General features: G+C 51.7%; 58 protein-coding genes (2 of these 58 only partly in view). 23 read left to right on the forward strand and 35 right to left on the reverse strand.

Annotated features, from left to right (window positions below):
* The 9 genes from Dvar_RS15920 to Dvar_RS15960 form a co-directional block, all read right to left on the reverse strand.
* Positions 1–279: the 5' portion of a monovalent cation/H+ antiporter subunit D family protein gene (locus Dvar_RS15920; protein WP_419662675.1), read on the reverse strand. Its footprint begins 1,215 nt before the window's first position; the window shows 279 of its 1,494 coding nt (coding positions 1–279); the start codon lies at positions 277–279; its stop codon lies beyond the left edge, outside the window.
* A gap of 7 nt (positions 280–286) precedes the next feature.
* The gene (gene nuoK, locus Dvar_RS15925; RefSeq protein ID WP_419662676.1) at positions 287–595 is read right to left on the reverse strand and encodes an NADH-quinone oxidoreductase subunit NuoK; all 309 of its coding nucleotides are present in this window, start codon (positions 593–595) and stop codon (positions 287–289) included.
* Positions 592–1,104: an NADH-quinone oxidoreductase subunit J gene (locus tag Dvar_RS15930; protein WP_419662677.1), complete on the reverse strand. Its 513-nt coding sequence runs from the start codon at positions 1,102–1,104 to the stop codon at positions 592–594. The genes nuoK and Dvar_RS15930 overlap by 4 nt, the downstream gene beginning before the upstream one ends.
* A 5-nt stretch (positions 1,105–1,109) precedes the next feature.
* Entirely contained in the window at positions 1,110–1,661 is a 552-nt protein-coding gene (locus Dvar_RS15935; protein WP_419662678.1) for a 4Fe-4S binding protein, read from the reverse strand.
* A 239-nt stretch (positions 1,662–1,900) separates the two neighbouring features.
* Positions 1,901–2,878 (reverse strand): NADH-quinone oxidoreductase subunit NuoH, encoded by a 978-nt coding sequence (gene nuoH, locus Dvar_RS15940; RefSeq protein ID WP_419662679.1) that lies wholly within the window; start codon positions 2,876–2,878, stop codon positions 1,901–1,903.
* 51 nt (positions 2,879–2,929) lie between these two features.
* Entirely contained in the window at positions 2,930–4,096 is a 1,167-nt protein-coding gene (locus Dvar_RS15945; protein WP_419662680.1) for an NADH-quinone oxidoreductase subunit D, read from the reverse strand.
* A gap of 1 nt (position 4,097) precedes the next feature.
* The gene (locus tag Dvar_RS15950) at positions 4,098–4,664 is read right to left on the reverse strand and encodes an NADH-quinone oxidoreductase subunit C (RefSeq protein ID WP_419662681.1); all 567 of its coding nucleotides are present in this window, start codon (positions 4,662–4,664) and stop codon (positions 4,098–4,100) included.
* Entirely contained in the window at positions 4,661–5,200 is a 540-nt protein-coding gene (locus Dvar_RS15955) for an NADH-quinone oxidoreductase subunit B (RefSeq protein ID WP_419662682.1), read from the reverse strand. Before Dvar_RS15955 ends, Dvar_RS15950 begins: the two co-directional genes overlap by 4 nt.
* Positions 5,176–5,553, reverse strand: coding sequence for an NADH-quinone oxidoreductase subunit A (locus tag Dvar_RS15960; RefSeq protein ID WP_419662683.1), 378 nt, complete (start codon positions 5,551–5,553; stop codon positions 5,176–5,178). The genes Dvar_RS15955 and Dvar_RS15960 overlap by 25 nt, the downstream gene beginning before the upstream one ends.
* Before the next feature lie 1,284 nt (positions 5,554–6,837).
* Here Dvar_RS15960 and Dvar_RS15965 point away from each other — a divergent pair.
* Positions 6,838–10,023, forward strand: coding sequence for a response regulator (locus tag Dvar_RS15965; RefSeq protein WP_419662684.1), 3,186 nt, complete (start codon positions 6,838–6,840; stop codon positions 10,021–10,023).
* Positions 10,024–10,683: 660 nt separating this feature from the next.
* A complete protein-coding gene (locus Dvar_RS15970; protein WP_419662685.1) occupies positions 10,684–12,645 on the forward strand; it encodes an FAD-dependent oxidoreductase in 1,962 nt (653 codons plus the stop codon).
* A 17-nt stretch (positions 12,646–12,662) separates the two neighbouring features.
* On the opposite strand, the gene Dvar_RS15975 is transcribed toward Dvar_RS15970, so the two are convergent.
* On the reverse strand, positions 12,663–13,535 hold the full coding sequence (locus tag Dvar_RS15975; protein ID WP_419662686.1) for an AAA family ATPase: 873 nt from the start codon (positions 13,533–13,535) through the stop codon (positions 12,663–12,665).
* A 594-nt stretch (positions 13,536–14,129) separates the two neighbouring features.
* Between Dvar_RS15975 and Dvar_RS15980 the strand changes: the two genes are divergently transcribed.
* The 17 genes from Dvar_RS15980 to Dvar_RS16060 all read left to right on the forward strand — a co-directional run bounded on the left by Dvar_RS15980 (position 14,130) and on the right by Dvar_RS16060 (position 33,135).
* Positions 14,130–15,335: a TetR/AcrR family transcriptional regulator gene (locus tag Dvar_RS15980; protein ID WP_419662687.1), complete on the forward strand. Its 1,206-nt coding sequence runs from the start codon at positions 14,130–14,132 to the stop codon at positions 15,333–15,335.
* A gap of 467 nt (positions 15,336–15,802) precedes the next feature.
* Complete coding sequence (locus Dvar_RS15985; RefSeq protein WP_419662688.1) at positions 15,803–16,237, forward strand: Zn-ribbon domain-containing OB-fold protein; 435 nt, start codon at positions 15,803–15,805, stop codon at positions 16,235–16,237.
* A gap of 57 nt (positions 16,238–16,294) precedes the next feature.
* A complete protein-coding gene (locus Dvar_RS15990) occupies positions 16,295–17,464 on the forward strand; it encodes a thiolase family protein (RefSeq protein ID WP_419662689.1) in 1,170 nt (389 codons plus the stop codon).
* A 78-nt stretch (positions 17,465–17,542) separates the two neighbouring features.
* Complete coding sequence (locus tag Dvar_RS15995) at positions 17,543–18,292, forward strand: SDR family NAD(P)-dependent oxidoreductase (RefSeq protein ID WP_419662690.1); 750 nt, start codon at positions 17,543–17,545, stop codon at positions 18,290–18,292.
* 33 nt (positions 18,293–18,325) lie between these two features.
* The gene (locus tag Dvar_RS16000) at positions 18,326–19,072 is read left to right on the forward strand and encodes an SDR family NAD(P)-dependent oxidoreductase (protein ID WP_419662691.1); all 747 of its coding nucleotides are present in this window, start codon (positions 18,326–18,328) and stop codon (positions 19,070–19,072) included.
* A 294-nt stretch (positions 19,073–19,366) separates the two neighbouring features.
* Positions 19,367–20,596: a CaiB/BaiF CoA transferase family protein gene (locus Dvar_RS16005; protein WP_419662692.1), complete on the forward strand. Its 1,230-nt coding sequence runs from the start codon at positions 19,367–19,369 to the stop codon at positions 20,594–20,596.
* Complete coding sequence (locus Dvar_RS16010; RefSeq protein ID WP_419662693.1) at positions 20,586–21,815, forward strand: CaiB/BaiF CoA transferase family protein; 1,230 nt, start codon at positions 20,586–20,588, stop codon at positions 21,813–21,815. The genes Dvar_RS16005 and Dvar_RS16010 overlap by 11 nt, the downstream gene beginning before the upstream one ends.
* Before the next feature lie 58 nt (positions 21,816–21,873).
* A complete protein-coding gene (locus Dvar_RS16015; RefSeq protein ID WP_419662694.1) occupies positions 21,874–23,103 on the forward strand; it encodes an acyl-CoA dehydrogenase family protein in 1,230 nt (409 codons plus the stop codon).
* 16 nt (positions 23,104–23,119) lie between these two features.
* Positions 23,120–23,890, forward strand: coding sequence for an enoyl-CoA hydratase/isomerase family protein (locus Dvar_RS16020; protein WP_419662695.1), 771 nt, complete (start codon positions 23,120–23,122; stop codon positions 23,888–23,890).
* A gap of 119 nt (positions 23,891–24,009) precedes the next feature.
* The gene (locus tag Dvar_RS16025; protein ID WP_419662696.1) at positions 24,010–24,855 is read left to right on the forward strand and encodes an electron transfer flavoprotein beta subunit/FixA family protein; all 846 of its coding nucleotides are present in this window, start codon (positions 24,010–24,012) and stop codon (positions 24,853–24,855) included.
* Positions 24,856–24,922: 67 nt separating this feature from the next.
* Positions 24,923–25,810, forward strand: a complete 888-nt coding sequence (locus Dvar_RS16030; protein WP_419662697.1) for an electron transfer flavoprotein subunit alpha/FixB family protein — start codon at positions 24,923–24,925, stop codon at positions 25,808–25,810.
* A complete protein-coding gene (locus Dvar_RS16035) occupies positions 25,811–27,766 on the forward strand; it encodes a heterodisulfide reductase-related iron-sulfur binding cluster (protein ID WP_419662698.1) in 1,956 nt (651 codons plus the stop codon). It abuts the gene before it with no gap.
* 61 nt (positions 27,767–27,827) lie between these two features.
* The gene (locus Dvar_RS16040; RefSeq protein ID WP_419662699.1) at positions 27,828–28,286 is read left to right on the forward strand and encodes a Crp/Fnr family transcriptional regulator; all 459 of its coding nucleotides are present in this window, start codon (positions 27,828–27,830) and stop codon (positions 28,284–28,286) included.
* 20 nt (positions 28,287–28,306) lie between these two features.
* Positions 28,307–30,124, forward strand: a complete 1,818-nt coding sequence (locus tag Dvar_RS16045; RefSeq protein ID WP_419662700.1) for a hypothetical protein — start codon at positions 28,307–28,309, stop codon at positions 30,122–30,124.
* Entirely contained in the window at positions 30,121–30,615 is a 495-nt protein-coding gene (locus Dvar_RS16050) for a hypothetical protein (protein WP_419662701.1), read from the forward strand. Before Dvar_RS16045 ends, Dvar_RS16050 begins: the two co-directional genes overlap by 4 nt.
* Complete coding sequence (locus tag Dvar_RS16055) at positions 30,612–31,913, forward strand: hypothetical protein (RefSeq protein ID WP_419662702.1); 1,302 nt, start codon at positions 30,612–30,614, stop codon at positions 31,911–31,913. Before Dvar_RS16050 ends, Dvar_RS16055 begins: the two co-directional genes overlap by 4 nt.
* 262 nt (positions 31,914–32,175) lie before the next feature.
* The gene (locus tag Dvar_RS16060; protein WP_419662703.1) at positions 32,176–33,135 is read left to right on the forward strand and encodes a GntR family transcriptional regulator; all 960 of its coding nucleotides are present in this window, start codon (positions 32,176–32,178) and stop codon (positions 33,133–33,135) included.
* A gap of 275 nt (positions 33,136–33,410) precedes the next feature.
* On the opposite strand, the gene Dvar_RS16065 is transcribed toward Dvar_RS16060, so the two are convergent.
* The 6 genes from Dvar_RS16065 to Dvar_RS16090 form a co-directional block, all read right to left on the reverse strand.
* Complete coding sequence (locus tag Dvar_RS16065) at positions 33,411–35,111, reverse strand: vWA domain-containing protein (protein ID WP_419662704.1); 1,701 nt, start codon at positions 35,109–35,111, stop codon at positions 33,411–33,413.
* Positions 35,112–35,389: 278 nt separating this feature from the next.
* The gene (locus Dvar_RS16070; protein ID WP_419662705.1) at positions 35,390–35,611 is read right to left on the reverse strand and encodes a benzylsuccinate synthase beta subunit family protein; all 222 of its coding nucleotides are present in this window, start codon (positions 35,609–35,611) and stop codon (positions 35,390–35,392) included.
* Positions 35,612–35,692: 81 nt separating this feature from the next.
* Complete coding sequence (locus Dvar_RS16075; RefSeq protein ID WP_419662706.1) at positions 35,693–38,287, reverse strand: glycyl radical protein; 2,595 nt, start codon at positions 38,285–38,287, stop codon at positions 35,693–35,695.
* Between the two features lie 22 nt (positions 38,288–38,309).
* Positions 38,310–38,483 carry a benzylsuccinate synthase gamma subunit family protein gene (locus tag Dvar_RS16080; RefSeq protein WP_419662707.1) on the reverse strand — a complete coding sequence of 58 codons (174 nt, stop codon included), beginning with the start codon at positions 38,481–38,483 and terminating at the stop codon, positions 38,310–38,312.
* 63 nt (positions 38,484–38,546) lie between these two features.
* The gene (locus tag Dvar_RS16085; protein WP_419662708.1) at positions 38,547–39,536 is read right to left on the reverse strand and encodes a glycyl-radical enzyme activating protein; all 990 of its coding nucleotides are present in this window, start codon (positions 39,534–39,536) and stop codon (positions 38,547–38,549) included.
* A gap of 529 nt (positions 39,537–40,065) precedes the next feature.
* Positions 40,066–40,587 carry a hypothetical protein gene (locus tag Dvar_RS16090; protein ID WP_419662709.1) on the reverse strand — a complete coding sequence of 174 codons (522 nt, stop codon included), beginning with the start codon at positions 40,585–40,587 and terminating at the stop codon, positions 40,066–40,068.
* 31 nt (positions 40,588–40,618) lie between these two features.
* Between Dvar_RS16090 and Dvar_RS16095 the strand changes: the two genes are divergently transcribed.
* A complete protein-coding gene (locus tag Dvar_RS16095) occupies positions 40,619–42,490 on the forward strand; it encodes a hypothetical protein (RefSeq protein ID WP_419662710.1) in 1,872 nt (623 codons plus the stop codon).
* Positions 42,491–42,743: 253 nt separating this feature from the next.
* Here the strand turns inward: Dvar_RS16095 and Dvar_RS16100 are convergent, their stop codons facing one another.
* Positions 42,744–43,367 (reverse strand): hypothetical protein, encoded by a 624-nt coding sequence (locus tag Dvar_RS16100; RefSeq protein WP_419664120.1) that lies wholly within the window; start codon positions 43,365–43,367, stop codon positions 42,744–42,746.
* 167 nt (positions 43,368–43,534) lie between these two features.
* On the opposite strand from Dvar_RS16100, the gene Dvar_RS16105 reads away from it, so the two are divergent.
* On the forward strand, positions 43,535–44,140 hold the full coding sequence (locus Dvar_RS16105; RefSeq protein WP_419662711.1) for a hypothetical protein: 606 nt from the start codon (positions 43,535–43,537) through the stop codon (positions 44,138–44,140).
* A gap of 494 nt (positions 44,141–44,634) precedes the next feature.
* Here the strand turns inward: Dvar_RS16105 and Dvar_RS16110 are convergent, their stop codons facing one another.
* From Dvar_RS16110 to Dvar_RS16155, 10 genes are all read right to left on the reverse strand, one after another.
* Positions 44,635–44,934, reverse strand: a complete 300-nt coding sequence (locus Dvar_RS16110) for a JAB domain-containing protein (RefSeq protein WP_419664121.1) — start codon at positions 44,932–44,934, stop codon at positions 44,635–44,637.
* Positions 44,873–45,193 carry a hypothetical protein gene (locus Dvar_RS16115; protein ID WP_419662712.1) on the reverse strand — a complete coding sequence of 107 codons (321 nt, stop codon included), beginning with the start codon at positions 45,191–45,193 and terminating at the stop codon, positions 44,873–44,875. The genes Dvar_RS16110 and Dvar_RS16115 overlap by 62 nt, the downstream gene beginning before the upstream one ends.
* A gap of 80 nt (positions 45,194–45,273) precedes the next feature.
* Positions 45,274–45,564 carry a hypothetical protein gene (locus Dvar_RS16120; RefSeq protein WP_419662713.1) on the reverse strand — a complete coding sequence of 97 codons (291 nt, stop codon included), beginning with the start codon at positions 45,562–45,564 and terminating at the stop codon, positions 45,274–45,276.
* Positions 45,565–45,768: 204 nt separating this feature from the next.
* Positions 45,769–46,227 carry a MarR family winged helix-turn-helix transcriptional regulator gene (locus Dvar_RS16125; RefSeq protein WP_419662714.1) on the reverse strand — a complete coding sequence of 153 codons (459 nt, stop codon included), beginning with the start codon at positions 46,225–46,227 and terminating at the stop codon, positions 45,769–45,771.
* 2 nt (positions 46,228–46,229) lie between these two features.
* Positions 46,230–46,724 carry a methyltransferase family protein gene (locus Dvar_RS16130; protein WP_419662715.1) on the reverse strand — a complete coding sequence of 165 codons (495 nt, stop codon included), beginning with the start codon at positions 46,722–46,724 and terminating at the stop codon, positions 46,230–46,232.
* 291 nt (positions 46,725–47,015) lie between these two features.
* Entirely contained in the window at positions 47,016–47,837 is an 822-nt protein-coding gene (locus tag Dvar_RS16135) for a toprim domain-containing protein (protein ID WP_419664122.1), read from the reverse strand.
* Positions 47,722–48,834 (reverse strand): CHC2 zinc finger domain-containing protein, encoded by a 1,113-nt coding sequence (locus tag Dvar_RS16140; protein WP_419664123.1) that lies wholly within the window; start codon positions 48,832–48,834, stop codon positions 47,722–47,724. Before Dvar_RS16140 ends, Dvar_RS16135 begins: the two co-directional genes overlap by 116 nt.
* A 389-nt stretch (positions 48,835–49,223) precedes the next feature.
* A complete protein-coding gene (locus Dvar_RS16145) occupies positions 49,224–50,567 on the reverse strand; it encodes an AIPR family protein (RefSeq protein ID WP_419662716.1) in 1,344 nt (447 codons plus the stop codon).
* A 92-nt stretch (positions 50,568–50,659) separates the two neighbouring features.
* Positions 50,660–50,914: a hypothetical protein gene (locus Dvar_RS16150; protein WP_419662717.1), complete on the reverse strand. Its 255-nt coding sequence runs from the start codon at positions 50,912–50,914 to the stop codon at positions 50,660–50,662.
* A gap of 103 nt (positions 50,915–51,017) precedes the next feature.
* Complete coding sequence (locus Dvar_RS16155) at positions 51,018–51,560, reverse strand: thermonuclease family protein (protein ID WP_419662718.1); 543 nt, start codon at positions 51,558–51,560, stop codon at positions 51,018–51,020.
* Between the two features lie 356 nt (positions 51,561–51,916).
* On the opposite strand from Dvar_RS16155, the gene Dvar_RS16160 reads away from it, so the two are divergent.
* A complete protein-coding gene (locus Dvar_RS16160; RefSeq protein WP_419662719.1) occupies positions 51,917–52,360 on the forward strand; it encodes a CpXC domain-containing protein in 444 nt (147 codons plus the stop codon).
* 58 nt (positions 52,361–52,418) lie between these two features.
* Here Dvar_RS16160 and Dvar_RS16165 read toward each other — a convergent pair whose 3' ends face one another.
* The 3 genes from Dvar_RS16165 to Dvar_RS16175 form a co-directional block, all read right to left on the reverse strand.
* A complete protein-coding gene (locus Dvar_RS16165; protein ID WP_419662720.1) occupies positions 52,419–52,649 on the reverse strand; it encodes a hypothetical protein in 231 nt (76 codons plus the stop codon).
* Between the two features lie 438 nt (positions 52,650–53,087).
* Positions 53,088–53,321, reverse strand: coding sequence for a hypothetical protein (locus Dvar_RS16170; RefSeq protein ID WP_419662721.1), 234 nt, complete (start codon positions 53,319–53,321; stop codon positions 53,088–53,090).
* Positions 53,322–53,344: 23 nt separating this feature from the next.
* On the reverse strand, positions 53,345–53,719 hold the full coding sequence (locus Dvar_RS16175) for a hypothetical protein (protein WP_419662722.1): 375 nt from the start codon (positions 53,717–53,719) through the stop codon (positions 53,345–53,347).
* 939 nt (positions 53,720–54,658) lie between these two features.
* Between Dvar_RS16175 and Dvar_RS16180 the strand changes: the two genes are divergently transcribed.
* Positions 54,659–54,952 carry a GYD domain-containing protein gene (locus tag Dvar_RS16180; protein WP_419662723.1) on the forward strand — a complete coding sequence of 98 codons (294 nt, stop codon included), beginning with the start codon at positions 54,659–54,661 and terminating at the stop codon, positions 54,950–54,952.
* 53 nt (positions 54,953–55,005) lie between these two features.
* Here the strand turns inward: Dvar_RS16180 and Dvar_RS16185 are convergent, their stop codons facing one another.
* The 5 genes from Dvar_RS16185 to Dvar_RS16205 form a co-directional block, all read right to left on the reverse strand.
* The gene (locus tag Dvar_RS16185; protein ID WP_419662724.1) at positions 55,006–55,425 is read right to left on the reverse strand and encodes a metallophosphoesterase family protein; all 420 of its coding nucleotides are present in this window, start codon (positions 55,423–55,425) and stop codon (positions 55,006–55,008) included.
* A gap of 153 nt (positions 55,426–55,578) precedes the next feature.
* Positions 55,579–55,779 carry a hypothetical protein gene (locus Dvar_RS16190; protein ID WP_419662725.1) on the reverse strand — a complete coding sequence of 67 codons (201 nt, stop codon included), beginning with the start codon at positions 55,777–55,779 and terminating at the stop codon, positions 55,579–55,581.
* A gap of 374 nt (positions 55,780–56,153) precedes the next feature.
* A complete protein-coding gene (locus Dvar_RS16195; protein WP_419662726.1) occupies positions 56,154–56,378 on the reverse strand; it encodes a hypothetical protein in 225 nt (74 codons plus the stop codon).
* A gap of 130 nt (positions 56,379–56,508) precedes the next feature.
* Entirely contained in the window at positions 56,509–57,507 is a 999-nt protein-coding gene (locus tag Dvar_RS16200) for a site-specific integrase (RefSeq protein ID WP_419662727.1), read from the reverse strand.
* A protein-coding gene (locus Dvar_RS16205; RefSeq protein WP_419662728.1) for a tyrosine-type recombinase/integrase crosses the window boundary here: on the reverse strand, positions 57,507–57,671 show its final stretch. 762 nt of this gene lie beyond the right edge of the window; 165 of the gene's 927 nt are visible here — the last part of the coding sequence; the start codon falls outside the window, past its right edge; it ends in the stop codon at positions 57,507–57,509. Before Dvar_RS16205 ends, Dvar_RS16200 begins: the two co-directional genes overlap by 1 nt.

Here is a 57,671-nt window from a genome sequence, read left to right on the forward strand (position 1 = left end):
GGAGACGATGGCGAAGATCATGGACAGGCCGTCCGCCGCGAAACGTACGGTAACGCCGGGCATCAGGGTGAACAGGGTAAACGTCTGGATGCGGCCGGCAAGCACGGCCGGCACCATGGAAAGGACCACAAGCAGGGTCAGCGCACTGGCCAGAAATGAGACGCCCTCGCGATGATTGGGGCTTTTTCTCAAATAGTAGATGCCCAGGGGCGCAGCCAGGGTAATCAATAAAGGAACGAGCAAAACAGGGGTTTGAACGATTTCCGGTTGGGGTGTCATGATGGCGCTATCCCTTCAGTTCGGAGACGCGGATGCTCTCGGAGGTTTTAAAACGACGGGTAACGACCAGCACGATGGCCAGCACCAGGGTCGCCTCGGCGGCGGCCAGACCCATGACCAGCAGGGCACCCAGCTGTCCGAGGACGGCATCGGCCGATGTGTGCTGGGAGGCGGCGACAATGGACAGGCCGGCGCCGTTCAACATCAGTTCCAGGCAGATCAGCATGCCGACCAGCGAGCGGCGCCAGATAAACCCGTACAGCCCCACGCAAAGCAGAACCAGTGCGACCAGTTGATACAGTTGTAATGAGCTCATTTCCTCCCCCACTGACGCCAGGCCAGCATGACCGCGCCGGCCATGGCGACGAACAAGACTACCGAGATTAATTCAAAGGCCAGCAGATACGGCCCCATCAGGCCCATCCCCAGGTCGGGCAGACTCACCGCCTCGGGTCTCTCGAACCCGCTGGTGCCATGCTTGACGATGCCCACGGTGAGCACCGCGGCCGGCACCAGCATGGCGAAAATGGCGTTGATGCGCTTGCGAAGGGGGCGACGTTTGGCCTCATCACCGGTGGGCGCGGCATGGGTCAGCATGATCGAGAAGAAGATCAGCACCGACACGCCGCCGATGTAAATCAATATCTGCATGAAAGCCATAAACGGGGCCGCCATGAGCAGGTAAAGCCCGGCCACGCCGAACATGGTCGCGATCAGGCCCACCAGCGAGCGCACCAGACCGCGTTCGGTGACGGCCATGACCGCGCCGACCCCGATCACGGCCGTGTAGGCATAAAAAACGATTTTAGCCAGGGATTGTTCCATAACGGTTACGCCTCCTGCGTTTGCGGTTGGTCGCCGGTGGACAAGGGCGCTGCCGGCTGCATGCGGCCCAGCAGATCCAGGGTCAGCTGCTTGGGATCACGGCTGACCATATACGCCTCATGGGAAAAGGTCAGGGCGCCCACCGGGCAGACTTCCGCGCACAGGCCGCACAGGCTGCACAGGCTGTAGTCGTAGGAAAAGGTCTCCGGCGCTTTGGGAGCGGCGGGTTTTTTGACTTTCTCACCGCTTTTCCGGGCCTCGGCCATGGCCTTTTTCTCTTCCGGGGTCGGCTTGGGTGCCTTTTTCTTGACCACCTTGATGCAGCCGGAAGGGCAGGTGGACATGCACATCAGGCAGGCGATGCACTTGGACCGGGCCGGATTCCTGGGGTTGGGCACGAGAGCCAGCGGCCCCCTGAAGGTGGTCAGGTTGTCCACCTCCTGGCGGGGATAGTGAACGGTGACCTGCCGCCGCAGGGCCGCATCGCCGGTCACGCCCAGGCCTTTGAGCAGACTGATCAGATCGGTGAAATCCTTTAATTTCTCTTTAAAGCCCATGGTTGTCCCTTCTCCGGTTCTCCGAACAGCGTTAGCGAACCGATGAATTGGTATGGTTGCATGCAAAACAGCGTACTATAGTTTTAAGTGTTAAGTTTTAATTAAAGGTATCTACCGATTTTAAAAAAAATAGGAGTTCATCCACCGCTTAACACTTAACACTTGAAACTTAACACTTTCTCCAACTAAACATCGGGCAGTGATTTACAGCTCGGGAGGCTCCCGGTGCCCGAACGCCCCTAAAGCAGTTTCGTCAACAGCGCCGTACCCATCAAATTGACCAGGGACAGGGGCAGCAGCCATTTCCAGTTGATGTTGAGCAGCTGGTCGAAGCGCACCCGCGGGTAGGTCCAGCGAAACCAGATCATGGCGATGAGCAGCAGGTACATTTTAGACAGGAACCACCAGACCCCCGAGAAGAACGGACCCTGCCAGCCGCCCAGAAAAAGGGCTGTGGCCATGGCGCAGACCACGATCATGTTGGCGTATTCGGCCAGAAAGAACAGGCCGAAGGCCATGCCCGAATACTCCGTGTGAAAGCCGGCGGTCAGCTCGCTTTCGGCTTCGGGCAGGTCAAAGGGTGCCCGGTTGGTTTCGGCCACGGCACAGATGAAGTAAACGGCAAAGGCCAGCGGCTGGGTCAGAATGTTCCACTGCCAGGGCCAGCGGCCCTGCTGCTCGACGATGGTGGACAGATTCAAGGTGCCGCACATGAAGGCGACCGCCAGGATCGCCAGCAGCAGTGGAATCTCGTAGGCCACGGACTGGGCCACAGCCCGGGCCGCACCCAGAAGCGACCACTTGTTGTTGGAGCCCCAGCCGGCCATGCAAAGGGCCAGCAGGCCGGTGCCGGCAAAGGCCAGAATCAGCACCAGGCCCAGATCCATGGGAAAGGCCGTCAGCCAGGGGCTGAAGGGGATGGGAATAAACAGGGCCAGCACCCATACGAAGGCCACCACCGGCGCCAGCCAGTAGAGCAGAGGGTCGGCACCGTCCGGGGTGATCAGCTGCTTGCCGATCAGCTTGCCGGCATCCACGAAGGGCTGCAGGATACCGTGCCAGCCCACCTCGTAAGGCCCGGGGCGGCGCTGGAAATGGCCGGCCAGTTTACGTTCCATGTAGACCAGGACCAGGCCGTTGGCGCCCACAAAGGCCATGACGGCCACGGCGGCAAGGGCGATGTGAAGCAATTGCGGAGAGAAGATGAATTCAGTCATAAATCAATTTCCGTTTTCTCAAAAAGGCTCTCATGGTCGTTGGGTTAATCATTAACGGTCGATTTCCGGGATCACCAGGTCCAGACTTCCCAGAATGGAAACCGCATCGGACAACAGCGTGCCGCGGGCCATTTCAGCGAAGCAGTTCAGATTGGAAAACCCCGGTGCGCGCAGCTTGCAGCGGTAGGGCGTGTTGCTGCCGTCACTGAACAGATGCACGCCGATTTTGCCCCGGGCGCCTTCCACGGCAAAGTAGGTCTCGCCGGCCGGCGCTTTCCAGCGCGGTTTGGGGGCGCCCTTGGCCAGGAATGCACCGTCTGGGATGTCGGCAATGGCCTGATCCAGGATGTCCAGGCACTGCTGCATTTCATCCATGCGCACCCGGTAGCGGGCCATGGCATCGCCCTCGGCCTCCGAGGGGATGGTAAAGGAAAGCGCCGGATAGACGCCGTAGGGCTCGGCGCGGCGCACATCATAGGGCTGGCCCGAGCCGCGCAGGACCGGACCGGTCGCCCCATAGCGGCGGCACATCTCAAGGGTCAGCTCACCGACGTTTTCGCAGCGTTTGCGAAGGATGATGTTGTCCGTAACCAGGGTCTTGTACATGGGCAGACGCCCCCGCATGTAGTGGGTGAACTCGCCTACCGCGCGCAGAAAGTCGTCGGTCAGATCAACGGCCACGCCACCGGGGCGAAAGAAGCTGTAGGTCAGGCGTGATCCGCACACCGACTGGATCATGTCCAGAATCCGTTCGCGGTCGTCAAAGGCGTACATGATCGGCGTGAATGCCCCCAGGTCCAGCAGGTAGGCGCCCCACCACAGCAGATGGCTGGCCAGGCGGTTCAATTCGCAGGTGATCACCCGGATATACTCGGCCCGCCGGGGCACCGCGATGCCGCCCAGGCGTTCGACCGCGCCCACATAGGCCCAGTTCCAGGCCAGGGCGTGCAGGTAATCCACCCGTCCCATGTTGGGCAGATACTGCAGATAGGTCCGGTTTTCGGCCATGGCTTCGTGCATGCGGTGCAGATAGCCCAGGACCGGTTCGGCGCGCACGATGTATTCGCCGTCCAGTTCCAGGATGATGCGCAATACACCGTGGGTAGAGGGATGCTGGGGCCCCATGTTGAGGATCAGCGTGTCTTCGCTGCGGCCCGCTTCAAAGCGGCAGGTGTAGTAATCACCGCTGATCTGCTCTTTGATTGATTGTGTCGACATTTTATCCCTGCTCATGATCGGGTTGGCGTGAAGATCCTGTGGCCGGCTGAGGATCGGCATCCCAAAGCTCGACCCCGGGGGCCTTGAAAACGACCTGTCCCGGGTCGATCAGATCTTTGAGGCTGCGGCGCTTGTCCGGTGCTTTTCTAAGGGGCGTGGTCTCGTCTCCTTCCGGCAGCAGCAGGGCCGCCGGGTTGGGGTTGCCTTCGAAACGGATACCGTAGAAATCGCTGATCTCCCGCTCGTGCCATTCGGCCCCGCTGAATATGGGGGCGATGGACGGCAGATGCGCTTCGCTGTGGTCGACCCGCACCCGCAAGGCGATACGCCGGATGGGACCGCTACCGGCGGGACGGCCAAAGCGGTCAAAATGATAGGTCACCAGAAACCCTTCGGTGGCGTCCAGGGCGCTGACGTCCTCGAGGTGATAACCGGCCGCCAGCAAATCCCAGGCGGCGGGCTGCAGCGTTTCCGGGGCCATCATCACCATGCGGCAGATGCCGCTGGTTTGCGGATCGGGCCGGCTGTCGAGCAACAATTCGAGATTGCTGAAAATATCCTGGGTCATGACCGGCCGCCTCCATTTTTACCGGGTTCGGGCCACCAGCGCCGGCCGGTGACTTTTTCCTGGAGCTGAAACAGGCCTTCCAGAAACGCCTCCGGCCGCGGCGGGCAGCCGGGAACGTAAACGTCGACGGGAATCAACTGGTCCACGCCTTCGACCAGGGCGTACTGGTTCTCAAAGGCAAAGGGACCGCCGCTGATGGCGCAGTTGCCCACGGCCATGACCCACTTGGGGGCCGGCATCTGCTCGTAGAGCCTGACTACGGCCGGTGCGATTTTGCGCGTGACACTGCCGGCCACGATCATCAGGTCGGACTGGCGCGGCGAGGGGCGGAAGACCTCGGCGCCGAAACGGGCGATGTCGAAGCGTGCCATGCCCACGGCCATCATCTCGATGGCGCAGCAGGCCAGCCCGAAGGTCATGGGCCACAAGGACATGGAACGGCAGACGTCCAGGACCTGCTGGGTGAAGTCGGCCCTGATGGGCGGTGCTTTCTGATCGGTGACGGCAGGTTTTAGTAATTGATGCGACGCGGCCATGTAAATACTCCTTTCGCCCAGAAAAAAACGATTGCCAGAAAAAGAACGAACAGGAAAACGAACACTTTGAAAAAGGCATCCAGGCCCAGATCGTTGTAGACGACCGATACGGGCAACAGATAGAGAACGTCGACCTCGAAAGCCAGAAACAAAAGGGCATAGATGTAGTAGTTCACGCCGAAGCGGATCCAGGCGTCGCCCAACGGGCGCATACCGCACTCGTAGGGCATGCCCAGATCGCCGCCCCTTGCGCGGGGGGCCAGCAGGCGTGATGCGACCAGCGGACCGATGGCCATGGCGAATCCGGCCAGAAAGAAGCAGGTGATGGCAATGTGCATCCAGCTGAGAGTCATGACATCTCCTCGAAAAAGATTGTCTGAAAAACGTTTAGAAAATATTTAATAAATAAAAACATATAGTTATAAGCATGTCTGGGATGCCGCAAAAATCCATTCCCGACAATTCAGGCACAAGGACCCCCGACACATAAAATGGGCGCAACAGTGCATGACCCGGCACGACCCTGTTTGGGGGCAGCCGTGTCTTTCACTTATACAGGTTACTCCATTACTTTCAGGCTGCAGAATTATGCCGATAATCCTCCCAGTCATCGACACGAGGGGCGCTACCGTGGCCCCTTGCAAACCTTGACGTTGAGGGTTGCAGTTCAGATAGAACTGTTTGCCTCAGGTGAGTAGTAAAGAAGAACCATCACCGATAAAAAAGGGTTTCGAATCCCTCTTTTCGGATCAAATGTCAAGCAAATATTAATGATATGAAGATATTTTTTTATTGCGAATATCTTTTCTCGTTACTGGCCGATTTTACAAAACCAGTTAAACCGCTAATATGAAGGAAGAAATAGGATGATCGCCATATCGCTTTATTCCTGAAGCGAAATGTCCAGAAAAACCGACATCGGGGAGGAGGGAATGCAGTGGCGGGTAAACCCCATGCAGTGTCTTGATTGCCAAATAACATATTAAGAAGAAAAAGAATAATGCATCTGTCGGGATGTTGTGGGTGAGTATATAATCAATACGGGTGCGGTGTCCACAAAGGTCGCGGCCTTTTTTGATAAGTACTTATCAAAAAGTTCGATATCGAGCATACGGGCAGCATCGTTATCAGTTCATTGATTATAGAGAAAAGTAGTATGTTAAGTAAAATTCTCATCGCCGTCTTGGAATGTCTGAGGGGCAGGGGAAGCGAATCGTTGTGTCGATAACGGTTACAATAGGGTAGGGTCATTTTGACTCTAATGGGTCATTGTGACTCTTTCTTGGAAAAGGAAACATAAAAGTACTCTTGTGTGCTTTTTCAAGTGCACTGAGAAAATAAGTGATTTGTTGAGTTCAACAAAATAGCCTTTGACTGAGTGAGTAAATCTGCCCGTGTTAAAAAAAGTAAACCCAGCATCACTTCTCTTGTCTATCTTGTATTGATTCTCAGGGTTGCAGCTGTTTATGGAAATGAAGAAAGCGGTAGCACGGCCTTTTTAAGAGCATGTTAGGATGCGACAACACACAAACAATACTGTCCTTGACGGGACCAACCCATATTTCATATACTTTTTATTAATGCGATACATCCTACCCACAGTTGCGATCATAGCCATCTTTTAAAAGGAGTGGCGCTTGAAAGACAGGGTCGCCCATCTCAATCTGGTTTTGCGAGCCATCCGGCGGGTAAACGAACTGATTACCCGGGAAAAGGATCCGGATCGTCTGCTTCAGGGAATCTGTGACAACCTGATCGAAAATCGCGGATATCACAATGCCTGGATTGCCCTGCTGGACCCCGATGGGAAATTGATCAAGGTGCTTCATGCCGGTATGGAAACGGACTTTCTGAAACTGTCCGAACAGCTCCAACAGGGCAAATTGACCCATTGCGGTCATCTGGCCCTGAAAAACAAAGGCGTGATCCACACTGCGGATCCGCGTCACGCCTGCCCGGACTGCCCGCTGGCACAGCATTACAGCACACGGGGCGCGATGACCGTGCGTCTGGCGCATGGTCATCGGACGTATGGCTTTTTATCCGTGTCGATCCCCCGGGAACTGGCTCAAGATGAGGAAGAACAGGCCCTGTTCAAGGAAGTGGCCGATGATATCGGTTTTGCTCTGCATGGGCTCGAGGTGGAAGAGGCACACAATGAAGCGGTGATCGCGCTGAAGGAGAGTGAAGAGAAATTCCGTCAGATCAGTTCCTCCGCCCAGGATGCCATCATCATGATGGACAGCGACGGCCGCATTTCATTCTGGAACCAGGCGGCGGAAAAGGTATTCGGATATACCCAGACCGAGGCGCTGGGCCGCGAATTGCATCTCTGGCTGGCACCCGAGCGCTTCAGGCATAAGTATCAGCAGGGCGTCAGCACCTTCCAATCCAGCGGCGACGGTGCCGTGATCGGACAGACCCTGGAACTGGCCGCGCTTCGCAAAAATGGGGAAGAATTTTCCATTGAATTGTCGGTTTCCGCCGTCAAATTAAAGGGGCAATGGAATGCCATCGGCATTTTGCGGGATATCAGTGAACGAAAACGGGTGGAAAAGAAATTGATCGAAGCCAAGGAGGCGGCCGAAGCCACCACAAAGGCTAAAAGTGAATTTCTGGCCAACATGAGCCATGAGATTCGAACGCCCATGAATGGCGTGATCGCTGCCACCGACCTTGCCCTGAACGAGGAACTGTCGCCCAAACTCGAGCATTATCTGAAAATTATTTCCGCCTCGGCCTATTCCCTGCTCGGTATTATCAACGACATTCTGGATTTTTCAAAAATTGAAGCTGGCAAACTCGATCTGGAATCACGTCCCTTTACCCTGTTTCACGTGCTGGACCGGGTGACGACGCTGTTTTCCACCAAGGCCGGCAAAAAAGACATCGAACTGCTTGTCGATCTCGATCCGCAAACACCCCGTCACCTGGTCGGCGATCCCTTGCGGTTGCAACAGATTCTCAAGAATCTGGTGGACAACGCGGTTAAATTTACGCCGCCCGGCGGCACTATCGTGATCGGCACCCATCCCCCGGCGCTGTTGCCCGAGCATGCCCAGTTGACCTTTTTCGTCAGGGATACCGGCGTGGGCATTGCACCGGAATACATCCCCAAACTGTTCGAACCGTTCAGCCAGGCCGATGCCTCCACGGCCCGCAAATATGAGGGCGCCGGTCTTGGATTGAGTATCTGCCGGCAGTTGGTGGAGTTGCTGGGCGGCACGATTCAGGTGGAAAGCCGGTTGGCCGAGGGCAGCACCTTTACCTTCAGCCTGCCCTTTGAAAGACCGCCCGCCGACCAAAAGCCGCATTACGTCCCGCCTGCGAATATCCAGGGGTTGGCCGTTTTGGTTGTCGACGACTGCATGGCCAGCTGTGCAGTTGTCAAAAAAATGCTGGAGTCTTTTGGTTTCACGGTTGAAACGGTGTCCTCGGGCACGGCAGCATTAAAGCGCTTGGAAGGTAACGCGTCGCGTGCGACCCCGTTTGACCTGGTGATCATGGATTGGCGGATGCCGGAACTAAACGGTATTGAAACGGCACGCAAAATCAGAAGCGACTTGAAGCTTGCGATTCCCATCATTCTGATTACGGCCTTTGGCGGAGACAATGAACGGCAGGACAGCCAGGACGCCGGCATCACCGGGTTTCTCACCAAACCGGTTTATCCGTCGCCCCTTTTCAATGCCATCATGGATGCCTTCGGTAAACAGGGCGTTTACGAAGGGGAGCCGCAGGCAACGGTCGACCCCATGGCATCGGTCGCCAAAACCCGCCTTGGCGGGTGTCGTGTGCTGGTTGTGGAAGACAACCCCACCAACCAGCAGGTGGCGCAGGCCGTGCTGGCAGAGGCCGGCGTCCATGTGGATATCGCCGATAACGGTAAAGACGCACTGGTAAAAGTTCGAAATAAGCCATACGATGCGGTGCTGATGGACATTCAGATGCCGCAAATGGACGGACTCGAGGCCACCCGGCGGATCCGTGAGGATGATCGTTTTGCCGGCCTGCCCATCATTGCCATGACGGCCCACGCCATGAAAGGCGACGATAAACGGTGCCTGACGGCGGGGATGAACGATTATATCGCCAAACCCATCAAACAGGACCGTTTGTATCGCACCCTGTGGAAAGCCATTGAACGGGGAGGCGGACCACAGGCATCCCCCGTCGACCGCCTGCAAGAAAAAACCGCACCGGCCGCCCAGACGCACGCCACCGGTCTTCCGGAAGCCCTGCCGGGTATCGACATCCGCGGTGCCCTTGCCGGCCTGGGCATCGCACCGGATGCATTTCAACGGATCCTGCTGGGGTTTGCCAGGGACAACCGGGAAACGCGCTCACAAATCAAAGCCGTGGTCGCGCGAAAAGAATGGAAAACCCTGCAGCATCTGGCCCACCGCCTCAATGGGATTGCCGCCAACATCGGTGCCCAGGGGTTGCAAGCCGCCGCCCAGGCCGTGGAAATTCAATGCCGCACACAGGCGCCGGAGGCATCGGAAATCCATCATCTGGACACCGCATTGCAGCAGGTCCTGCAATCCCTTCAGCGCCTCCGTGCCCCATCGCAAAACGCGTCCGAGGACAAACCCGCGACATTGGTCGATCCCAAGCAGCTCCGATCCCTGCTCGAGCAGCTTGGCAAGGCGCTGGACATGGCGGATCCGGAGGCGATTGAAACCCACCTGCAGGCCGTCGGACAGCATCTTGACAGTACGGACTTTCAAACGCTGGCCAACCAGATTGCCACCTATGATTACGACAATGCGCTCACCACGCTTAACAAAATTTTAAGTACCATCAATGACTTAGCACCCTGAAAAAAGACATTCTGCGGTGATTACAGGGCGTAGATAAAAAATAATATTAGGTCTTGATAAGGGTGGTTTTTGACATTAACATAGTATATGAATTTGCCGAGCTTCAACACCAATAGGACGCCATGACCTGGTACCGGTCAACGGCCATATTTTTCAAATGGGAGCTTCGAGCAAATCATCAAAGGCTTCTTGGAAATCCGACTTGCTGATTTCCGGGGAGCCTTCTCTGTTTGAGGGCTCCGATTCCGGCATACCAGAATTTGAATCGCCCCGTTTAGAGCCTGTTTGAGAAGTCTGGATCAGGCCCGATAACAAGGCGGAACGTGGCTCAATTGCTGCGCATATATGTAATATGTGAGCATTTTTAGACACGTTCCAACGCCGTTAGCGGGCCTTAGACGGATTTACCAAACAGGCTCTTAGGAAAAAATGAACATTCGCAAACGTAACATCGATGCTGAAACTTCCTCCCTTAAGGCCTTGCCAAAAACATTATCTTAAACACTATATCTTTTTCCAGAGCAACGGAGCGCTGATTGAATATGTTGTTGTCAACAATATTTGATATATGATAAGATATAAAATCTGATTTGGTAAATTTTTTGATTGTTGCTTAATTCAATAATCAACCCATTAATAATCGGCCAGGGGGAATCAACTTTGAAACTGTTTGAACCCACACAGATTGGCGGTATCCCAGTCAGGAACCGAATCGTCATGGCTCCGATGACCACGCATTATGTCAGAAAAGGACTCGTCACCGAGCGCATGATCCACTATTACCAGGCGCGGGCAAGGGGCGGTGTCGGGCTGGTAACCGTTGAGGACGGCATCGTTGACTATCCGTTGGGTAACAATACGGACAACCCGCTTGCGGTGGATCATGAGCGGTGTATTCCGGGGCTCAGGCGGTTGAGTCAGGCCATCAAGCAAGAAGGTGCCAAGGCAATGCTGCAGCTCTCCCATGCCGGACGTCGGGCAGGGCATCTGTCACCGCGCACGATGCGCCTGACGCGTACCGGTGGCCGCCTGCCTGTCGCGCCATCACCGCTGGCCCATCCGACGCCGGGGCATGTGGTCCCCAGACCGCTGAGCACCGAAGAGATCCACGGCATCATCGAGGCCTTTGGAATGGCGGCCCGCAGAACGGTTAACGCAGGTTTCGATATGATTGGGCTGCACTGCGCGCACATGTATCTTCTCGGCCAGTTTCTTTCACCATGGGCCAACAAACGGCGCGACGCCTATGGGGAAGATCTGCAGGGCCGTCTGAAGATCGTCCTGGAGATCATTCAGCGGATCAAACACGAAGTTGGTCCCGATTACCCGATTGTCTGCCGCATGAACGGCCAGGAACCGCAAGATGGCAATTCGGCCGAGGATCTGCAGTATATTGCCAAAGCCCTTGAGGCCAGCGGTGTCGCGGCACTGCATGTGTCTGTGGGGTTTGGTAGTATTCTCTGGGACAAGGAATTCATCCCGGCCGAGGCCACCATGGGGATGCCGGAAGGATGCATCGTCCATTTGGCCGAGAACATCAAACAGGCGGTTTCTATCCCCGTGATTGCGGTCAACAAGATCCGGCATGTGGATTTTGCCGAACGGGTGCTTCAAGAGAAGCGCGCCGATATGATCGCCCTGGGCCGGCCGCTATTGGCCGATCCGGAGTGGGTGAACAAGGCACAGCAAGGGCGCTGGGAGGACATCCGGCCGTGCGTTTCCTGTTGCCAGGGCTGTGTGGGCAATATTGAGAAAGGGCGGCCGATCAGCTGCTTGGTCAATCCGATGCTCGGCCGGGAGAAAACGGCTCGCATCGGACCGGTAAAGGCCAAGCGAAAGAAGCGGGTCTTGGTGGTGGGGGGCGGGCCGGCCGGCCTGGAAGCATCAATTGTTGCATCCCAAAGAGGGCATGCGGTTGTTCTCTGGGAGAAAAACGAGGATCTTGGCGGACGGCTTAGCGTTGCCGCTGCTCCCCCCGGTAAAGCAGAGCTTTTTGAATTCAGGTCGTTTCTTCATCGCCAGGCGTCACGTGAAGGCGTTCAAATCGTATTGAATCAAACCGCCACGGTTAAGACCGTTTCCACGGCAAAGCCCGATGTGGTTGTGGTGGCTACCGGCGGCCGTCCCATTGTCCCTGACTTCTTGAAGGCATCAAACGGTTTTGTGAAAACGGCGGAAGAGGTGCTGAAAGCCGATCTTAACTTAGGCGCCGCGGCTGTGATCATCGGTGGGGGGCTGGTTGGATTGGAAACTGCCGATTATCTTCTGGAGATGGGGAAAAAGGTAACCCTGGTTGAGATGCAGGAGGCATTGGGACAGGACATGCCGATGATTACCCGGATGCCGCTGTTGCTGCGATTGGCTGACAAGGGGGCCCGACTGCTGGCGCAAACCCGTGCCACGTCCGTTTCCTCGAATGGAATCATGGTAGAAACCGAAGGACAAAATAAATTGATCGAAGCCGATTTTGTCGTTCTTTGCACCGGCCAGGAGGCCGACCCCTCGTTTGAGGAGGGGATCAACGCCCGTGGAATCCCATTTTACCGGATTGGCGACTGCCAGGCACCCGGAGACCTAATGGCCGCGATAAGCCAAGGCTACAACGTCGGCCTTCAGATCTGAATCATCGTTTGCGCTGGCTATTCACGCAGCACATTCTTTGTATAACGCACATATTCCGTTTTACCTTTTTGCCGGTGACCGCTTTCCAGCTGCAAAGACAATAGGATCGATTCCAGGTTTTCCTTGGTGGTCTGCAGGCTGGTGACGATGGCTTCCTTCAGGCTCGCACCCACAGCGACCATCTCCCCGATCATCAGGGTAATGCGTGTCGAGATCTCAAGACCGTTTTCCGAGCGGCTGCGCAGCAGATTAATGGCATTGATCACGTCGTCGGCTTTTTCTTCGCTGATTCCGGTCTTCTGGAGCAGCACCTCACGTTCCACCGCATTGGGCAGATAATCCATCAGGATCACATAAAACCGGTCCCGCAGGGCCGGATCGAGGAGTTCTGTGCCTACGAATTCGTCGCCTTCGTTCAGGGTGGCGAAAAAAACGACCCCGTCGGCGACCTTCAACAGGCCAAGCTCATCCATCCAGACTTCGCGGTCGTCGGAAAGAATGGAGAAAAGCATATTCAGGGCCTTGGGGTTTTCCGGCCGGTTGATCTCCTCCAGGTGAATGACGCAGTTGGGTGTCTGCAGGGCCTGAGGAAAAAGGAACTGCTTGTAGCGGGTTTCGCCATTCTCCAAGGTGTACTCACCAAAAAGTTGCCCGGGTTCCGACAGGATCCCCACCTGAAAAGTCGCCATGGGTTTCTGATGCACCGCTGCATACTGGCGCACAACAGAAGACTTTCCGCAGCCCTGCCTCCCGGCAACCAGAACATTTAATGGATGTCGCTTTGAAATCAAGTCGACCTTGTCCAATATGCTCAAGGTATCGTTGTCGATATAGAAAAAGGGGTCTTCTTCGGGTACGCTCAAATCGATTCGCTTGGTGGTTGTGGTCAACGGTACACCTCACTTGTTTTGGAATGGATAAAATATCGCCCTCACCGGTGTCGTCGGCCGGGGGAGCCGCGATGGAATCGCCGTTATGCGTCTGGAACTGCATGTGATCCGGTTATGCTGAAATACCTTTTGGGCCGCTTTGGGAGCCAGACCGAATTAACTGAGTGATATTCAAATACAAACCCAATCCCTTGTCAAGCGTTTTTCCAATCAAAATAAACCCAATGCCACCCATCCGAATGCATGCTACTATTGGTGAAATACTGAAAGTAAAATTTTATTAACTATAAATTAAGATATTTATAATTAATATTGCATAACCGTCAGTGAAGTGACGATGCAAATTACATCTTTTTGAAGCACACCCGTGGTCTACAAAATAGAAGATTCCAATCTTAATTATATCCTTTGTCTTGTCTTTTTCTGAGTAAAAATCTATAAATGACATGAGAAGCCTGGGTTTTTACCAGATCACCCGAATTATTGGGGGCAGAATACGTTGACTGACACGCTAAAGTCATTTGCCAAACTTGAATGACACGTATTAATAATACTGCGTGAAATTGACTGGTACAGGCCAAAAAAGGAGAAATTTTGAACAAAAACAATAAAAAAGAAATGATTTTAAAAGCTGCTCAGGAAATCTTTTCAGAAAAAGGCCTTCGCGATGCCACCATCACGGAGATCGCCAAAAAGGCCGGCGTCGTCGATTCAATTATTTACCACTACTTTAAAAACAAGGAAGACCTGCTTTACTGGGCCCTTGCCGGACAGATAGAAATAGCCTTGGAGGAACTGACCTTTCATTTTGAAGGCATCATGGGGCCCGTCTCCAAACTCGGTAAAATGATTTGGTTTCACCTTTACATGAACGATTTCAATAAGGGAAACGCCCGCATTCGCAAGAATTTGCTTTTCGAATGCCGCTCCAACAAGGATTTTTACACCCACGAATGCATAAAAACACTTCAGAAATACACCCGCGTCCTGGTGGACATCCTTCGCCTTGGAATCGATCAAAATTATTTTCGCAATGATATCAATGTTTTTTTAGTCAGAGATATCATCTTTGGGTTTCTGGACGAAGAATCTCTGGCTTGTCTTTCCGCCGGAGAGATCTCCGAGACCCTTCCTGATTTCGAGGCCATCATGGACCTGGTCCTGAACATGATCGAAGCGCGTGGTCAAACCCAGTCCCAGGCCGCCGAAAAACCCAGCAAGGCCGACCTTGTCCAGGAAGCGGCCAAGGCGGTATTTGCTGAAAAGGGGTTCAATAAATCCACAACGATCGAGATCGCCAATCGTGCCGGTGTTGCCGAGGGAACGATTTATGAACACTACAAAAACAAGCAGGATCTCTTATTTTCCATCCCCCGGCAAAAATTTCAATCTTACCGGAAACAGATGGAAGCGGCACTCCGTTCGGAAGACCCATTGATTCAACTGCGCCAGATGATGTGGAACCACTTTCTTATTTTTGCATCCGATAGTCGCTTTCTGCTGGTCTACTTTAATGATGTCAAGTTGAACAAACAGTTTTATACCACCGAATCCTATCCCCAATACCTGCGGTACCTCGACCCCCTTTACGATATTCTCGAACAGGGCAAGCAGAAAGGCCTTTTCAAACAGAATCTGGACAACCGGATATACCGCAATCTTTTTGTCGGTGCCTTCTCCCACATGGCGATCCGATGGTTTGTCCAGGGCAACCACAGTCCGCTAATGGTGATGGAGGAGTTTACCCAAGCATGCGACCTGCTCTGCTGCGCCGTACTGATCCATCCCCAATGTATTTGACACAGTAGCCACATTATTTACTGAGTATTCTTCTATATTATTCATCTTATCCCGAACCACCAGGTTGTTGGGCAGCCCGTATGGATTCCCCTATCCATGTGGGCTGTTGTTTTATTCAATATTAATAATAACTTAATTTTATCATAGCAGATAACCAAAAAGCTGCTGTTTCCTGGTCTTCCCTTTCTGCATGACACACATCGGCCATTTTTCAGTCATTTTTTAAAAGAAAAAGCAAAAATATGTTGACAATAAATCACGATAGTGGTTGATTTCTACTCAGTTAATACATCTTTTTTGGTTATATTTAGTTCGTTATTCATTCTGTAAAAGCGTCTAGATTTTATATATTGCTTATTTTACTATATATTTAAATTTTCAGAAAAATATACAGGGATTAGATTTTCAATCAAAACAATGGGCTATTTTCTATAACCTTATTCACCGCTCATCAAAAGGAGTCCGCCATGGCAAAAGGCAAACCGAAAAAAGAAAAAAAACCTGACATCACCTTTTTTCACCCCGACCTGCTGGAGGTGCCGGACGACGGTTCGCCACCCTATCTCAAAGGCTATCGCTGTAAAAAATGCGGTCAACTGGATTTTCCCAAATTGGATATCTGTCCCACCTGTTGGGGCAAGGAGTTCGACATGGTTCCCCTGTCGCGTAGAGGCAAGCTCTACAGTTATGCAGACTGCTACATCGGCCAACCCGGCATGCAGACACCGTACATCATCGGATACGTGGATCTTCCCGAGGACTTGCGCATCTTTGCCATGCTCGATGGCGAGGTGGAATCCTTCCAATGCGATGAAGAAGTCGAGTTGACCGTCAAGGAAATCCGCATGAACCAGGATGGCCTGCCCATCACCAGCTATAAATTCAGGAAGGTTACGGACTAACCGCGGATCCCAAGGGAACGCGCGTTTTTAACGATGCCAATCAAAGGAGTGTTAAGGATGAAGCTCAATCGTGAAGTATACATTGCCGGGGTCGGCGAGACTCCGTTTCGCAGGCATGAACTGGATTTCGACGCCCTGGGCCGGTGGGCCGCGAACGAGGCCCTGGAAAGTTCCAACATTACCAGTCCCAACGTTGTTCAGAGTGCCTACGTGGGCAACGCCACCAATGGTACGGTCACCGGACAGACCGTCTTCAAGGATTTGGGAATGCTCTCCAAAATGCCCATCATCAACGTGGAAAGTGCCTGCTCGGCCGGTGCCATGGCGGTCTATCTGGCCGTCAAGGATGTCGCCTTCGGTTTTACCGAGGTCTCCATGGCGGTGGGTGCAGAAAACCATACCCTGCACCGGGCTTCCGGTTCCGCCTTCATGCCGGCCATGAGCGATATCGAAACGGTCCATGGCGGGGTCATGACCGGCAAGTACTCCATGCGTGCCACCCGTTATATGCATGAACGGGGCGCCACCATCGAAGACTTTGCCATGATCACGGTCAAGAACCGTAAACATGCCACCCACAACCCCAACGCCTGGTTCAAGGGCGACATTTCCGTCGAAGAAGTCGTCAACTCCCGCATGGTGGCCTATCCCATGACCCTGCACCAGTGCTGCGGCATTGCCGACGGCGCCGGTGCCGTGGTGGTCTGCTCCAAGGAAATGGTCAAGAAACTGGGCATCGAAAAACCGGTTCGCGTGGCCGGTGCGGTGGTCACCTCCGGTCCCTACCACAACCGCCCGCGGGACATTACCGGCGACGATATTACCGAAATGACCAGCGAGAAGTTATACGAGGAATCGGGCATCGGCCCCGAAGATGTCGATATCCTCGAACTGCACGACGCCTTTACCATCGCTGAGTTGCTTTATTACGAATGTATGGGGCTTTGCAAAAAAGGCGACGGGCTCAAGTTCCTGCGTGACGGCCAGGCCACCTATGGCGGCCAGTGCGTGGTCAGCCCCCGCGGCGGCATGCTCTCCTACGGCCATCCCATCGGCGCATCGGGCGCCGCCCAGATCGCGGCCAACGTCAAACAGCTTCGTGGTCAGTGCAATGGCTACCAGGTCGACCCCATCCCCCGCGTGGCCATGAGTCATGTCACCGGTGGCGGTCTTTCCGGCACCGAGCATGCCGCGTGCACCATGCACATGCTGGTCAGTGACTGGTAATCGATTCATCCTGATTCAACAGGACCATGTTGCCTGAAGCTTTCAACACGTGCAAAACACGCACAAAGGAGGATTCAAGTGGAAGCAGTCAAAAACAATGTGGCCGTCGTTGCCGGCGCCACAGATGAAATCGGCTCGGCAATCTGCCGGCGCCTTGCCAGCAAAGGCGCCCGCGTTGTCGTCATGGATACCGATCCCCAAAAGGTCGAGGCGCTGGTCGCCGAGCTTGCCAAGGGCGACGCCCAGGCCATGGGGGCGACGATCGACCCGACCCACCCAGATGAAATCAGGGCCATGATCGCCGATGTGGCCGACAAGCTCGGCACGATCGACATCCTGGTGAATAATTTCGACCATTGTGATGAAAATCCGTTGGATGACGTTTCGACCGAAGGTTGGCAGACAGCCTTCGATCGGAATGTGGACCCGGTGTTCTTTTTGACCCGTGAGATCCTGCCCGGCATGCGGGCACGCAATTATGGCCGCGTCATCAACATCGGCAGTCTCTCTTATATTGGCCTGCCTGGACTGTCCAGTTACGCGGCAGCCAAATCATCGCTCTTTGGCCTGACGCGCGCCCTGGCCCTGGAGTCGGCCAAAGACGGCGTCACCGTCAATTGCGTGGCCAAAGGCGACATCGCCACGGCCGACATGACCGATGCGCAGATCGACAATCTCATCAAGGCAATCCCGGTGAGAAGAATCGGGAAACCGGAAGACGTGGCCAAGGCGGTCGGATTTTTCGCCTCGCAGCGCTCACCCTACGTCACCGGTCAAACCTTTTTTGCCTGCGGTGGGAAAAGCATCCATTTTTCCATGTCCATTTAACCGTCAGACATCAGTCAATTATGGAGGACTTCCATGGGTATTGAAAACAGAGTTGCCATCGTCACCGGATCAGCCAGCGGTATCGGCAAGCAGACCGCCCGCCGGCTGGCGGAAAAGGGCGCCAAAGTAGTAATTAACGATATTCAGGCCGAGAAGGTCGAGGCAACCGTCGCCGAGTTGAAAGCAGGCGGCTTTGCGGCCACCGGCCAGGTGGCCAACATCGCCGACAAGGCGGCCGTGGATGCAATGGTCGAGAATACCGTAAATGAATTAGGCAGCCTCGACATCCTGGTCAATAACGCCGGCATGGAACGTGCCGGCGCTTTAAGAAAACTCACTGAAGCAGACTGGGACATCACGGTCAACGTCAACCTCAAAGGGGCCTTTTTGTGCAGCCAGGCGGCCCATAACCACATGGTCCCCAACAAGCATGGCCGGATCATCAACATTGTTTCACGGGCCTGGCTGGGTGGCGCCGGACAGGCGCCTTACACCTCGGCCAAGGCCGGCCTGGTGGGATTGTCACGGGTCATGGCCCTGGAGTTGGGCGGTAAGGGGGTCACCTCCAATTGTATCGCCCCCGGCTTGATCCATACGCCCCTGTGGGATGAACTACCGGAGAAAAACAAGAATTTTCTCCTCTCCAAACAACCCACCGGCCAGTTGGGAAACATCGATGATATTGCCGAAGCGGTTCTCTTCCTGGCGGATGACGAAAGCAGTTATTTTACCGGCCAGGTTCTGTATGTGTGCGGCGGCCGCAGCCTGTACTCCGGTTGATGGATGGACGGTGGCCCGCACGCTGCCCTATCCCCCCGGGCCACCGTCTTTTCAGAGCCTGTTTTAGAAATCTGGATCAGGCCCGATAACAAGGCGGAAAGTGGCTCTAAAGCGGAGCATATATGGAATATGTGAGCATTTTGAGACATTTTCCAACACCGTTAGCGGGCCTTAGACGGATTTATCAAACAGGCTCTTAGCGCATTGTCAACGGTGTGACACCAATAAAAACCTGTCATTACTCACCCGATATGGAATCCAGGTGGTCCAAAGCGGGTGTCAAGGAGGATATCGATGGATGACAATTCTCTATCGGGTATACGGGTACTGGACTTCACCGGTACGCTGGGGCCCTATGCTGCAAAACTTTACGCCAACTTGGGCGCCGACGTGATCCACCTCGAATCACTCACCCAGGATCCCCTGCGGGACGTCGGCCCCTTCTACAAAAACGAACCGGGTAAGGACAGCAGCCTCCAGTTCCTCTATTACAATGCCGGCAAACGTGGCATGGCCCTTGATATTACAACGCAGGCGGGCAAGGATGTCTTCCTGAAACTATGCGGTCAATCGGATCTGCTTTTTGAGAGTTTTACCCCCGGCTATCTCGACAGATTAGGGCTGTCCTATGACCGGCTGAGCGCAATCAATCCGCGGCTGATTCAAACGGCCATCACGCCCTTCGGCAGTTTCGGTCCCTACAAGGATTTACCGGGATGTGATCTGACCTGCAGCGCCATGGGCGGGTTTCTTTTTCTGGCCGGGATCGACAACGACAAGCCGGTGCGGGCCTGTGACGACCAGAGTTATCGCATGGCCGAGGCGTATGCGGCGGTGGGCAGCTCCATTGCTTTGCTTTTTGCCCGGCGCAACGGTGTCGGTCAGTTCATCGATGTCTCCTGCATGGAGTCGGTGGGCATGGCCCTGGAAAACGCCGCCCAGTACTGGGACCTGGAGGGCAAAAACCGCCGTGGCCGGGGCACCGAGGCCGGGTCGGCCACTGTGCATCCCTGCAAGGATGGCTATTTTGCCATTGTGGCCATCATGGGTAGCAACCGGGTCATGTGGGAACCCTTCCTGGCGTGGATGAAGGAGGAAAATATAGAGGAATGGGAAGTCTTTGCCGAAGACAAATGGATCGATCCGGGCTACCGCAAAACCAAGGAAGGCTACGAGACCTTCTGCCGCATCTTCGAACGCTATACCATGCAGCATGACAAGCAGACCCTGTATGAAAAAGGCCAGGCCCACCGCGTGGCACTGACACCGGTGAGCAACGGCAAGGACCTTTTGGAGAACCCGCAGCTGCGCTATCGGGATTTCTGGAAAACCCTGCATCATGAGAATTTGGGCGGCGACGTGGTTTATCCGGGCGCGCCCTACGAATTCGGCGAGCTGGCGTGGCAGCTGGGCAACCCGGCACCGACGTTCGGCCAGCACACGGCCGAGATCATGCGCGAGATCGGCTATGAAACGAAACAGATCGAAACCCTGACCAAGGAGGGCATCATCCATGTTGGCTAATTTGAAAAGAGCACTGGACGGGATTGTGGTCTGTGATTTCTCCTGGGTCGGAGCCGGCCCCATCGCCACCAATGTGTTGGGGCAGTGCGGTGCCGAAATCATCAAGATCGAGAGCAAGAAACGGCCGGACATCCTGCGCAAGGGCGGTCCCTTCAAAGACGGTATTGGCCAGGGGCTGGAGCGCAGCGGCTATTTTGCCAACCGCAATCCCAACAAGAAATGTATCGCCCTGAACATGAGCCATCCGGGTGCGCGGGATGTGGCCGTGCGCTTGATCAAAAAAAGCGATATCATTATCAACAATTTTCGCGTGGGCCAGATGGAGAAGTGGAACCTGGGCTGGGACGACGTAAAAGAAATCAACCCGCGTATTGTTTACGTCACCATGAGTCTGCAGGGAATCTCCGGCCCGCATAAAGCCTACATGGGGTACGGTGTGAACCTCAACGCCCTGTGCGGGCTGACCGCCCGGACGGGGATGCCCGGTGGTCGTCCTTTTGGCACCGGCACCAACTACACCGATCATGTCATGGTGCCCACCCACACGCTTTTCGGCATCATGGCCGCCCTGCTGCAGCGCGAGAAAACCGGTCGGGGCCAGACGGTATCTGTCTCTCAACTGGATTCAGCCATCGCCATGAAACCCACCGACGCCATGGCCTATGCGGCCGACGGCACTATTTTCGAGCCCCTGGGCGACGGCGACCCCAATGCCGCGCCCCACGGCGTCTATACCACCTTGGGCTACCGCAAGTGGATTGCCATTGCCGTTTTTGCCCAATCCGAGTGGCTGGCCTTCAAGGCCGCCATGGACTATCCGGCCTGGGCTGAAGATGAGAAATTCGCCACATTCGAGGCCCGCAAACAAAACGAGACCGAGCTTAACGAAAATATCGAGGCCTGGACCGGCAATCAATATGCCGACGACCTGATGGAAAAACTGTGCCGTCACGGGGTCAAGGCCGGTGTGGTCAATGATGCCCGCGGCGCCATCGAGGATAAACATCTTCGTCAGCGACAGTTCTGGGCCTACCTGGACCATCCGGTGGTGGGATCGACCCTGTATAACCGGGCACCGTTCATGATGTCCAAGACGCCCATCGAGATGAATACGGCGGCACCGATTCTGGGCGAGCATACCCGCCAGGTACTCACCGGCATGCTGGACTATTCGGACACCGAGGTTGACGACATGATTGAAAAGGAGCTTTTGATCTGACCCGGTCGATTGACGTTGTATCATCGACAATGACTTTATCCAAGAAAAGGAACACCCAATGGATTTTTCAATTTCCGAAGAATACATGATGCTCAAGGAAGCCATGCGCGAGTTCGTCAAACGCGAGCTTCTGCCCCTGGAAAAAGACTTTCTTGAACGTGACATGAGTCTGTGGACCGTGCCCGGTCCGCTGCTGCCCAAGGAAGATACCGAGCGCCTGAAAAAGATCACCAAGGAACTGGGGTTCTGGGGCATCGAAGTCGGCGAGGAATTCGGTGGCCAGGGACTGGGCATGCTGGCCAAGACCCTGGTTCTGGAAGAAATGTGCCGCTCGTTTATCGGCTTCTCGCCCCACGGCTTCATGCTGCCGCCGGACGCGCCCAACCTCTACTACCTGCACAGCTGCTGCGTGGGCGGCCAGCGCGAGAAATACTTCAAACCCTACGTGGACGACGCGCTTGACTCGGCCATGGCCTGTACCGAACCGGGCGCCGGATCCGATGTCAGCGGGCTGAAGACAACGGCGGTAAAAAAAGGCGACAAGTGGATTTTAAACGGCACCAAGACCTTTATCAGCAAGTGCGACAAGGACAACGTCTTTTTCATCGTGATCGCGGTCACCGACAAAGAAGCCTCCACCAAGGACCGTTTTACCGCCTTTCTCATCGACAAGGACATGCCCGGCGTGCGTGTGGGACGCGAGATTCCGGTGATTGGCGCCATGCCCACCTGGGATCTGATATTAGAGGATGTACAAGTGGGCGACGAGGCCATTTTGGGAGAGATCGGCCAGGCCTTCATCCCCCTGCAGAACCGTTTCGGCGTACGTCGCATCGAGCTGGCCTCGCGCTGCACCGGCATGGCCGAGCGTATCATCCAGATGATGATCGACCAGGCCAACACGCGGGTCACCTTTGGCAAGCCCCTGGCCAGTCGCCAATCGATTCAGAACTGGATCGCCGATGCGACCATGCAGCTGGAGAGCGTGCGCTGGATGCTCTACTACGCCTCCTGGAAGAGCGATCAGGGCATCACCGACCTGCGCATCGAGGGATCGTCCCTGAAAGTCCTGGCCACGGAGATGCTCTGGGACATCACCGACAAGGCGATCCAGATGCACGGCGGCGTGGGGCTGTCCAAGGAACTGGGCCTCGAATACGTGTCCCGCATGGTACGGATCTGGCGCATCCTGGAAGGTCCGTCCGAGATCCATCGCTGGACCGTGGCCCGGACCCTGCTGCGCCAGAAAAAACCCTATGATCCGTTTATTGTCGCCACCGAGGAATAAAAAAAAGGAGATTCGCATGGGTGTTGAATTCAAAAAAGAAAACCATATCGCGTTTATCACCCTGAACCGGCCCGAGGCCATGAATTCGCTGGACCCCGAATCGACCACCCGCCTGGCGGAGATCTGGGCGGACGTTCGCACGGACGATGATATCCGCGTGGCCGTGTTGACCGGCGCGGGTGAGAAATCCTTTTGCACGGGCACGGACATGAAAAAGACTCCGCCGCCGGCTGAATGCATGGCCTCCATCTGGCTGCGCGAAGGCCAGCCGATCATTCCGCACATGAAGACCTGGAAGCCGATTATCTGCGCCATCAATGGGTATGCCGTGGGCGGCGGGCTGGAAATGGCTTTGGCCTGCGATCTGCGCATCGCCAGCAGCAACGCCAAGTTCGGCCTCACCGAGGTCAAGGTGGCCAGCCTTGCCGGCCTCAACGGTACCCAGTGCCTGCCCCGGGCCATCCCCCAGGCCGTGGCCATGAAGATGCTGCTCACCGGAGAGATGATCGATGCCCAGGAAGCCTATCGCGTGGGATTGATTTCCGATGTGGTCCGGCCCGAGGAACTGATGGACCTGGCCACCGGGTATGCCACGAAGATTGCCGGCAATGCGCCCTTGAGTGTCAAGGCCGCCAAGCAGGCCGCCGTGATGGGGCTGGATATGCCGCTGGACCACGGTATCGCTTTCTCTCACCTGCTCTGGGGAACCCTGCGGGATACGGAAGATCGCAAGGAAGGCTTCCAGGCGTTCAGCGAAAAACGCAAACCCGAGTGGAAGGGGCGGTAATAGCGGTTTACAGTTTACGGTTATCGGTTCACGGTTGAGCTGTAAACCGCAAACTGTGAACCGTCAACTGTCAACTATCCACTGTAAACAAATGTGGATTTTAAAGGGAGGTAAGGAAAATGCATATTGCCGTACTTGCCAAAGTGGTACCGGACTATGAGGTACCGGCCAGTGATTTCGAATTGACCGATGGGCGGGCGCACAGCCGCTATAAGAGAATGATCGGACTTTACGACGAGAATGCCATAGAGACCGGCGTTCAACTCAAGGAGGCCTATCAAGCCAAACTGACCATCATCTCCTACGGTCGAACCGAGGATATTTCTGTGTTGAGGAAGGCCATTGCCATGGGCGGCGACGCCCTCCATCTGGTGATGGGTGATTCGGACGATCCCCTCGTGATTGCCAAGAACCTCAAAATGGCCATCGACGGTTTGGGCGATGTGGACCTGGTGCTGGCCGGCCAGCAATCCGCGGACATGGACCGGGGGGTGGTGCATGGCATTCTGGCCGGCATGCTCGGCTGGCCGTTCCTGCCCCAGATCAGTCATATCAAATCCGAAGGAGACGCCTGGATGGTGGTCCAGGCCCATGAGAACGGCACCCGCCAGCTACAATTTAACGGTAAGGGGGTGCTCTCGATCACCAGCATCCCCGAGAACGTGCCCCGCATACCGGTGGTGCGCGCCATTTTCGCGGCCAAGAAAAAACCAGTCGAAAAGATCGACGGCATCCCGGGCTCGCCCATGAATGCGGCCGAGGTGTCGGTTGAGATTCCCAAGATGGAATCGGTCTGTGAGTTCCTGCCGGTCGAGGACGTGGCCGAGACCGCCAAAACCCTCTTGTCCAAGCTAAGGGTTCGCGCAAAAATAAATTCACAAATTGTCAGTGTTCAGGCGCCCGCTCAGCAAGGCGCGAAGACAAAGGAATATCAGGCATATTCCGTGTTTTCGCAACGCCGCTGAGCGGGATGGATGGGCGCTGAAAATGTGAAGTTATTTTTGCGCGAGCCCTAAGGGAGGAGCGATACCTATGAAAACCTTGATTGTAGAAGTCATCGATGCCAAACGAATCGGCGAGCTGGTCACCGTGGGCCGCATCTTCGGCGACACGCCGGACATCGTCGCCCTGGGCACTGGGGAGATCCCCGGTACCTATACCATGGCCTACTGCAGCGACGCGGCCGTGGGCGCCAACCTGATCGATGCCTTGGTCAACCTGATCCGCAATAGCGATTATCAGCTGGTGCTGCTCTCGGCCACCACGGTGGGGGCTGAAATCGCCGGCCCCTTGAGCGTCCGCTTGAGCGCCCCCGTGCTGACCGAGGTGATCGGCGCATCCGCCGACATGACCGTCACCCGGCCCATTTACGGTGGCAAGGCTGTGGCCACCCATAAAATCAGCCAGGTACCGGCCATCCTGACCGTGCGCCGCAAGTATTTCGAGCCGGCCGATCTCGACGGTGTTGCCATTCCCGTGCCCTTGGACAGCGCCGGTGCCGCGATCACCCTGATGGGCGAATCGGCCGTCGAAAGCGAGGGCATTCCCCTGGAGGATGCCGAGGTGATTGTCTCCGGGGGCCGGGGTGTGGGGAGCGGTGAGAACTTTAGCATGCTGCGGGAAACCGCCGCCATCCTCAAGGCCGGCGTGGGTGCTTCCCGCGGGGCCGTGGACGAGGGATGGGCCGCCCCCACCATGCAGATCGGGCAGACCGGTAATATCGTGGCCCCATCGGTCTACTTTGCCGTGGGGATTTCCGGGGCCAGCCAGCACCTGGCCGGCATCGCAAATGCCAAGTGCGTGGTGGCGATCAATAAGGACGAGGACGCCAACATTTTCAAGCGGGCCCGCTTCGGTATCGTCGAAGACTATAAAAAAGTGGTACCGGCACTCATCCAGGCCCTCAAAGAGGAGCAATAAATGTCACGCATCCCTTACTGGAACATCAGCTACGGCATTCTGATCGATGCCTTCGCCCTGGTGGCGGTGGTGATCTTCGTTTACGGCATCCAGATGCATTGGAAGCGGATTCGGCAAGGCAAGGTCCGGTTGCGTGCCAAGATTAAGGATCTGCCCGGTAAAATCGGTCCGGTGTTCGTGCATTCGCTGATCTTCAAAGGCATCCTGGGCGCAAAGCTCTACAAGAAGATCTTTGCCGGTATTGCCCACGGTTTCGTGTTCTGGGGCATGCTGGTGCTTTTCGTGGGTACGAGTTTGGTGGTGCTCAACGTGTGGGGCGGCGTGCCGGTGTTTACGGGCGGCTTCAATAAGTGGGTCATGTCCTTCGGCCTGGATCTGGCCGGGCTGCTGGCCCTGATCGGCGTGGTCTTTTTTCTCGTTCGCCGTCTCATGCCGCCCGAACGGCTCGTGACCCCCAAGGCCCGTGCCGGATTTTTGCTTCAGATCGGTCTGTTGGCCGTTATCCTGATCTCCGGTTTTCTGGTGGAGGGACTGCGCATCGCTGCCAACGGCCCGGACCCGCATGCGTTTGTAGGCAATGTGCTCGCCGGTTGGCTGCCGGCGGATGCCCTTGCCGCCCACCAGGTTCTCTGGTGGGGGCATGGCCTATTGTGCATGGCCTTCATCGCTGCGATTCCCTTTTCGCCCATGATGCACATCCTGCTGGTGCCCACCAATGCGGCCCTGGCCGATCCCATGCCGGGCAGTAAGATGGGAGTCATCGACTTTGCCACCTTTGACGATGAGGATGCCGAGGCGATGCCGACATTAGGGTGTGCCACCCTGGCCGATTTTACCCGCAAACGGCTGCTGGATTACAGCACCTGTTTGTGGTGCGGCCGGTGTCATGAGGTCTGCCCGGCGGCCAGCACGGGCAAGCCCCTGTCTCCCAAGGGGGTCATGCTGACCCTGGCCGAGCGGCTGACCCATGGCGGATTTGAAGACGACGGTTTGATCGACGAGATGACCGAGGAGGCCCTGTTTGCCTGCACCACCTGCACGGCCTGTATGGAGGCCTGCCCGGCCTGCATCAACCAGCCCAAGACCATTTTGAAGTTCCGGCAGAACCTGGTCATGGAGCAGTCGCGCATCCCCGAGCTGATGGGCAAGGCCATGAGCAGCCTGGAACAGCGCGCCCATCCGTTTTTCGGCACCGGATCGGGTCCCAACGAATGGCGCAAGGATCTGGACGTCCCGATCTTTGCCAAGGGTGAAACCGAGTATTTGCTGTGGATCGGCTGTTCGGCAACCTATGAGGAGCGGGCCCAGAAGATTGCCCGGGCCATGGTGCGCATTCTGGACAAGGCGGGGGTGTCCTACGGCATCCTCGAGGAGTCACGCTGCACCGGTGATCCGGCCAAGCAGATGGGCAACGAGTTTTTGTTTTCGGAACTGGCCCAGATGAACATCGAGGAGTTCAACGAGCTGGGCGTCAACAAAATCATCACCTTGTGTCCGCACTGTTACAACAGTTTTTCGAGGCACTATCCGCCAATGGGCGGCACCTATACCCTGATTCCCCATGCGGTGTTCATCGAACAGTTGATCACCCAGAAAAAGATTACGCCGGGCTGGAGCAGTACAAGCATTGCTTACCATGATCCGTGCTACTTAGGACGGCGCAACCGGATTTTCGATGAACCACGCCAGCTGATCGGCAGGGTAGGGCGGCTGGTGGAGATGCCCAACCACGGGGCGGACAGCTTTTGTTGCGGCGGTGGGGGCGGTAATTACTGGGCCGAAGAGGTGGGTGAGCGCATCAACCAGCGGCGCAGCAAGGAGGCCCTGGATACCGGTGCGGATAAAATCGCTACGGCGTGTCCCTTCTGTCTGCTGATGATTACCGACGGGACCAAGAAATTTACCGAGGAACCAAAGGCTTTCGATATTGCCGAACTGGTTGCCGAGCAATTGTAATAATTCGGTTCCCATCCATTACCAACCGGGCAACCATTGCCCAGGAAGAGAGCGTACACAGATGGTTGATCCTTCCATTTTAAAATCCCTCGCCTTTTATGAAGACTTTTCGGACGAGATGATCGAACGCCTGGCCGCCATTGCCCAGAGCAGGGAATACCAGGAAGGCGAATTCCTGAACAAGCACCGGCGGGACGCCAAGTATTTCTACAACGTCCTGGAAGGCGAAATCAGCCTGGAGTTTGAAAGTTTGATGGGAAAAATCGTGCGCCTGGAAACCGTCGTGGCCGGCAGTGCCATCGGGTTCTCCTCTCTGATCGAGATGGAAGAGAAAACCTATCTGACCGATGCCCGGGTACTGTCTCCGACCCGGGTGCTGCGCTTTCTGGCCAGCGATATGCTGCTGCTGTTTTACCAGGATTTTGAACTGGGTTTTCTGATGATGCGTCGGATCGCATACATCGCCAAACGTCGTCTGATGTATCGAACCCACCCGATCCCCCAGATTCAATCCATTTAGATCAATGGGAAAGGAGCGTTATGGCCCACCAACCATTTCCTTCGACAAATGCATCCCCTGTGGATGACGTTGACCGGACGGTTTCAGCAGAACCGGGTCATCCTTCTATCAACGCGGAAAATCTATTTCGCCGGATACCGATGCTGGCGCTTGACGAGGGAGAGAATGCCGTCGACCGGATCGCTTACGAAGTGTTGAATCTGTTGATGACCGGTATCAACGCCGACATTGGCCAGATCAACCTCTTGCCTAAAGGCGGCCGGGTCGAAAAAGTGTGCATCGTCAAGGATGGCAAGCCCTGGTTGAGAAAAGACATGAACCTGCATCTTCTGGATCCCACCAAGGGGTTCACTGGCATGGTGATGGAGACGGGCGAGCCTGTGGTTACAAAGGATATTTGGGCCACCCCATCCCCTGGCCTTCATAACCCGTTTTTGGGCCTTTATCCATCCATGGATCCCCAATATGTGGAGGCCATTAAAAAACCCGTGGCCAGCATGATGATCATGCCCATCAAGCGGGGCAGTGACGTGTTTTGCACCATCGAATTGAGCCGCTACCGCGGCAAACCAGCGTTCAGCCAGATCGAGAAAGGGCCGGTGGAGGAATTCATCAATCGTTATGGCTCATTGATCATGGATTACATTCTGGATATCAAAAACCGCACCGCCATTCGCATCGCCCATCAGAAACTCAACGTCCTGGCCCGTCTGATCGCGTCCAATGCCAGGGTGGACTATGCTGACGCGGTGGCCGCATACCGTTCGCTCTCCTCGGCCGATCTCGGCATTGCTTTCTTTCGCAGTGGAGACCGGTCCGGTCCGGCTGACATGATCCTGGTCGCATGGAACGGGTCCGAGGTGAAGGAGGTCTACTTTCCCGAGTTCATTCCATCATCGGACAGTATTTTGTTGGACCGCACAGACATTTCCTATCCTTTTGAAGGTCAGGCCGAAGATCGCCGTATGGATCGCTTTCGCGAGCGGGTGCAAAACTATATCGGCATTAGAAAAAAGGAGCAGCGGTTTCTCCTGGACTGTATCGACAATATCCGCTCCTATGTCATTTACCCGCTGCATATGCTCAACCAGGACCTGGGTGCGGTCATCCTCGCTTCTCACCGGCCGCAGTTCTGGAACTACCTGCACATGAACCCGTTTCTCTCCCTATACAATGCCCTGCTCAAATCCTTTCTGCTGAACGAACGGGCGGCACGTCACCTTTCCGAAATCAGCCTGCGTATCCACAACCCGGGATTTTACTGCTTCGGTGCCTTGAAGGCCGCATTGGCCAAGAATTATCCGGCCGCGCTCATGGATAATGCTGTGACACAATCCCTCTCTGGACTGGAAGCGCTTTTGACCGAACTGCACGAGCAGGTCGACATCCTCAAGTTCAGGCCCAAGAGTATCCACCTGCCAACCTGGCTGCGGGCCTTCTTCGGCCAGAAGATGGCCCATTATCCCGAATTGGAGATCCATATCGACACCCAGGCCGACCTGCCCGCCACTCACCTGACCCGGGCCAGCTATGAGCAGTTGGAGACTATTTTCGAAAATCTGTTTGCCAACAGCCGGCGGGCCATCCAGACCCGGCAGGACCAGGAGCCCGATGTCATCGGCCGGATAACGATTACCCTGCGCAAAAGAAAAGATCAAATCGCCATCACTGTCCAGGACAACGGGTGGCCTTACCCGCTCGTTTCCGGACGCGGGCAGCCGCAAATAAAAGGAATCATGAAAGATCTGGGAGGGCATGTCCGGAAATACAAAACCCCGTATCGGCTTTACCTCGCTTTTCCATTTTTTGTATCCAACCCGAAAGGAGATAAACCATGAAAGTAAAAATTCTGTACTTCGACGACATCTTCAGCAACCTGTTTCGCAAGGAACACAAGGAGACCGACCTGGTATGGGATGATAACTGGGTCAATTCACTGGAGAACGCACTGACCGATTCCAACGATCGTCTGGGGGTGAACTTCAGCCTGGTGAAAAGCGGCGAAATCGAATCCTGGAAGCGCATCGTGGAAGAAGAGAAGCCCGATGTAATCCTCATGGATTATTATTGGCCTGAGCAGGCCTTGAAAAAGTATGGTGACCGGAAGCGAGGCGATGAAATCAGTATGGACGCCCTGAGGGAGATCCGCCAATCCTTTCCAGACCTGCCGGTGATTTCCTATACCATCAAACCGGATCGAAAGGTGTTGGACACCGCTTATGGCAATGGCGTCACCTTTTTTTTGAAAAAAGTCTCCATGGCCGTTCCCGAGGTTCACGACGCCTTGAAATATATCATCCTCTATCTTCTGCGAAATAAATCTGGATGAAATTGATCTACAAATCGGCAAAGCGTCATGGACTGTCTGGCCCGCGTTTCATTCTCGGTGATACCGACTGGCATCAGCGTGCACAAGACACTGTTGTTGCCTTGCGCAAGAATAAAACGTCACTTGCAAACGATCTGGCCGAAGACATAACAGTGCTGCTTGCCCGGACGCATCGTGTCGAGACCTTCCGTGAATGTCATGAACGGATTATAGGACGGCTTGAGAGGCTTTGTAACAAGGCCCAGGCCCTGTTGCTGCCCAAAATTGTTGTCGGCGTCACCGGTGCGAACGGCGGCATCGGCAAAGAAACCCTGCTGCATGCAGCCCAATCCGTATTCGTGAAGAAAGTCATTGGACTGGTTCGGATCAGCGGCCGCGGACCCGCCGCTGGGAATGTAATGGACTTGACCGACCGATGGCAACTTGATCGTCTAAACATTTGTAAGGCTGCCATTGAGATCAGGACCTACGAAGATCTTGAGGATACGCCGGCCGTCCACGAACCGGTGGATGTTTTCATCCATACCGTCGGCCAGGGGCGCAAACCGGTTCCTTTAAACCCGGACACATTGAAACCGATCGCCCCACCGCCCACCCGACAGGAACTTCTGGCGCACAACCAATCCGTGTTGAAGGATGTGGTGGATTATACCCATCGGGCATGCCCAGGTGCATTGCATATTTTCGTTACCAATCCCATCGGGCACCGCTTGATGCAAGTGGTGCTTGAAAAAGGGGTACCGCCGGAAAAAATTTTAGGATTCGGAGGGGAATTGGATTCGGCCAGGTTCCGGCATTTCATCCGGCAGGCGCTTGAGGCGGAGGGCCATTGTGTCCTTGATGTTCGCGCTCAGGTCATTGGTGAACACAACGACAACATGATTCCGTTGCAAAGCAGTGACGTGACGTTTGACAGTGGTGTGACCTTGCCCCTCGAACGGTGTCTGGCAGAAGGGATATTGTCTGCCCAAAGCGTCCAGAAGATCATTAAGCGCACCATTGGACGGGGGATGGAGATCGTCGATTCCCAAGGAACCTCCGCTGTGCGAGCCCCGGCCAGAGGATTGGTCGTCATGCTTGAAAAACTGCTACGGGGCGAGGTGGTCAACGGGCTCAGCTATCGTCCTTTTCGCCATGGCAAGCTCAGTTTTGTCGGTGGGCCAGTGAGACTGAAAAACGGGTTAGCACTGGTGCCGGAACCTTTTGATAAGCACAGCTCGTTGACGCCATCCGAAAAAGCGTGTTGGCTGAAATCCATGCAAGCCAGTTGTATCAATGCCTGCCATTCCCACTCATAGTCTGTAAAAAAAAGAAAATCTTACCTAGCCTCCTTGGCGGAGCGATTGAGCTCAATAATTTTATCACCGCTTGACGTTCTTTGTGAAAAAACATATTTTTTTTAGAAAATTAGTCTTTGCCGATCATCAACTCGTTTTTCAGCAAAGGCGCAACGACTTTTCAGATAGGATTTCAAATAGACGCATTGCCTGAAGGATTCCTTTAGCGGCATATATGCTTGGTACGTCTGAGCAAAGGACGACAATGGTGGTAATTAACGATATGAAGTCACATCATATTTCATCAACCGATTATGCTTATCAGAGCATCGAGGGATTAATCTTGTCGGGCAAATACACGGCTGGGCAACGTTTGATTTACGCCAATCTGGAAAAAATGCTCGGTGTCAGTAAAACCCCCATCATCAGTGCATTGTCGCGTCTCGAACAAAAAGGGTTTGTCAATTACATCAAAAATCGGGGCTACTATGTCGCCCGTAAAGATTTGAATCGGCTTCCCCACGATGGGCAAGCCCAGAACGGGGTTGCCGGCGCAGAAACTGACGATGCGGATCTTACGGCCCTATCGGCGGATGAACTTTTTGCACCGACATCGTTGAATTCCGTTATTTATCAAAATATCAAGGAGATGATTCGTACCCTGAAAGTGGCGCCAGGCCAAAAATTGATTTACAGCGATCTTGAAAAAGAGTTTGGTGTCAGCAAAACGCCCATCATCAACGCGCTTTCAAAACTAGAAAGCGAAGGCTATGTTTATATTAAAAAAAATGTGGGATGTTATGTAAAGGAGAGCCAACCGGATGAGATCTACGAGGTGATGGAGGCACGCACCTGTCTTGAGGTTTCAAATGTTGATTTTGTGATGCGGCATCTGAAACAGACCGATTTGTCCCACATGGAAAAACTTCAGAAACGCTATCGCGCCCATCAAAGCCCGATATTCGATCGAACCAAATTAATTGCCAACGCCGACTTTCATATTTACTTGGCCAAGATCGGCCGCAACCGTTTCATGATTCGATACATCCGGAACATCTATGAATGGCTGGAATTCAGGTTGCGACTTGACGTTCTGCCCCCAGAAAGAGTTCTCCAATCGGAAAATGAGCACGATGAAATCATAGAGGCGCTTCGCCAGCGAGATGGCGATCTTTTGAAGTCGCTGCTCCAGAAGCATCTGACGGGGACAACCCGATATCACACCATACACAGTCCAAACTAAGGGCTCGCGCAAAAATAACTTCACATTTTCAGCGCCCATCCATCCCGCTCAGCGGCGTTGCGAAAACACGGAATATGCCTGATATTCCTTTGTCTTCGCGCCTTGCTGAGCGGGCGCCTGAACACTGACAATCTGTGAATTTATTTTTGCGCGAACCCTTAGGGCGGGGCATGGCAACACGCGAAAAGCAAAACAGCGGTCTCTACCGGTGCTTGGAGATGTCCTGATTCGTTAATTAAGCGGGATTCGAATGGCCCGGCACCAACCGGGCGGGATTACCACATGCTATAGCGCAATTGGTTCCCGAAAAGATGCGGCAGATCATCCAGCTTTTCGATAAACTGGACCAGCCGGCCATACTCTCCCCGAAGGGATTGCTTGGCGGAAGGACTACAGGCGATTCCAAGGGTCAAGAGGCTGATGCGTTTTCGCTCGCAGTATCGAATGGCATCTTTCACGCCGCAGCCCCAGTTGGAAGCGCCGTCGGTGATATGGATAATGGTTGATTTTTTATTGTTGTGATTCAATTTCATGGCCGTGGCAATCAGCACCTCCCCCGATGCGGTCCGGCCGTGGGGCAAAACGGTGTAGAACCGGTTGCCGATAAAGATTTCGGACAGGCGGCATTTGTCTTTGACCTCGTTATAGGTGAATATGCGGGCGTTTTTATTGAATGATTGGATGGCGGTAAACAGGGTCTGGGAAATGGTCTGGGCCTGGGCCCATTTATTCGGGTCCGCCATTGAACCGGTGGCGTCGACGACGACGATCACTTCGTTGAGCAGTTCAAATTGGTTTTTCTTCATCAAGAACGCTTTGCCCGTGGTCTGGGCCCGATACAGCCGCCGGCGGTCGACTTTGCCTGCAACCAGGCCCCGGTTGTAGGTCGTTCGCCGCTGGGCGTTGGCTTTGACAATTTGTTTCAACTTGAGCAGAAGCTGCTCGTCGGTCTTGTTGGGGGCTTCCATAACGATATCGTTACCCATGATTTCCACGACGTCATCCATGTTGTCTACATTGGCACGGACTTCGGCGGTGTAATCCGGCTGCTTTTTACTCACCCGAGATTCTACGCTTTCGGCCAGGTCGAGGATGGCCGCCTTTTTTTTCTTTTTGTCTTCCTCGTCCTCTGCTTCCTCCTGCTTGTTTTTTTGTACCAGAAATGGATCGGAACGGTCTGTCGGCCAGAATTTGATGGTCTCCAGAAGCTCCGGCCAGATCGATTCATAAAGGCGCCAGCGGTAACTGCAGCGTTCGGTCACCCCCAGGATTTTAGGGCAGGCCTGGATCATGCGTTCGACGATGGAATTGAGCAAGGCCAAGGGCTTGGCATAGTATGCCGTCAGATCGATCTTGCCGGCGAGCACGACCATTGTCTTGTCCACATAGGCCTCCCGGTACCGTTTGCCACTGCGATCCGCCGCCATTTCCCACCAGATGTGCAATAATTCGGTCACCGTGGGAGGCTGTATAAAATCCTTGGCTTTTTCGGAAATTTCCCACAGCCGGGCGGTTTCCGTGTACATGCCCAGCGGGCTGATATTGGAAAGGCAGTCCAGGTAGACCTTTTCACACATATTGAAAAAATGATTATACTTGTATCGATACGGTGGGGAGAGATTGATCTTCGCTTGGGCATACTCTTTAATGCGTTCGCTCCACTCCGTCTTCTCAAAGGCTTTGCGGACTGTAATGCCCACCATGATATCGGTTTTGCGGGAGGGAACAGGGTAGGTGCCCATGACCAGGGATGGATCAAGGGCGATGCCGTCTTTATGCTCCATACCGGTCCAGACAACACGGCCCACATTGCGGCCGATGAATGTTGCAACCTTTCTCAAGCCGGTAAGCAACTTGGCCAACTCCATGATTTCGACCGGTGACGTGTTCCTTCTCCAGAAAGCGGAATACCCCTCGTTTTCTATCACTTCAAACCGATCGATGGGAGACCTTGACACACTAGCATAGACGTTCATGGTTGCCTGCCTTGCGTTCAATGGGTGCATGAATCGTATGGATATATGATTGTTTATAGAACCCACTTGCAACTCTCCATCTCTGACCGCCATAAGCGGCCAGGGATGGAGAATTGCATGTTTTACTTGAGCCTAAATTAAGCGATTAGCAGAGCAATTTCAAATAACTGTTTAAGTTCTTCTTATTGTTAGATGATCATACCTAAAGACTAACCGCTAATTACTAAAGGCTTATCGCTCACCTTGGGTTCAGATGGTCAACAACCGGGCTGGGTCCACTAGACATGCTCTCTGAAACTCAACTTGCCTTCCTCATGTTTGGAGCAGGTCATGTTGTGAACATCCCGGATCCAGCGTTTCCAGATGGACCCCATCGCCGTCCGGTTCACAGTGCACTGCCCCTGGTCCGGGTTGGTCGGATCCGCGATCTGCCATTTGCATTTCAGGCAGGGTTTTAACGTGCCTTCCTCCAGATGTAATTGACTGTCAACAACTTCCATTTAACGCCTCCTTGTCTCGTCCGTTTCCCTTACGCCGCCAGGGGAACGGCCCACGTTCACTGTTCGTCCCATAAAAATTTATCAGGCGCCCAATTCCAGGTTCATGTATTCGAAATCCTGGGGGCCGAATTGCTGCTCGTTCCTGGCAATGATCGTATTCTGGCCATAGGTGGGGATATCGACGAAGCGCGCGCTGAAGCCCGCTACCCGAACGATCAGGTCGCGGTGTTTTTCCGGTTCCTTCTGGGCAGCGCGCATCTCCTCGGTACTCACGCAGTTGAACTGCACGTGATCGACGTTGAGATCATGCCAGGTGTCCATGTAGGCATGCCAGATATCGAACCCGTGGACACTGCGCATCATGGGGACCGCCAGACGCTGGTTGAGCAGGTTGGCCTTCTGGTTTTTCTGAACCTTGGAGACCGATTTCAACACCGCCGTGGGGCCTTTCGTGTCTGTACCGAAATAGGGCGAAATACCACCATCATCGGCGGCTTCGCCACCGTAACGCCCGTCTGGTGTGGGACCGGTACGGGAGCCCACTTCCATATAAAGGGCCACGGCCTGGCCCACGGGAAGCACCGGGCCGCCGGAGTAGTTGGTCACCTTGGCCATTTCACCGCCGAGGATATCCTCATAGAATTTTTGAATGATGGTATCGGCGTAGTCATCGTCGTTGCCCCATTTGGGCGCGTTTTTGAAATCCTTGCGCATTTCTTCATAGCCTTCCCAGTTGGCCCTCAGGGCCTCCATGAGCTGCTTCATGGTGTACTTCTTTTCATCATAAATCAGCTTTTTCATGGCCACCAGGGAGTTGGCGGCAACGATGGTCGTGATGGGGTTGTGCCATCCATTGGGTTGTTCCGACAAGTGCGTGGCCTCTTCGCCAAGCTCCATGCAGCCATCGTCGATGCTGGAGACAAAGGGGATCTGCAGGAACTGGGTTTCGATATGCCGGCCCACGTCCTTGGCCCGTACCACCAGGCTCATCACGTAGCTGTACTGCTTGCGAAAGGCCTCCAGCAAATCATCATAGGTTTTGAAATCCTCGGCATTACCGGTTTCCGGCCCCAGCTGCATGGCCGAATAGGCCCAGTCGTACCCGTTGTTGAGGGTGATTTCCAGGATTTTGGCCGGGAAGATGGCGCTGCCGCCCTCGGAGCGCGTCTTCTGGGATTTGCGCCGCCCGCACAATCCCGGTGACATGCAGAGCACATTGCACCAGTCATGGGCCTCCTCGTCCGTGGCCCCGTTGTTGTTCATGCTGAACTGGCTGTAGTATTTCATCTGTTCGATGCCGACGTCGTCATTCTTGATCGACGGGTAGCCCAGACCGTCGCGGATACAATTGAACACCTTACGCAGGGTTTTGACCCTGTTTTTCTTGGAATAGCGGAAAACGATGGATGGTTCGGTGGTGCGAATGTTGCGGGTTGCCTCGAGAATCGCATCGGTCATGTCGTTGCACCCGTCGGACCCGTCCCGGTTCGTGCCACCTATGGTCAGAATGAAAAGGTCGTTGGAGCCGGGGAAAATCTCCCGATACCCTCTGGATTTGCCGGCGCCATGCTCGGATATTTTAAGCCGCTCCATTTCCACATATTCGACAGCATCGGCATGGGTCATGGGCTGGAAGGTCTTATCGACCACACTGGCCTTGTAAAAGGGGTAGAGCACCTTGTCTTCCTTGTGAGCGAAACCACTGGCGTAACGTTCGATGCCATGGCAGACGAGGAAGGTGTACCACTTGGCCTGGAAGGCATCCTTGAGTCCCTTACAGGGTTCAGCCGGGACGCGGTGGCTGATTTCGGCCATTTCCAGCAACTCTTTTTTACGCTGGGGATCCGTTTCGAAATTTTCGGCCACGATCTTGCACATCCTGGCATGGCGGCGGGCCCAGCTGATCACTGCCTTGTCGGCAATGACCATTGCCTGCCAGTTGTCAATTTTGGGAATCCAGCCAAGCTGCTTGCTGCCGTCCCAGGGTTCTTTGGACATTTCGGCCTTGGCTTCCTTAATATGTTCCTCGGCCATCTCGATACGCTTGAGCAGACCGTCTTCGAGGACCGTCTCGTAAGGCGGAATAATACTGTTGTAACCATGAGCGAAGGTCGGTGCCTCCATGGTACTGACCTGATACATGCGTGTCAGATCGATGGGATCAAAGTACTGTTCGCATTTGGCCTGCAGGCTGTAAGGTTTCCAGTAATCGTTGATGGCCTCCGCTTCGGCTGCCGGCTGAGGAGAGTAATCACTCATCAGATAGTCTTTGACGTTCATGTAGGACAGCTCGGGATACAAGGGGAAGTAATTGGGGTCTTCGGCATGGTAGCCGATAATTTTCTCATCGGTCTGCAGGCACAGAGTGCTGTTGTTAAGGCAGTTGGCCAGGATCAAGGCCCGCCGAATCACCTCGGGTTTTCCACGCGACGCTTTGTGGGCCTCGGTAACCAGGCGCATGCGCTCGATTCCCGCACAAACCCCTTGTTCGACGAACTCTCCGGCGGATGCATGTTTCCACCGACACCGGGCTTTCAGACGCTTGGTGCGCTCCGTCGATGGCTTGGCCAGGTGTTCATGAAGTTCATCATCGGGAATCTTCTCTTCTTCTGGATTGTCAAACGGGAAATCGATGATTTTACCTTTATATTCTACTGCCGGTGCGATTGTCGCCATCTCGTTTCCTCTCCTTTTTTGGCTATCTTTTCTGGAATTGCATACACGAATCAGTCGAGATGAAGACCGGCTTTGAAAGCCAGTACGTCCCTTTCTCATCACGTTTTTCAGTCACACAATCCCCCTTGTCCGGTTCAAAGTCATCGGCATTTTCCGGCACTTTGAAAAAAAATGCACAGTCTCCACATTTTGACATGATTAATCCTCCTCTATAATTGTGATTGGTTCTTAATGAACTTAATCCATTTCTACCGCAAGGTTAGTTAACCAACTGTCTTTGAATGGGTTTTTCACCTTTGTCAGTTCCCATTCCCACCACCCCGCCGACACTCACACTGGCGACTCCGGCCTGAACCAGCGCTCGTACCAGGGGTTTCAATTGCTTGGCGGGTTTATCCGCCACATCACGGTATTGATAGGTTTCTGTGCGGCCAAGAAAGTTATATTTGCCAGCCCCATAGGCGTGAAACGGAAGCACATCGACCCCTGTCAGCTTGTCGGCATAGGGGGCGAGGAAATCGACGACTTTCTGATAGTCATGGGGGCTATCATTGAAGTCCGGAATGATGGGCAGATGGATTCTCACGTTGACATCACCAGAAATCAGATGATCGATATTCTTAAGGATGGGGTCAAGGGGCCAACCGACCGCTTGTCGGTGCTTTGCGGGATCCATGGATTTAATATCGACAATGAAAAGATCAATGGTTTCCAAAAGTGGACGGATGACCTTAAAATCAGCGAAACAGCTGGTTTCCATGGCCACATGGGTCCCACGGGATTTCAACTGGCGGGACAGTTCGAGGCAAAAATCAGGGAATAACAATGGATCGCCGCCGCTCAAGGTCACACCGCCACCGGATCGCTTATAAAAGGGTTGATCGGATAAACATTCGCGCAGAATTTCATCCATGGTCATCAACTGCCCGACTGCCTCCCTGGCACCATTCAAGCAAGCCTCGACGCAACTTGTGCAGGCAATGCATCGATCTCGATCGATCTCAACGGTGGGGTTCCCATCCGGTCCGCTAACGATGGAACAGGCTTCCTGGGGACAAACATCCACACAGCGACCGCATCCCGTACAACGGTCGGGGTAATAATAAATTTCTCGGGTTCGCTTCTGTGTTTCGGGGTTATGACACCAGGGACAATGCAACGGACAGCCCTTAAGAAAGATGGTCGTCCTGATTCCCGGTCCATCTTGTATGCAAAACCGTTGGATCTCAGTGATTAGTGGTATTTTCATGGGTTACCCATATCCGAAATGATTGCAGCAGGTTTTCGTCATTACTACGGGTCTGTTAAAAAATGCATAAAAGTTTGGGAGCACTGATGTTGAACCGCTTGTATTACCAGGGTCTATATTGTTTCTTCATAAAGTGAATTCTATTCATTAAACCACTCTTTAAAGTTAAAATTTTTACCTTTGAACATTTAACGTGACTTGCATTCAAGTTGATCTTTAGGTGCTAATTTTAAGCGAGATTTTTTAATTGCAACTTAGAATAAGAGGCAACAGACCGCTTTGGATCACTGTGCAGCATAAACGAATTCTTTAAAATCCTTTTTAATGTGATATCGTATCTTTTGTCAATTAAAAAAAATAAAAAAATATTAGTGGTCCAATGTATGAATGATATACATTTATTTTCGGATTACCTGCTTGCGACTTTTAAACCGCATTGGATTGGCCAGGGCAGATAGTACCAGGGGCGCAATATAAACACCGAACCCGGGAATGGTCAGTAACAGCCACGGGAAGATCGATGGAATGTTCAGCCGTATCGTAGATCTTTCTTAAGCGACTCACCTGACGTGCCCCCCCAATCGGTGGTCGTGACATGGCAGACAAAAACGTCGAACTCGGTTGCGGCAATCTGACGTGGGTCCAGATACCACCGGACGATAGCCAGATTTTCACTAATGCACGATCCCCAGTGGTGATCCATTTCAGGGAAGTATTTGGCCAGCAAACCGTTGCGGATGCGAATCCGTATGCGGTGTTCTTCTTTCTTCAGCTTTCGTCGGACCGCCAGGAGGCTGCGCAGGGTCAGCATATCGGCTTCTGGATTTTCATAGAACAGGCACTTGCCTTGACTGATCAGATCAGCCACATTGGCGCTGTCCTTGGTATCGTTTTTGTCCCAGCGCCCATTTAAATCATTTGAAAAAATTACCAATTCACCGAATCCCCGCTGCATCTTTGCCGCAAACAATCCCCTGTTTCCGACAATAGCACTGAATATTGCCGTCATTATCAATTGAAGCCCGATTGTTTCATGCTTTTCGTTTTTCACCCTGGAAATCCAATGTGAAGGAGAAATGGTTATGGCAACTAAGAAAAATGTCGCACTTTCAATTGTCACGGGTGGCCTTGTTCTGCTTATTAGCCTTGTTTTCGGGCCGGCATCGACGCTTGCTGCGATTTCGCTCACCGATGCCTGGGGTGACAGCCTGGGGCAATCGGAATTTACGGACATACTCTATCTGGATGTCCGGGAGGAATCGACCGATTTAGTTTTCAGGATCGATTTTGCTGACATTTCGTTTGGCGTGAACGGTGCAATTTTATTGGATACCGATGGGGATCTGACGACCGGTGGGGGCTCTTCAGGCGAGGTAACCGAAGCCAGCATCCAATTTACCGTGGCGCGATTCGGAATCTGGACGGCGGCATTCTATCCGTCTGAGGGATCGCCTCAGGACATTGGCGGTGAAATCATTGGTAACCAGTTCGTTGTGTATTTGCCGATATCACTGCTTCCCAACGGGACCGAACGCCTGCGCCTGGCGCTGCTTACTGCCAATGATTTTGCGTGTGATGGCCGGGACCGTGTGCCCGATAGCGGTTATGTGGTATTTGAAAGTGGTGAGGTTTCCACCCTGTCCGAAAACGGAAATCTTGCCCAGGTCTCGGCACTCAGCGATCCCGAAGGAGACACGACTTCCCCTGTGGATCTGCGCGGGATCAATCTGGAAGACGATGGGGACTACGTGAGAATCCGGATCCACTATCACCATGGCATCCAACCCGCGGACATGGATCGGGTGGGACTCGGTTTTGTCTCCATCGATGCGGACGGTGACATTCTCACCGGTTTTCAGAATGCGATGGGCACATTCCCCACCTTTGGCATCGATGCATACCTCTACGCGACTCTTTTTCCCCAGTCGGTTGGCGGATCCGAGGAGATTGAGCTCTGGATCCAAGACCCCGCAGACCCGGCTGAAGTGGCGCGGGTGGTGGTGGGCGGCTTTACCTCCGACAGCTGGTTCGAACGGGGAACGGACTGGCTGGAAGCCGTGATACCGGCAGTCACACTGCCCACAATCTCCGCAAACGCAGTGGTCCGCGTGAACGCCATGGTCGCCGAAACTGGTCAATGGGATGATTTTCCGGAAACCGGCGGGCTCAGTGTGGCCGATGGCACAATCATTCCCTTTCTCTCCTGCACGGGGGCCGAAAGCGGAACAACCGATCCAGCAGGAGACTCCTACGGGCTCGGAAATGACAATGATGATTTTGTGGGTATGACCGCATGTCCCTATGAAGAGGGAATCCTGCTGGCTGTCCGCTATGCCGACCTCGATTTTTTCCAGGGGGAGGCGATGACCTCGATTCATTTTGACGTTGATCAGGACCGCACGACCGGCGAAGAGACTACCTACGCATCAGGCGCCATGACCCTTGGGGTTGAGAAAACCATGGTTTATCAGCTGAGCAGCACCTCCGGGGGGACGCCGGTAACGTTTGTCTCGGCCAACGGTACATCGACGGCCGCGGGCGCCGGGGGAGGAACCGGGGGAACACCCAGCTTTCTGTCTATCCTCGTGGATGGCAGCACCGGCGTCGAAGCCCGTGGTATCAACGCCCTGTTCACGATGAATTTCTATACCGAGACGGTGTATATTACGATTCCGGACCGACTGCTGGGCAACACCGGCGGGATGGACCTTCACGCATTGTCGATGAGCACCGGGGTCGGCGTTCCCGTCTTCAGCGACGAGATTCCCGAATCAACCCTATATTCCGTTGAAAGCACGAACGCTGGTGGATCGGACGACGGATCGCAGGACGGATCGCAGGACGGATCGGACGACGATCAACAAAACACGCAGACTGACGGTGACAGTGACAGTGACAGCGGTGGGGGCGGCGGATGCTTCCTGGCGTCCTGCTTTTTCGAAGCGAGGATCTGATTAGTAAAGGACGCGTAACCTTATGATTTATTTATAATTAAAAATCGAAGGTTGCGCGTTTTTTCATATTTTTTGCACCCTATACGCACCCAAACCAATCCAACCCAACAAGACACCAACAAGCCCCTGACAAGGTCAATTTACGTGTAAAAAGTAGGATCAATCTTGTCTGACAATCTTAAAAATTGCCACCACTTGCCATGCATTTAATGGTAATACACTTCCAATGGGAAAAGATACTTATTAGGCCGTGTTACCTCCCATACGCCTCGGCAAATTCCGGCACTTCTGCCGGTGTTACAATCCCGCTAACCAATCCACCGGCCAACCGATATAAATCCATCCCGTCCACATCCAGGTCAGCTTCAAACCCCCTACTCATGACGGAATAGTCGGATGAATTATGCGGATCGGTGCCAAGGAGACACTCCATTCCGTTGGTGAACAGGTCGCCATCGGCATCGTCGCCGGCATCGTTGGTTAACGCATCCATGTCGTTGTCAATCTCCCAGCCATCAGGCATACCGTCGCCGTCGGAGTCCACGCTGCCTGGAAAAGTAATCGTATCGATCCACGCCGTGTCCTCACCGTCTAAATTGGAACTATTTTTGGTGTACTCCCGTCGGAAGTGATGCATGCCGGTGGTCAGTGGGTACACAGCTTGCGAGTATTCAAGACAACCCGACCACTCATCCACCAAGACGCCGTCGATATAGAAACTTAAAAAGTCGGCGCTCAATTCTGAATCAATAGTATACCAGAAACTGATGTTCCCTGCCTCTGTATAGCGGTTAATCTCCAGTGAAGAAGACTCACTGTCTGCTATTTCGCCGGCTTGACCCGCATAGTTTGAGTTGTAGGCATTCGTCTGCGTCACCAACCAGGGGGTATCAGTCGTCGTAAGCCAAGCAAACTTATTCAGGTCACCAGACTCGAAATCTTCGATCTCGGCTTGAAAAAAAGGGGTGTCATTAATGTCGTCGGCACTGGTGCCGGCCAGATACTCGCGGATATTGCTGAACCCATCGTTGTCTCTGTCCCCCGATGCATCGTTGGCAAGCAGCTAAGGAATTCAGGCGGGGCGGTGTTTGGTGGGCTTATCGTTTTGGTTTCTCCGAGAATTTGCCCCCGAATGACGTGCCCAATATTTCCATAATTTTGAACAGCATGGGGCTTGATGTTTGCCTGAATGCTGAATTACAACCATCACAGAAGGTTATGCTTAAACGAAATAAAAGATCCACATTAGACTTTGATAGGCTACTTGACGATCATGGTGGCCTGTGGCTAAAGACCTACCTTAAATTTGAACATCAACCTCGTTTTTATCATTGGATACTCGCTGATTTTATGGAGCCAGGGGACTTTGATGCTGCTACTATTCTACGATTACGACTTGAACACGAGAATAGTTTCGAGCACAATCAGGAGTATTGGATTCGCAAAATCATTTCTAAAAATAAAGGACTCTCCGAGAGTCTAATTCACCATCTCGAAAACAGGAATAAACGACTGAACCTTGCGATTCGGCTCGTAGAGCCCTTCCAGAAAAATGCGGCATACTGGTCGCTACCCTTCGTAGCACAAACAAACGAGATCGTAAATGCGGTTAAGCGTCTGAAACCACTAATCGATTTTTTTGTAAAATGATAAGCGATGGAGTGGTAATGTCGAATAAAGGTATTCAACGGATTGTAAAAGACCAAGCAAATAATGCCTATCATTCCAACAGAAAATTCCTGTGATCGATGAAACCAGATGTTCCTGAAATTTCCATCTCAATCGATTATAGCTGCCAAGGACTAAGTACACTTTCCATTTATCTGACCCCCAAGTAGGTAGAAACCTGTCCGGCCTAACATCAAAGACACAGGCCTCCAGGCTCCAGTCCTGAAAATGCATCAATACACAAGGGAGAATGAAAAGTGGGAAAGCGGAAAAAGAAGTGGCCAAAAGGCCAGAAGCCCAAACTACATCAAGGTGGGGTTCTGAACGATAGAGGCATCAATATTGATAACGTGATTCCAAAGATTGAACGGGATGGGAGAAACTTTACCACCCGGTTGGTAGACAAGAATGATCCGTATAATTTACGTGGCAGGTATTGAAAGGGGGAAGAAGGCGGGGGCCGGCGGGGCTAAATGTCAGCCGATCTCCGAATACATCTGGCTGATAATGCCCTGTTCAGCAAAACTGTAATACCGGTCATCGTCCATGTTGATAATCAAGTGTTCATGAACTTGGATGCCAACAATTCCCGCCGCCCGGATTATTTTCCTGGTAATGTTGATGTCATCGGGAGAAGGTTCCAGGTCATTGGAAGGATGATTGTGGGCCAGAATCATTGCTGCGGAATTGGCCAAGATCGCCGGCTTCAGGACTTCACGAGGTGAGACTGGGGCCGATGAGAGCATTCCCACGGACACGATATTGAGCCTGATCATTTCGTTCTTGGCATTGGAGCAGGGCAACCACGAACTGCTCTCTATCGGGCTGTCCTTTGGTTAAAATGAGGTTCTGAATCAGGGCCTGGGCCTGTTTGGAATTAAGCAACCGGACTTTTCCAAAGGATACGGATTCATCTTTGACCAGCGATATCCGGTAAACGGAAATGAATTTCGTTTTGGGTGAGGCCATGGCTGCAGGGAATAGTTGCAGTTGAACATACGGCTTGGTAGTCGATTTGGGATTGAATGTTTTCATATAGGGGTCTCCATAGACGTAAAAAAGGCAGCCGCCGGCGGAAAAATTGGCAACTGCCTTCTATGCTTGATTGAGTTGGGTTATGAACGTTTCCAGCACTTCAACCGGTAATGCTGATAATACAGGTGCTCGTGGCACTGCTCCTTGGTGTCGGTAACTTCGGTACTCCATCCGCGTTCCTCCATAATCTGTTTGGCTCGGAACATGGCGTCTTCGTATTGGTCGTGTCCATTGAGATGGGACTGGTTCTCGACCAAATGGGCATTGTTGATGTTTCGCCACTGATCTCCATCACGAATGCGTGGTATGTTCCAGGTGGTGTGACTTATGGAACAGGCTACGAGTTGGCAGAGTTCTACGGATTTTGGCATGATTGTGTTCCTTTCATTTGGGCATAAAAAAGGCGACCTGTCGTGGTGACGGGGTCGCCTAATGGTTTGGTTATGATCGAAAATAGGATGGGGTTATGTTAATAGGGCGAGGGTAGGCAGGGGAACATTAACCCATTTAAAAACTGAGGTAGAAGAAGGTTGGTAGCCCTTGGGATCATCGAACATGAACCATGAGTGCGGACTTTATAGTCCATCAATCAAAGCCTCCCTGATACATTTTAAAAGTTCACGGGTTTCTTTAGCTCTCTCTGGATCTATCTCCGGTAGAGCCTGTTCAACAATTTGGTTTTCTTTCTGCCGAGCATTCCGAAAGGCAATACGCCCCGTTTCTGTTAATTCTGCAAATTTAGACCGCTTGTGGCGTGGATTTTTTTTAAATTCAATAAACCCACGGGCAAGCAAATCATTGCATACGGTTTGAACAAATTGCCTGGAAACACCCAGCATCGCTCCAATGTCTGGGACGGTCGCCGGCTCAATCTGGGTTAAGGAACGCATTATTTTGTGCTGCGACGTATTCAGCCCGGCCTGTTCATGGACTTTGTCCATCACAGCGGACAGGGCTGCATGCAGAGCAAAGACCTCACGAAATAAATCGTGCAGCACCTGTCCTGAATGATGTTGAATGGCCTTTTTGGTCATGGCTACAACCATCGCCTGACTTGTTGAGAATATGTCTTGTAGGCGTCACCATATCTCCGATACATGTAAACTTCTTCCCGTGGAATCACATACAATGAAAGATAAAGCCACAATGGCAGGTAGGAAACCATCATCCAAAAGCTGCCGACTGCCAGTCCGATGCCGAGGAAAAATGCAGAGCCGCCGACATACATGGGATTGCGGCTAAACCGGTAGGCACCATGAACTACCAAAGTAGTTGAAGGAAGATTAGTGCGCACATTGGTACCTATTCGTTTAAATTTTTCGTGGGCGAGCATCATAAAGGTAAAACCGGCTGTCGCCAATCCTAATCCAAAAAATATGCGTAGCGGTTTTGCAAGAAAGGGCAAATTGGTTGGAATGATAAATTCTAGTATGGCTCCCAATATCAGGCAAGTGTAGAACACTTTAGGCGGCATAATATTCACTCCTGGGGAATCCTGGTCAAAATTATTTACAACAATTGCCAAAGCCATTTTTGTCTCCTCTCTGTTTTGGTAGGCGTTTCATTTTTTGGCAAGATAACTTATGACAACTATATTGTCAATATGACAATTCAGTTGTCAATAAATTTATTGGAATGTATAGCCACTAACTTTCATTTCGCAGGTTACACTATATTTGCCCAAAATACGCTATAACTTATCAATATCCCAACACATATTAACGATTTTATACCTACCTTTACCCTTTAAATAACTGCCGCTATCCGCAGGTTACAAAGACCACGGACACATGAGTAAACGAATGGTGTGGTGGGAAATGAGTCAGGACTTGGGAAAGTATCGCACCGATAATCTCTGTGGCCGTTTCGAAGTATCAATGTTCAAGTAGCCCAGTTCCTGAAGCTTACGCTCATACACGAGTATCGTCTTCCTGGTCGTTTTCAACCACTCAGCCAACATGGCATCCGTCTGTTTGATGCGTCGCTTCTTGGCCTGTTGCTCGATGACCAGCCTCAACCAGAGAATCAGTGCCGGTCCCAAGTCAGTGTAGCTTTCAATTTGCAGAAAGTTCACAGGGATAGTGAAAGACGGGTTCGCTGCCGATTCCGTGGGCCTTTCCTCCAAAAGCCTGGTGATTTGGCTTATCGTTTGATCCAGCAAAACCTTATTCCCGTGATCGTAGGAAAGCAGCGGCAGGAAATCATCCACGCTATAATAAAATTCCTTTGGTGAAGCCTCCTCTGGCCACCAAGCATCCTCTTCCGCTTCGGCCGGGCTAAAAATGACATTCCGGCGACCTACCGGCCCGCTGGATATAAATGACATGTGAATGGGCTTATCCGTCGCTGCTTGATGTTTCTTTGCTGAAGCCATCAAATGCCGAAGTGAAAATCCGCTGATCGAACCAATGACGTCCTTCAGCTTTTCCGCCGGATCTTGTCCCGGTTGCATGCCGCCCAGGTAATAAACCGTGCCGCCGATCTCCGCCGCGATCTTTTCAATTCCTTTCCTGCCGGCTTCATCCCAGTCATAGGCAACGATAAAGTGCTCCACCCCGAGCTGCTTGAAAATGGTCATGGCCTCGGCGGAAAGATAAGACCCCAACGTGGATACAACCACCGGCCGGCCCTGGTCCTGCAGCAGGCGGTAAAATGCGAAATAATCGAAGATGCCTTCCACCAAGATCACCGTCTTGTAATGTTTGATAAAGCGATGGGCTTTGTCGATGCCGTAGAGCCAGCTTTTTGTGGTGATGGCACCTACACCAGCCTTTTGCTTGAGCCAGTGAACGCTTCCGCGATTGTCGGGGCGTCTGCCGATCATGCCGATTGACCTCCCCTTTCATATTGCGAATGGGAAAAACGATCCGGCCGGCGAAATAGTCTCCATAATTGCGTGCAAAAGGGCTCCTCGTGGTAAAATCAATCTGCTGGCGGTAATAACCATAACCTCCTGCAGTCCCCTCATTGAGCAACCTGACCAAGCAAGCATCCTGGAATTGACTAAAGGTGAGATAATCTTCATCAAAGCGATCAAGAAAGCCATTTATGAGGGCTCTGCCGAGATATTCCTCGTCAATATAGGATAGGCTATAGCCAATCTGAAATCGTTCAATTATGTGCCTCTCAAGGCCCCTACGAGCGAGATAAATGAGAATTTTGGAATGCTTCTCTGGGTCGGATAAAAGCAATTCATTATAGAAGGTTGCAGCTTCATTTAGTGTTGTTTTAATCTGGTCATCTGGTTCGGTGGGTTCAAGAAATGCAACTACGTCGTCGGGCTCTGGTTCATTGTCAGGTTCCGGGATACTTTGACTTTGCCCGCGATGAAAAACAACATCCTTCAGCCCCAGGTAATCCGCCCAAAGCTGTTGTGCTTGACGAAATGAACATTTCTCCTTCAACATGATCACGTCGTAAATGTCCCAATCCCCCTTGCACTCGCCGAAACAATGGAACCGGACTACGTCGTTGCCATCCACGTATAGCCGGAAACTGTCCTTGGTGTCTGCATGGAACGGGCAGAAGGCACTGTATCGATACATGCCGGTTGGCTTGAAACGGATACCAAGATGATCTTCGGCGTAATTCATCATAGGATCGAGATACGCCACTGTTTTAATGTCGTTGTGGGATAGCATGGCAGGATTTTCATGGCAAACAACCGATTGTGTCAAGATTGATTTCTCTGGATCAGGGGTAGTAGGGTATTTCTTGAACGGCCAAAAAACTTGTTCAACGAAATGATAGGATGATGCGGACGATCAGGGCGATGGAAATGGGTACCCCCTAGCCCCCTACAAAAAATCACACAGCGGATCATTTTTTACCATATATCTTTATAGCCGCTGCCGAGAAATCTGGAATTTTTAAAAGTTTAGCACCATCATGGCGGTACTGGCTTCCACACAAACCAGCAAAAAAAAGAAATAATATAGGGTGGGACAAGTGGGGGTGGGATGACCATGGTAACTGCCACAATTGCATATCACCGATTGGTGGTTGAGATTACTGAGTATGCGGCTCTATTTCATACACAATTTTCCACGATATCTCTGCATTTCGTGGCGTTCTTAAATAAAGTCCCTAACATATTATCAGAATATTTTTCCTCTAAAAAATTGAAGACTTTATCTATAGTATCTATTGTAACTAATCTCATATTTTCTTCATTAATTGTGAATCCCTGCGTTTTTGAAAGCTTTGCCAAGTCGAGTTTCTGAACTGCAATGAGCGTTATAATCCTGTTCCCGTGCACAAGAAGACCATAAAAACGACCACTTTTCTTTGGTAGCATTGAGATTTTTTGGGCCAAGATTGCATCAACAAACCTGATGATTTTTATGCAATTATAAACATATGTGCCAGTTGTCCCCCCATTAAAGATTGCCTTGTAAATTCCCTTGGTAAGATCTTCATAGAATTTACCGATTTCTCTTTTGGCTTGGACTGCAAGGTTTGATTGCCCACTGCAACAAGCCAAGGCAACGGTAGCTTCCTGGAGATCAAAAGATTTGACAGACGACTTAAAAGAATCCGATCTTACAATGTTGTAATCAATTCCATCAAATGCCAATTCTGTTTTGATTCTAACCTGTTCTGGATCCTGTGATACAAAATCCCTATTTTCAATCCTGTTTTGTCTGTTATTTGTTCTTGTTACTTCGGCACCAAATGTCTCTGGGGTATCCAATAATGAAATAATTCTAACCTGAACTTTAACTTTTTCTAAACCAGTTCCATCATCTTTCGAGTACGTGCCTATGGTGCTTACTGTCTGGGCACCGTTAACTATAGATGCACCTGTCAACTTAAAGGAAGCAATATCTCTTGTACTTCCACCTACCATTGATTTTTCAATTTTTGAGGCAACTATTGTTATTCCGTTATTGTAATACCAGAATTTATCAGGAGACCTAATTAAAGTGGATTTAATTTCATCGTTTACCTCTGTTTTTCCCAGAACTTGACGGAGGTTTTTATCAAATAGGCGGCGGCCATTATCGCTCCACCATTTTGCCACTTCTTCACCAGCGACCATTCCATAAAACGCACCATGTGGGTCTGTAACTTTGCCCCATTGGGACAAACCAACCTCAAAATTTATTGTTAGATTACCAGCACTTAATGCAAGTGAGGAATGGATTTTCCCCTGATTCATTCTGTCGAATTCAACTAATTGGTCGGTAATACCTTCGCCAGCGTCATTCATCTCATGCAACAAATCGTTTATTTGTCTTTGTGCGTGATCGGCAAGGCCTCTATCACCAGTATCGATGAGAATAATACTGTATCTGGTCTCATACTCAGCCAAAGCATGTTCGATAGTTGTTTGCTTATTTTGAATTTTCTGATTAAATCGATCAAAATTCATATTAAATAAGTCTCGCACCCCTCGACAAAACTTGCCGATCTCGCCACTATCCGGTTCACCCAAACCGCTCTTAATCCATATAAAATGAACCATTAACATTTGTCTTGAAGAAGGCGAATAATAAATTGTATGACAATACCATTGTCATCACCTCCATCAACAACGGAGGTAGCAGCATCATTGCGGGAACATCCCATAGAATTATAAATAGCGTATGCAGCCAAGCATCTTGTTAATAGCTTATTTTCTATCTCTTTATCATTTGGACCTACATCCATCATATCAATTTTATCTTCGAAGAGATCTTTGATTTTAGAAGCAATCTGGTTAACATGAAGAATGCTCATTAGATTTTCCTTGTATGTCACAAATTAATTTTACAGATCTGGATATCGACACATCCGAATATTTCACTAAATAAAGATATCATATTTGCCAAACGATATTTTATCAATTCCTACGCCTCCAATCCCTCGGACCCACATAATCCTCACCCAAAGACCAAATATTCAGTTTTCCAGCCTTAGCCTGTGCCTCTGCTTGCAAATATGAATCATTATCGAATCCCTTCGCTGGCCTTCCACGATAAACCTCAGTATATCCGTTCCTGACCATTTCCAGGTTCACATTCATCTGACCCAGCCAAACCACACCAAGGATACGGCCATAGCGATCTGTCCTGTAGGATTCAATGGACACCTGCTTATCCAATGCTAAGCCGGCAAGGAATTTGGTTGCCTTCTGACTGTATGGCTGGCCTGGCTCATTCTTTTTGCGTGTTTTTTCCGGCGTATCGATTCCCACCAGACGGATGGATTGTTTTTGGCCGGCGTTCAGGATTGTTATGGTGTCGCCGTCATAGACTCGAAGGACCTGGTAGAATTCCGCATAGTCAATTGCAAATGAAAGGAAGAACAGGAGCAGAAATAGGAATGCCGGCCGGCATAGACACCGAGCGAATATCGAAGGACACAATGATGTTGCTGAATTCATCTTGTCCGGCCGTTTCAGGATCAATGATTGCTAAAGCCATTATAGCTTTGATTTGACACGGGAAATCAATGTTTTGAATAATCGCTCAAATCTGGTGGGGAGTCAAGGGATTGTTGAGCAAGGCGGATCTGGCTGGCGGCTGCATAAATTTCAGATGCAAATGTAACCGTTATGATGGGCTGGGATCTATATTTTCGGTGGAAACACCAATACCCTCCATAAAACCCACGCAGTACCCCTCAGCCCCTGTGGTTTTATCACCGCAGGGGCTTTCCTTTTCATGCATAGATACTATGTTAAAGGTATCCCCATTTAGCAAGCCGGGAAAAAATATCCACACATAAGGCAGGCACCCAATGACAATAGCCGAGAAAGAAACCATCGGATGTCCGGCATGCAAGGTCGAGCAGGATGTAGATGTTTATCAGACCATCAATGCCATGGAAAACCCGGAACTGGTGTCAAAGCTGATGGCTGGGGAGATCAACGTCTTTAAATGTGCCGGCTGCGGCCATGTAGCTCAGATTCATACACCGCTATTGTTCAACGATCACCGGATGGATTTGAAGATACAGTTTTACCCGGAACACTTGCTGGTGGAAAATCCAGGATATGTATTTAAGGATTATCTGAGGATGCTGAAGGAGATGGAAAAATTCCGGCAGGAATATGGCCTGTTTATGCCAGATTCGAACAAGCCGGGAAACCAGTTGGTGGTGTTCTCCATGAAGGAGATGGTCAGCCAGATAAGGTTCAGGACCGGGCTTTTCGAAATGGCCAAAAGTGGATTGGAGGATTGAACATCTACCGATTCGGTGTTTAACCCGCCGGAAAAAATGCGATCCAAGTCCTGACCGCCTAAATGAAGCCGGAAATAATCTTACCCGCCTTCTCTGCCTTTTCGAATTCTTCAATCTCTATTAAAAGTTGGTATTTTGCCCATTTAGCCTGAGCATAAGCGGCATCTGGCCCCATCGTATCGATCTTTGCGGCGATAAACTTACGGACAAGCTTGTATCTGTGGCTATTTCTTGGGAAACTGCCATCTTCAGATAGGATCGCCATTCCCATTTCGGCCATTGTCTTCATTTCTGTGATCTTTCAGCGGCCATGGTTTCGGGACTGCGTTGAAGAGATTTGCCAGCCTTAATTTAAAACGACCTATTTGTAATTGAACAACAAATTTAGTTCGCTACCACGCTGTGAAAGCCCCTGATAGTCCAAGGTAAAGGATCAGTCCGATAACTACCATAACAAAAAGAGTTACCCCCATTGCCAGCCAATCTTGTTCATTCATGATTGTCTCCTTTGTTTATGGCTACATCGGCGGGAAATGCAGGAGAAATGGATCAACAATAATCCAGAACTGTCGGCTTTAGGAATAAGCAAAAGGCAGCCAGTGGGAAACCGCATCGGCGGTAAAATATGTCACTTTCAGAAGTTCCCGCCTAACTCAAAATTAATATTTGCTGATCTCCCTTGTCAATATCATTCACCAATTGGGTTGTGTTCCTCTTTTTTCTAATTCTATTTCACACACCGGACCCGATGCGTCTCTTGTAAAACCTCCCAGATCCGGTGCATGACGTCCTTGCCCATTTCGTCGCCCTTCCCGAGTTGGTTTCTGACACAAATATCAAAGGCATATTGGAGATAAGGGACCTTATCCTCGTCCAGATTGGCGATAGCGGCCTTTTCCTTTAGAGGCATGTCGGCCAGGATGTCCTGAACGATTTGGTCTATTTTTGATGGGCTGGTCATAATTTTCCCGCCGGCAGGAAAATCTATTCTGTTGAACGATCCTCCAGCCATTCTTTTGCAAGGTCCATACTACGAAATGCTTTGTAATGGTTTGGCAAATTGGACATTTGGGCCATAGCAACAAAGAATTTTCCCAAACCGATATTAATGGTTTTTGACGCAACCAAGGCAACTTTCCTGACCTTTCCGTCATGTTCTACCTTCTTCAAACTATCGGCTATGCCTTTCAATTCTATTGTTTTTAAATCTGCCTGAGTTGCTTTCGTAAAATCCCACAACGCGGTATCCGTCTGTTCACCGGAAACGTATTCTATTGCCTTAGTCAATATTTCGTTGGCAGTCACAACGCCGCTGACATTAAAAATGGTGCAATTGCCTTTTTTTTCTACGGTGATCATTTTTCAAGGCCTCAATCTGTCCAAAATTCCTCTATGGTAAAGATTTTCTTTACCATCATAAAACAATCACTGGTTTCATTTTTTGGCTTATTGTAATGCATCAAACTTAAGATGAAAGGGTTTTCTTTAGCCAATTGACAGTTTCTGCCTACCACCAACCAGTCAAGCGGCCCACATTGCCTAATTGCGTTGATGCCCTTGATTTCGTACAGTCTATAGGTGGTTGATAGCGTTTGCCTATCATCATCCCCCTAAATGGCTCCCATTGCCCTTTCGGCCAAAAACCTCAAATTCTATTAAGAAAACAGTCGTTCTAAAAATGAAACGTTTAACCGATGAGGTGATACTATGGCTAAAAATAAAACTCAGAAATTCTATGACGGCAGGGGCGAATGATACGTTGACAACCGCGAAAACAACTTCCAGTGTGCGATAAACAAAGACGAACACTTGGGCTTTGTGGCTGAAGGCGGAGTTATTTTTGAGGGATTTAAATGCGATCAAGACAGTTGTACATTGCAGGGTATATGTGGTTGATGGCAAGATAAAAGGCAGAGCTTCGTCAACTAAGGCAGAAAATTAATCCGCTGATGCTGATAAGGCGGTTGAACGGGCAGAGCCTCTAACGGGGCTCTGCCTTTTTTAGTGCCGAAGCGTTGATCCGGACACACTTCGTAATTATTTTAAAGATCAGAGCACCGTGATAGGCAAACCATCAGTTTAGTTCTTATCGAATTTATTGATCAAACAATATCAAACACGTATGTGTATATTAGTTGGTCAACCTCATACGCACCGTTCAATTTAGAATCCCAGCCTTGTAATTTTTGCGGAATAGCAAAAGCTCCGTTTCTTATCTCACAATGTTTACGATTCCTTAAAATATTCATAATTTATGGTTTCTGGGGGCCACATAAAATGAAGAAGGAGGTTGATATTATGGCAACTTACGTCACCTTGGTTAATTATACAAAGCAGGGCATTACGAATATAAAGGAAAGCCCCGCCAGGCTTGATGCCGCAAAAGAGGCATTTAAGGCATTCGGTGCCGAGATGAAACAGTTTTATCTGGCTATGGGACGCTATGACATGGTTTTAGTGTCAGAGGCTCCCAATGATGAAGCAGTAGCTAAGGCTTCCCTTGCTATAGGCTCTCGGGGAGCTGTAAAAACAGAAACTTTTCGTGTTTTCAATGAAGATGAGTACCGAGATATCATTAGTGCTCTTCCTTAAAGTGAGTTTTATTGAATAAATTACGCAGTGGCCCCCACCATTTGCGAAAAGCGTCACATATACGATGATGAAAAGTCAGCATAATATACAGTGTCCCTGACAACCAATTCCGGAACACGCTTTATCACATGGCAAAAATGAAAGCCGTTGACAGTCAGTTCCTCTAAGCATCCGTCAAGAAACTGTTTGACCGCCGGCGTCTGCTCTACACGTTCCAGATCTTCATGATTCCCACGGATGCAAGTGGTATTATGCAGTTTCAACAGTTTCAAAATTTTTTCATTTTCAGAGCCTTCATCCAGCACATCACCAAGACAGATGATTTTTTGACATTTTTCCTTAGTGATGATTGCAAATGCTTGCTGAAGTGCGTCAAGGTCTCCGTGAATGTCTGATATTATGGCGAGTTTTCCCATTAGTGCCCTAATAGTTGCATCTGTAATGATTTCCCTGCATAAGTTGTTTATTGGCATCTTCACGTTACACCTTAATATTATATAGAGGGCTCCTATCGAAGGAATTTTTCTGATACTAAAATGGCAACCAAAAAGAGGCAATTGTGATAGGGATATATTGTCAGATAAAAAAGGCACAGCCAAATTGACTGTGCCTAATTGTGCCCAGATTCATGGAATTTTAACTCCGAAAAGCAGGGCAGGGGACTGATAGTCCCCTGCGTTTGCTGTGCCTAAATTGTGCCCGTCAAGGTCAAATTTTTCCAAACGTAAACAAATGGAACCAAAAGCGTTGTGAAAATTAGCCATGATAACAACGTCTTGAAAATGTATGTTTTTCAGTCGATAAATGAAAAGGACTTCCAAATCCATCGCAAATTTCATCAAAAGATTAAATCGGAAAAGTTGTGATAAACGATCGCCACCAATTTTGCTGGGAATTGCTGCCCCGACAGATTATTTAAGTTTATCCCAAAGAAATGATTGCCTCAAAAGCGACAGCTTTCCAAAACTATCCTGTAGATTTTCAACCTACCCGAAACGGCAGATTACAATACTTATGTTGCCAACCATTCCATCTACCCGTTATTATTATAAATATTTTAGAACGCGATGCAAATAATGCTTTTTTCAATAATATCAACGGCATAACGACATTCAGCACACCCATTTTCTTCAAGTTAGCAACATAATAAATTTCCTTTAAAGGCACTTTTTTGTATCCGGCAAACAGGTTGCTTCCAGGTTTAGAGGCTGTCCAGCCATGTCATAATGTCGTCTTCCTCTTTTTTGTCGATCAACGCTTCTATCTCCGCATTGCGGCTCAATACGGACTGGGTATATTCGGTGAACCGCTGCTGGATTTTTCTTCGTTGCTGAAGATCCATTTGCAGATAAACCATGCTGGATTGGACATCTTCGTGTCCCAAATAGTTTTTTATATCGGTCACCGAACAACCGGCGGCCAGCATGGCGATGGCACATGAATGACGATTATGCCGAGCTCGGCATAATCGCCATAATGCCGTGTTGCGGATTATGCCGAGTAATCCAACTAAAGTCAGGTAATATCATAATTCATTGTGTGTCTGATCGGCATTATTATAGATTCTGTAAGAATTCTAAAAGATGGTCATCAGGCCGATAACGGCCAGATTTCACATTCAAGGGTGTCGTCTTTGCAAGGGCTTTTTCTTTTATTTCAAGATCAGCGTGGATGTAAATTTGGGTAGTTTCCACTGATTCGTGACCCAACCATAAAGCTATAACCGTGCTGCCCACACCATGATGAAGCAGATCCATTGCCGCAGTATGGCGAAGTGCGTGCGGTGATACTTTCTTGCTTTTCAAAGACTGACACTGCTGGCTGGCCGTTGCTCTATGCTTATTCAGTAAGTATTGAACACCATCCGAACTGAGAAATCCTCCACGTATATTGGGGAACAGTGGTTGTGAGGGATCTGCGTTACGTTCAAGTAACCAGGCACGCAATGTAGCAACGGTTTCTTTACGTAAAGGAATACAGCGTTCCTTACGCCCTTTGCCAATACATCGAACATAGGCTCCAGGACCCAAAATAATATCTTGGCATTGAAGTGCGGTCAGTTCAGAAACGCGTAGGCCAGCTTGCACCATTATCAGCAAAAGAGCCTGATCGCGGCGTCCTGTCCAAGTATTCAGATCGGGTGCTTCCAATGAGGCATTGACTTCACATCGGCTTAAAAACACAACTTGTTTTTGTTTGAATCGCTTGCTTGGAATGGCCAGAATACGTTGAGCTAATGCACTATGGCATGGTTCATTTATAGCAACGTAATTGAAAAATGAGTGAATGGTTGCCAATCGAACATTTCGACTGCGTGGGCTATTGTTACGATCCTTTTCGATATAATCGAGAAAAGCGCCAATAAAAGGCGTATCGAGATCGTCAAAGGAAATTTTTGACGGAATATTCTTCAGTTGGTGCGCTGCAAATCCAAGAAACAACCGGAAGGTATCTCGATAGCTGACAATGGTATGCTGACTTGCCTTTCTTTGATTCATGAGACGATCAGTAAAGAATGCCTGCAGCAGTTCTGGAAACTCTGCGTTGGTTTTCATTATAATTTTCCTTTTTCTGTAAGACGTAAAGTGGCCAGCTGCAAAAGCTCCGGAACTGCCGAGATATACCAGTAGGTGTCTCTCACATGTCTGTGACCGAGATAGGTGCTCAGTTTTGGCATATTTTGATCAATATCCATCCCCGACTGATACCAAGCTATCAG

The sequence above is a fragment of the Desulfosarcina variabilis str. Montpellier genome (assembly GCF_048565275.1).
In the GTDB taxonomy this organism is placed as follows: domain Bacteria; phylum Desulfobacterota; class Desulfobacteria; order Desulfobacterales; family Desulfosarcinaceae; genus Desulfosarcina; species Desulfosarcina variabilis.

Bases quoted from the DNA above. Each gene is read 5' to 3' on its own strand.
- nuoK (WP_419662676.1), bottom strand. From the start codon at position 595: ATGAGCTCATTACAACTGTATCAACTGGTCGCACTGGTTCTGCTTTGC.
- Dvar_RS15930 (WP_419662677.1), bottom strand. From the start codon at position 1,104: ATGGAACAATCCCTGGCTAAAATCGTTTTTTATGCCTACACGGCCGTG.
- Dvar_RS15935 (WP_419662678.1), bottom strand. From the start codon at position 1,661: ATGGGCTTTAAAGAGAAATTAAAGGATTTCACCGATCTGATCAGTCTG.
- nuoH (WP_419662679.1), bottom strand. From the start codon at position 2,878: ATGACTGAATTCATCTTCTCTCCGCAATTGCTTCACATCGCCCTTGCC.
- Dvar_RS15945 (WP_419662680.1), bottom strand. From the start codon at position 4,096: ATGTCGACACAATCAATCAAAGAGCAGATCAGCGGTGATTACTACACC.
- Dvar_RS15950 (WP_419662681.1), bottom strand. From the start codon at position 4,664: ATGACCCAGGATATTTTCAGCAATCTCGAATTGTTGCTCGACAGCCGG.
- Dvar_RS15955 (WP_419662682.1), bottom strand. From the start codon at position 5,200: ATGGCCGCGTCGCATCAATTACTAAAACCTGCCGTCACCGATCAGAAA.
- Dvar_RS15960 (WP_419662683.1), bottom strand. From the start codon at position 5,553: ATGACTCTCAGCTGGATGCACATTGCCATCACCTGCTTCTTTCTGGCC.
- Dvar_RS15985 (WP_419662688.1), top strand. From the start codon at position 15,803: ATGGCAAAAGGCAAACCGAAAAAAGAAAAAAAACCTGACATCACCTTT.
- Dvar_RS15990 (WP_419662689.1), top strand. From the start codon at position 16,295: ATGAAGCTCAATCGTGAAGTATACATTGCCGGGGTCGGCGAGACTCCG.
- Dvar_RS16000 (WP_419662691.1), top strand. From the start codon at position 18,326: ATGGGTATTGAAAACAGAGTTGCCATCGTCACCGGATCAGCCAGCGGT.
- Dvar_RS16005 (WP_419662692.1), top strand. From the start codon at position 19,367: ATGGATGACAATTCTCTATCGGGTATACGGGTACTGGACTTCACCGGT.
- Dvar_RS16010 (WP_419662693.1), top strand. From the start codon at position 20,586: ATGTTGGCTAATTTGAAAAGAGCACTGGACGGGATTGTGGTCTGTGAT.
- Dvar_RS16015 (WP_419662694.1), top strand. From the start codon at position 21,874: ATGGATTTTTCAATTTCCGAAGAATACATGATGCTCAAGGAAGCCATG.
- Dvar_RS16020 (WP_419662695.1), top strand. From the start codon at position 23,120: ATGGGTGTTGAATTCAAAAAAGAAAACCATATCGCGTTTATCACCCTG.
- Dvar_RS16025 (WP_419662696.1), top strand. From the start codon at position 24,010: ATGCATATTGCCGTACTTGCCAAAGTGGTACCGGACTATGAGGTACCG.
- Dvar_RS16030 (WP_419662697.1), top strand. From the start codon at position 24,923: ATGAAAACCTTGATTGTAGAAGTCATCGATGCCAAACGAATCGGCGAG.
- Dvar_RS16035 (WP_419662698.1), top strand. From the start codon at position 25,811: ATGTCACGCATCCCTTACTGGAACATCAGCTACGGCATTCTGATCGAT.
- Dvar_RS16040 (WP_419662699.1), top strand. From the start codon at position 27,828: ATGGTTGATCCTTCCATTTTAAAATCCCTCGCCTTTTATGAAGACTTT.
- Dvar_RS16045 (WP_419662700.1), top strand. From the start codon at position 28,307: ATGGCCCACCAACCATTTCCTTCGACAAATGCATCCCCTGTGGATGAC.
- Dvar_RS16050 (WP_419662701.1), top strand. From the start codon at position 30,121: ATGAAAGTAAAAATTCTGTACTTCGACGACATCTTCAGCAACCTGTTT.
- Dvar_RS16055 (WP_419662702.1), top strand. From the start codon at position 30,612: ATGAAATTGATCTACAAATCGGCAAAGCGTCATGGACTGTCTGGCCCG.
- Dvar_RS16060 (WP_419662703.1), top strand. From the start codon at position 32,176: ATGAAGTCACATCATATTTCATCAACCGATTATGCTTATCAGAGCATC.
- Dvar_RS16065 (WP_419662704.1), bottom strand. From the start codon at position 35,111: ATGAACGTCTATGCTAGTGTGTCAAGGTCTCCCATCGATCGGTTTGAA.
- Dvar_RS16070 (WP_419662705.1), bottom strand. From the start codon at position 35,611: ATGGAAGTTGTTGACAGTCAATTACATCTGGAGGAAGGCACGTTAAAA.
- Dvar_RS16075 (WP_419662706.1), bottom strand. From the start codon at position 38,287: ATGGCGACAATCGCACCGGCAGTAGAATATAAAGGTAAAATCATCGAT.
- Dvar_RS16080 (WP_419662707.1), bottom strand. From the start codon at position 38,483: ATGTCAAAATGTGGAGACTGTGCATTTTTTTTCAAAGTGCCGGAAAAT.
- Dvar_RS16085 (WP_419662708.1), bottom strand. From the start codon at position 39,536: ATGAAAATACCACTAATCACTGAGATCCAACGGTTTTGCATACAAGAT.
- Dvar_RS16095 (WP_419662710.1), top strand. From the start codon at position 40,619: ATGGCAACTAAGAAAAATGTCGCACTTTCAATTGTCACGGGTGGCCTT.
- Dvar_RS16105 (WP_419662711.1), top strand. From the start codon at position 43,535: ATGCATCGTTGGCAAGCAGCTAAGGAATTCAGGCGGGGCGGTGTTTGG.
- Dvar_RS16110 (WP_419664121.1), bottom strand. From the start codon at position 44,934: ATGATCAGGCTCAATATCGTGTCCGTGGGAATGCTCTCATCGGCCCCA.
- Dvar_RS16115 (WP_419662712.1), bottom strand. From the start codon at position 45,193: ATGAAAACATTCAATCCCAAATCGACTACCAAGCCGTATGTTCAACTG.
- Dvar_RS16120 (WP_419662713.1), bottom strand. From the start codon at position 45,564: ATGCCAAAATCCGTAGAACTCTGCCAACTCGTAGCCTGTTCCATAAGT.
- Dvar_RS16125 (WP_419662714.1), bottom strand. From the start codon at position 46,227: ATGACCAAAAAGGCCATTCAACATCATTCAGGACAGGTGCTGCACGAT.
- Dvar_RS16130 (WP_419662715.1), bottom strand. From the start codon at position 46,724: ATGGCTTTGGCAATTGTTGTAAATAATTTTGACCAGGATTCCCCAGGA.
- Dvar_RS16140 (WP_419664123.1), bottom strand. From the start codon at position 48,834: ATGCTATCCCACAACGACATTAAAACAGTGGCGTATCTCGATCCTATG.
- Dvar_RS16145 (WP_419662716.1), bottom strand. From the start codon at position 50,567: ATGAATTTTGATCGATTTAATCAGAAAATTCAAAATAAGCAAACAACT.
- Dvar_RS16150 (WP_419662717.1), bottom strand. From the start codon at position 50,914: ATGAGCATTCTTCATGTTAACCAGATTGCTTCTAAAATCAAAGATCTC.
- Dvar_RS16155 (WP_419662718.1), bottom strand. From the start codon at position 51,560: ATGAATTCAGCAACATCATTGTGTCCTTCGATATTCGCTCGGTGTCTA.
- Dvar_RS16160 (WP_419662719.1), top strand. From the start codon at position 51,917: ATGACAATAGCCGAGAAAGAAACCATCGGATGTCCGGCATGCAAGGTC.
- Dvar_RS16165 (WP_419662720.1), bottom strand. From the start codon at position 52,649: ATGAAGACAATGGCCGAAATGGGAATGGCGATCCTATCTGAAGATGGC.
- Dvar_RS16170 (WP_419662721.1), bottom strand. From the start codon at position 53,321: ATGACCAGCCCATCAAAAATAGACCAAATCGTTCAGGACATCCTGGCC.
- Dvar_RS16175 (WP_419662722.1), bottom strand. From the start codon at position 53,719: ATGATCACCGTAGAAAAAAAAGGCAATTGCACCATTTTTAATGTCAGC.
- Dvar_RS16180 (WP_419662723.1), top strand. From the start codon at position 54,659: ATGGCAACTTACGTCACCTTGGTTAATTATACAAAGCAGGGCATTACG.
- Dvar_RS16185 (WP_419662724.1), bottom strand. From the start codon at position 55,425: ATGCCAATAAACAACTTATGCAGGGAAATCATTACAGATGCAACTATT.
- Dvar_RS16190 (WP_419662725.1), bottom strand. From the start codon at position 55,779: ATGGATTTGGAAGTCCTTTTCATTTATCGACTGAAAAACATACATTTT.
- Dvar_RS16195 (WP_419662726.1), bottom strand. From the start codon at position 56,378: ATGCTGGCCGCCGGTTGTTCGGTGACCGATATAAAAAACTATTTGGGA.
- Dvar_RS16200 (WP_419662727.1), bottom strand. From the start codon at position 57,507: ATGAAAACCAACGCAGAGTTTCCAGAACTGCTGCAGGCATTCTTTACT.